At 48.8% G+C, this 42,875-nt stretch carries 41 protein-coding genes and 2 pseudogenes; 21 read left to right on the top strand and 22 right to left on the bottom strand.

What is annotated here, in order from left to right:
- Positions 1-266 precede the first annotated feature (266 nt).
- A complete protein-coding gene (locus LTAR_RS17455) occupies positions 267-527 on the top strand; it encodes a hypothetical protein (RefSeq protein WP_062423163.1) in 261 nt (86 codons plus the stop codon).
- Between the two features lie 32 nt (positions 528-559).
- Here the strand turns inward: LTAR_RS17455 and LTAR_RS17675 are convergent.
- Positions 560-997: pseudogene (locus LTAR_RS17675) on the bottom strand (NBR1-Ig-like domain-containing protein); the annotation flags it as partial.
- Between LTAR_RS17675 and LTAR_RS17450 the strand changes: the two are divergent.
- Complete coding sequence (locus LTAR_RS17450) at positions 888-1,295, top strand: hypothetical protein (RefSeq protein ID WP_062423161.1); 408 nt, start codon at positions 888-890, stop codon at positions 1,293-1,295. The pseudogene LTAR_RS17675 and the gene LTAR_RS17450 overlap by 110 nt on opposite strands.
- A gap of 133 nt (positions 1,296-1,428) precedes the next feature.
- On the opposite strand, the gene LTAR_RS15355 is transcribed toward LTAR_RS17450, so the two are convergent.
- On the bottom strand, positions 1,429-2,187 hold the full coding sequence (locus LTAR_RS15355; protein WP_158423459.1) for an MBL fold metallo-hydrolase: 759 nt from the start codon (positions 2,185-2,187) through the stop codon (positions 1,429-1,431).
- Positions 2,188-2,249: 62 nt separating this feature from the next.
- The gene (locus LTAR_RS15350) at positions 2,250-3,281 is read right to left on the bottom strand and encodes a hypothetical protein (protein WP_062423157.1); all 1,032 of its coding nucleotides are present in this window, start codon (positions 3,279-3,281) and stop codon (positions 2,250-2,252) included.
- A gap of 215 nt (positions 3,282-3,496) precedes the next feature.
- Here LTAR_RS15350 and LTAR_RS15345 point away from each other — a divergent pair, with 215 nt between their 5' ends.
- Positions 3,497-4,513, top strand: a complete 1,017-nt coding sequence (locus tag LTAR_RS15345) for a class I fructose-bisphosphate aldolase (protein ID WP_062423155.1) — start codon at positions 3,497-3,499, stop codon at positions 4,511-4,513.
- Positions 4,514-4,678: 165 nt separating this feature from the next.
- Here LTAR_RS15345 and LTAR_RS15340 read toward each other — a convergent pair whose 3' ends face one another.
- Together LTAR_RS15340 and LTAR_RS15335 are read right to left on the bottom strand one after the other, a co-directional pair.
- Positions 4,679-8,308 carry a right-handed parallel beta-helix repeat-containing protein gene (locus LTAR_RS15340; protein WP_062423154.1) on the bottom strand — a complete coding sequence of 1,210 codons (3,630 nt, stop codon included), beginning with the start codon at positions 8,306-8,308 and terminating at the stop codon, positions 4,679-4,681.
- Positions 8,309-8,416: 108 nt separating this feature from the next.
- Positions 8,417-9,256, bottom strand: coding sequence for a response regulator transcription factor (locus tag LTAR_RS15335; RefSeq protein ID WP_062423153.1), 840 nt, complete (start codon positions 9,254-9,256; stop codon positions 8,417-8,419).
- 675 nt (positions 9,257-9,931) lie between these two features.
- Here LTAR_RS15335 and LTAR_RS15330 point away from each other — a divergent pair.
- Entirely contained in the window at positions 9,932-13,156 is a 3,225-nt protein-coding gene (locus LTAR_RS15330; protein WP_062423152.1) for a histidine kinase N-terminal 7TM domain-containing protein, read from the top strand.
- Between the two features lie 106 nt (positions 13,157-13,262).
- Here the strand turns inward: LTAR_RS15330 and LTAR_RS15325 are convergent, their stop codons facing one another.
- Positions 13,263-13,478: a hypothetical protein gene (locus LTAR_RS15325; protein WP_062423151.1), complete on the bottom strand. Its 216-nt coding sequence runs from the start codon at positions 13,476-13,478 to the stop codon at positions 13,263-13,265.
- 465 nt (positions 13,479-13,943) lie between these two features.
- On the opposite strand from LTAR_RS15325, the gene LTAR_RS15320 reads away from it, so the two are divergent.
- Positions 13,944-14,900 (top strand): sugar-binding transcriptional regulator, encoded by a 957-nt coding sequence (locus tag LTAR_RS15320; protein WP_158423458.1) that lies wholly within the window; start codon positions 13,944-13,946, stop codon positions 14,898-14,900.
- A 191-nt stretch (positions 14,901-15,091) separates the two neighbouring features.
- Here LTAR_RS15320 and LTAR_RS15315 read toward each other — a convergent pair whose 3' ends face one another.
- Entirely contained in the window at positions 15,092-16,390 is a 1,299-nt protein-coding gene (locus LTAR_RS15315) for a hypothetical protein (RefSeq protein WP_139044597.1), read from the bottom strand.
- A gap of 494 nt (positions 16,391-16,884) precedes the next feature.
- Between LTAR_RS15315 and LTAR_RS15310 the strand changes: the two genes are divergently transcribed.
- On the top strand, positions 16,885-17,100 hold the full coding sequence (locus LTAR_RS15310) for a helix-turn-helix transcriptional regulator (RefSeq protein WP_062423148.1): 216 nt from the start codon (positions 16,885-16,887) through the stop codon (positions 17,098-17,100).
- Positions 17,087-17,326, top strand: a complete 240-nt coding sequence (locus LTAR_RS15305) for a hypothetical protein (protein WP_062423147.1) — start codon at positions 17,087-17,089, stop codon at positions 17,324-17,326. The genes LTAR_RS15310 and LTAR_RS15305 overlap by 14 nt, the downstream gene beginning before the upstream one ends.
- A 2-nt stretch (positions 17,327-17,328) precedes the next feature.
- Here the strand turns inward: LTAR_RS15305 and LTAR_RS15300 are convergent, their stop codons facing one another.
- From LTAR_RS15300 to LTAR_RS15270, 7 genes and pseudogenes are all read right to left on the bottom strand, one after another.
- On the bottom strand, positions 17,329-18,369 hold the full coding sequence (locus tag LTAR_RS15300) for a hypothetical protein (protein ID WP_062423146.1): 1,041 nt from the start codon (positions 18,367-18,369) through the stop codon (positions 17,329-17,331).
- Between the two features lie 174 nt (positions 18,370-18,543).
- Entirely contained in the window at positions 18,544-19,725 is a 1,182-nt protein-coding gene (locus LTAR_RS15295) for a sugar ABC transporter permease (RefSeq protein ID WP_062423145.1), read from the bottom strand.
- Positions 19,726-19,736: 11 nt separating this feature from the next.
- Positions 19,737-21,257: an ATP-binding cassette domain-containing protein gene (locus LTAR_RS15290; protein WP_062423144.1), complete on the bottom strand. Its 1,521-nt coding sequence runs from the start codon at positions 21,255-21,257 to the stop codon at positions 19,737-19,739.
- Positions 21,258-21,344: 87 nt separating this feature from the next.
- Positions 21,345-22,463: a sugar ABC transporter substrate-binding protein gene (locus LTAR_RS17670; RefSeq protein WP_413784835.1), complete on the bottom strand. Its 1,119-nt coding sequence runs from the start codon at positions 22,461-22,463 to the stop codon at positions 21,345-21,347.
- Between the two features lie 111 nt (positions 22,464-22,574).
- Positions 22,575-23,564 (bottom strand): annotated as a pseudogene (locus LTAR_RS17665) (substrate-binding domain-containing protein); the annotation flags it as partial.
- 154 nt (positions 23,565-23,718) lie between these two features.
- Positions 23,719-24,990, bottom strand: a complete 1,272-nt coding sequence (locus LTAR_RS15275; protein WP_062423143.1) for an ROK family transcriptional regulator — start codon at positions 24,988-24,990, stop codon at positions 23,719-23,721.
- Positions 24,991-25,239: 249 nt separating this feature from the next.
- On the bottom strand, positions 25,240-25,632 hold the full coding sequence (locus LTAR_RS15270) for a phosphomannose isomerase type II C-terminal cupin domain (protein WP_062423142.1): 393 nt from the start codon (positions 25,630-25,632) through the stop codon (positions 25,240-25,242).
- A 135-nt stretch (positions 25,633-25,767) separates the two neighbouring features.
- On the opposite strand from LTAR_RS15270, the gene LTAR_RS15265 reads away from it, so the two are divergent.
- The 9 genes from LTAR_RS15265 (at position 25,768) to LTAR_RS15235 (ending at position 34,074) form a co-directional block, all read left to right on the top strand.
- Positions 25,768-26,247 (top strand): YbaK/EbsC family protein, encoded by a 480-nt coding sequence (locus tag LTAR_RS15265; protein WP_062423141.1) that lies wholly within the window; start codon positions 25,768-25,770, stop codon positions 26,245-26,247.
- Positions 26,248-26,329: 82 nt separating this feature from the next.
- Positions 26,330-26,731 carry a hypothetical protein gene (locus LTAR_RS15260; RefSeq protein ID WP_062423140.1) on the top strand — a complete coding sequence of 134 codons (402 nt, stop codon included), beginning with the start codon at positions 26,330-26,332 and terminating at the stop codon, positions 26,729-26,731.
- On the top strand, positions 26,704-26,847 hold the full coding sequence (locus tag LTAR_RS17175; RefSeq protein WP_158423457.1) for a hypothetical protein: 144 nt from the start codon (positions 26,704-26,706) through the stop codon (positions 26,845-26,847). Before LTAR_RS15260 ends, LTAR_RS17175 begins: the two co-directional genes overlap by 28 nt.
- A 4-nt stretch (positions 26,848-26,851) precedes the next feature.
- Entirely contained in the window at positions 26,852-28,303 is a 1,452-nt protein-coding gene (locus tag LTAR_RS15255) for an MBOAT family O-acyltransferase (protein WP_062423139.1), read from the top strand.
- A gap of 133 nt (positions 28,304-28,436) precedes the next feature.
- Positions 28,437-29,291, top strand: coding sequence for a DNA damage-inducible protein D (dinD, locus tag LTAR_RS15250; RefSeq protein WP_062423138.1), 855 nt, complete (start codon positions 28,437-28,439; stop codon positions 29,289-29,291).
- A 65-nt stretch (positions 29,292-29,356) separates the two neighbouring features.
- On the top strand, positions 29,357-32,473 hold the full coding sequence (locus LTAR_RS15245) for a type ISP restriction/modification enzyme (protein ID WP_062423137.1): 3,117 nt from the start codon (positions 29,357-29,359) through the stop codon (positions 32,471-32,473).
- A 47-nt stretch (positions 32,474-32,520) separates the two neighbouring features.
- On the top strand, positions 32,521-32,769 hold the full coding sequence (locus tag LTAR_RS17070; RefSeq protein ID WP_139044596.1) for a hypothetical protein: 249 nt from the start codon (positions 32,521-32,523) through the stop codon (positions 32,767-32,769).
- A gap of 116 nt (positions 32,770-32,885) precedes the next feature.
- Complete coding sequence (locus tag LTAR_RS15240; RefSeq protein ID WP_062423136.1) at positions 32,886-33,659, top strand: ParA family protein; 774 nt, start codon at positions 32,886-32,888, stop codon at positions 33,657-33,659.
- The gene (locus LTAR_RS15235; protein WP_062423135.1) at positions 33,652-34,074 is read left to right on the top strand and encodes a hypothetical protein; all 423 of its coding nucleotides are present in this window, start codon (positions 33,652-33,654) and stop codon (positions 34,072-34,074) included. The genes LTAR_RS15240 and LTAR_RS15235 overlap by 8 nt, the downstream gene beginning before the upstream one ends.
- A gap of 341 nt (positions 34,075-34,415) precedes the next feature.
- Here the strand turns inward: LTAR_RS15235 and LTAR_RS15230 are convergent, their stop codons facing one another.
- The 4 genes from LTAR_RS15230 to LTAR_RS15215 all read right to left on the bottom strand — a co-directional run bounded on the left by LTAR_RS15230 (position 34,416) and on the right by LTAR_RS15215 (position 35,762).
- The gene (locus LTAR_RS15230; protein WP_062423134.1) at positions 34,416-34,637 is read right to left on the bottom strand and encodes a hypothetical protein; all 222 of its coding nucleotides are present in this window, start codon (positions 34,635-34,637) and stop codon (positions 34,416-34,418) included.
- A gap of 215 nt (positions 34,638-34,852) precedes the next feature.
- Positions 34,853-35,227: a type II toxin-antitoxin system VapC family toxin gene (locus tag LTAR_RS15225; protein ID WP_062423133.1), complete on the bottom strand. Its 375-nt coding sequence runs from the start codon at positions 35,225-35,227 to the stop codon at positions 34,853-34,855.
- The gene (locus LTAR_RS15220; protein WP_062423132.1) at positions 35,224-35,436 is read right to left on the bottom strand and encodes an AbrB/MazE/SpoVT family DNA-binding domain-containing protein; all 213 of its coding nucleotides are present in this window, start codon (positions 35,434-35,436) and stop codon (positions 35,224-35,226) included. Before LTAR_RS15220 ends, LTAR_RS15225 begins: the two co-directional genes overlap by 4 nt.
- A 122-nt stretch (positions 35,437-35,558) precedes the next feature.
- Positions 35,559-35,762 (bottom strand): putative motility protein, encoded by a 204-nt coding sequence (locus LTAR_RS15215; RefSeq protein WP_158423456.1) that lies wholly within the window; start codon positions 35,760-35,762, stop codon positions 35,559-35,561.
- 396 nt (positions 35,763-36,158) lie between these two features.
- Between LTAR_RS15215 and LTAR_RS15210 the strand changes: the two genes are divergently transcribed.
- From LTAR_RS15210 to LTAR_RS15195, 5 genes are all read left to right on the top strand, one after another.
- Positions 36,159-36,983, top strand: a complete 825-nt coding sequence (locus LTAR_RS15210; protein WP_062423130.1) for an ExeA family protein — start codon at positions 36,159-36,161, stop codon at positions 36,981-36,983.
- Positions 36,980-37,315: a hypothetical protein gene (locus LTAR_RS15205; RefSeq protein ID WP_062423129.1), complete on the top strand. Its 336-nt coding sequence runs from the start codon at positions 36,980-36,982 to the stop codon at positions 37,313-37,315. Before LTAR_RS15210 ends, LTAR_RS15205 begins: the two co-directional genes overlap by 4 nt.
- 76 nt (positions 37,316-37,391) lie before the next feature.
- Positions 37,392-38,270 carry a DnaA N-terminal domain-containing protein gene (locus LTAR_RS15200; RefSeq protein ID WP_158423455.1) on the top strand — a complete coding sequence of 293 codons (879 nt, stop codon included), beginning with the start codon at positions 37,392-37,394 and terminating at the stop codon, positions 38,268-38,270.
- A 403-nt stretch (positions 38,271-38,673) separates the two neighbouring features.
- Positions 38,674-38,838, top strand: coding sequence for a DUF5679 domain-containing protein (locus LTAR_RS17200; protein ID WP_162837306.1), 165 nt, complete (start codon positions 38,674-38,676; stop codon positions 38,836-38,838).
- Between the two features lie 25 nt (positions 38,839-38,863).
- Positions 38,864-39,895, top strand: coding sequence for a DMT family transporter (locus LTAR_RS15195; protein WP_062423127.1), 1,032 nt, complete (start codon positions 38,864-38,866; stop codon positions 39,893-39,895).
- 321 nt (positions 39,896-40,216) lie between these two features.
- Here LTAR_RS15195 and LTAR_RS15190 read toward each other — a convergent pair whose 3' ends face one another.
- The 4 genes from LTAR_RS15190 to LTAR_RS15175 all read right to left on the bottom strand — a co-directional run bounded on the left by LTAR_RS15190 (position 40,217) and on the right by LTAR_RS15175 (position 42,274).
- Positions 40,217-40,456: a hypothetical protein gene (locus tag LTAR_RS15190; protein WP_062423126.1), complete on the bottom strand. Its 240-nt coding sequence runs from the start codon at positions 40,454-40,456 to the stop codon at positions 40,217-40,219.
- Positions 40,457-40,722: 266 nt separating this feature from the next.
- Positions 40,723-41,583, bottom strand: a complete 861-nt coding sequence (locus LTAR_RS15185) for an IS3 family transposase (protein ID WP_236686617.1) — start codon at positions 41,581-41,583, stop codon at positions 40,723-40,725.
- Positions 41,580-41,888: a transposase gene (locus tag LTAR_RS15180; protein ID WP_062422960.1), complete on the bottom strand. Its 309-nt coding sequence runs from the start codon at positions 41,886-41,888 to the stop codon at positions 41,580-41,582. Before LTAR_RS15180 ends, LTAR_RS15185 begins: the two co-directional genes overlap by 4 nt.
- Before the next feature lie 50 nt (positions 41,889-41,938).
- A complete protein-coding gene (locus LTAR_RS15175) occupies positions 41,939-42,274 on the bottom strand; it encodes a hypothetical protein (protein ID WP_062423125.1) in 336 nt (111 codons plus the stop codon).
- Positions 42,275-42,875: the final 601 nt, after the last annotated feature.

Below are 42,875 nucleotides of genomic sequence, written 5' to 3'. Positions count from 1 at the left end.
TGATCTGATCCCCTTCCAGATCAAAGCCAACCTCACCAATTTGTATGTTCAGCTAAATCCAGTTACTCTTCGTAAGTCCATAGATCAGAAGGTTCACCAATTATGTACTTTATCTCGGTAACATCAATTATGAGGCAACGATTACCCTTTGGTTACATTTTCCCGTGAGGCATTACGCAACCGGTTCATAACCTGTACGGAATAGAAACAATTCCCCGGAAATGGGGAATTGTTTCGGATTTCTAAAATCCTTGAGGGAGAAGTAGATGATGAGGGCAAATTATGTGGGTATCGGGCTGGGAGCTATTGTTGGCGCCGTAGTAGGTGCAACTGTTGGCGCCGTAGTGGGCACGGCCGTTGGCGCCGCGGTAGGCACGGCCGTTGGTGCCGTAGTAGGTGCCAGAGTAGGCACGGCTGTAGGTGCCGCAGTGGGTGAGGATGTCGGGCTCGGCGGTGGCGGGAAAGGCGGCTTTGGGGGCTTCGGTTTGCGCGTCGGTACTTCAGTAGGTGTGGGGGTGGATGTGTAGTAATAATAAGAAGAATAGGTGTTTATTTTCACCCAGAACGGGGTGGCCCCCTGGCTGCCTACGCCAAAAATTTCTCCGTCACTCGAACGCAGCATGAATGAGCCGGTATAATATCCAGCATACTCCGGTGACGTGAAGGAAAGGGTAATATCTACCGTTTCACCGGGTTTAATATCTACTTTAGTAAAATGCCTGGAATACGGTGCGCCCATGCGGTAACCGGAAGAAAACACAACCGAATAACCCGATGTCCATGTACATGTTCCCACATTTTTAAGTCGCCAGGTTTTATCAAACGTTGTTCCGATATAGAGGTTGGCTCCATCGGGGTAATTTACATCTCGGACAAATTCCGCCCGGTTGCAATCTGAATCATCTGTGGTAGTAGATTCGGTTTCTTCCGGTGTTGGTGTGACCGTTTGTGTGAGAGTCTGCGTAGGTGTAGCTGTCAGCGTAGGTGTCAGCGTCATCGTGGAAGATGGAGCCAAAGTCGCCGTCAATTCAGATCTTTCCTTATTCGAAGAGGCAGAGATGGTTGCCACAGAAATGACCAGGTTGACGTTTTTAAAAAGTGGCAGTGTACAGGCAGATGATACAACCACTCCGATTGATAGAAGAATAAATGCCTTTTTACTTCTGTTGAACATGATTGCCTCGCGAAATCCTCTTGTTGTGATGCCAACGGGGTCAAGAATTTCGGCTGTTGATTGGATGTTTTTTCCAGAATTCCTGCCAAGTTTATCGCCCGCTTATTTAGAACCTGTTTAGCTGTTGTTAAATCTCTCTGAATCTTTGTTGATAGATTTAATCCCTTGAATGAACCTGATTGGAATGAAAACACAACTTTTTATTTTTTTTACCTGGGTTATGTGTACGTTAAAATTGTTTTTCTCATTTATTGTTAAAAATCGTTTGCCGATAACATGATGCCTTCTCCCTGCGTCATCCAGCGGATATTTGATTCTGGCGCAATTGTTTGACATTTTTTTTGAAATTCCCAGGGGTTTCCCAGGTGCTCTACAAACGTCCAGAAATGGGTGGGAATTACCAGTTTTGACCCGGTCAGCTTCACAAGCTCTGCGGCACTTTCAGAGTCCAGGTTGCCGAATGCGCCGTTGATACATGGCAATATGACCTGTGGCTGCATGGCAATGACGGATTTCATCTTGTCAGGGCGCAGGGCGGTATCGCCGGTATGATAAATGTGCAGGCCATCCAGCTCAAAGACCAGGCCAACGGCATCCGGCGCCTGATCGCCGTGGTCGGCAAAAACCACCGAGCAGGTGAAATCGCCCATGCGTATCTGCTGTCCTTCTGTTAGTTCCAGGCAACGGTCACCGGCAATTCCAGCCGTACGGTAGAAAGTTGTACATTCGCGGGGTCCGGCAAAATGCACCCGGCTGTTCCGGCTGATTTCCGGAATACTGTCCACATCGAGATGGTCATCATGTTCATGCGTGCTGACAAACCAGTCACAATCCACCTCACCGGCTTCCATAGGCGGCGGCATGATGCGTTTCCACTGCGGTCCAAATTTGCGTTCTACAGAATGGCTCAGATACGCATCGATGAAAATGACCGTTCCGCCGGGCGATTTCAACACAAACCCGGCCTGTCCGAGCCAATATAAAGCCAACTGGCCTTTTTTGAGCTTTGTCATGTTGATGTGTTCTGCCAGTGAGATCATGGTTTATTACCCTCTATGGATATTTTACGACTGGTTTATCTGACTCCGCGCCAGACGGCATCCAATGCCCGCAGGCCGCTTAGTTCGCGCACATACTGGGCATCTGTGGAAAAGTAAATATCCCCGCGGTCACTATCCAATCCGTGGTGCGGCAGACTGTCGGCAGCCAGCCAGGTATTCCAGTATGGCAGGTCGTAATCGTGTGCTACAGAAGCGGTCACCTTATTAATGGAATGGTCGCCTTCGATGTTATCAATTTTAGAGGAAAGGATAGGTAAAACGCCGTGTTCCAGGCAGATGTCCACCACCTGACGGAGGTATTTTTCATACCCTTCGGCATTGCCGTTCTTCCAATTCGTTCCCATATTAATAAAGAGAATTGAAGGTTTGTTAACCCGGAATTCACAATCCAATGGAGTCTCGCTGGCATCGCAAATCCCGGTTTCAGACCAGGTTGGGTCAAGGATAGAAGTGATCCCGAAACCCTGGCGGACGGCTACTCCATCTCGGCTAAACTGTCCTTTGAAATTATCAATCGTCTCCTGTAGTGCTTTGTCAGCATCTGAAAGGCGGTAACGGTCTCCATCAAAAATGCCCATAAAAACCTGCGGCACTGACTGGCAATCACCGGCTACCGAAAAATGTCGGGGATCATTACCCATCAGCAAACCGCGTTGATAAATTTCCTTTGCCCGGGTTCCCACTGTGGGAATGATGGGCGCCTGTCCCCAACCCTGGGAGGTTAGACTGTTCTCAGGTGTAGGACTTGGGCCTGGAGTGAGCGTGGGAACGACCGGTCGGGTGGGTGATTGTGACGGCTGATTGGCCGGTTGGGTGGGCGGATTCTGTGTAGGTTGAACAGAGGCCGTCTGGGTAGGCAAAGCAGCCGACATTGTCTGCACCTGACGGGCAACATCTGTCTGTTGAACACTCAGGGTTTGCACCTGCAAAGCAACAGACGTCTGCATGGCGGCTGTAGGATCAACCGATAAACTGGCAGCCTGACCGATGGTGGAACACCCGGTCAGGAAAATACAAAGGGATATATATTGGATAAATCGTTTCATAACGCGCCCATTTTAATCGAAAATCGAATGCAATTGTCTTTGCATCTTTAATTGAGGTGTTTTTTCATTACTTCACACATTCAGAGGAAAGTTTGTTCAAATGATCAGCACAATTATCAGACAAGCGATTGACTTTCAGTTTTGCAAGTGGTACATTATGTGTACCTTTGTGTACAACTTGTTCTCTGATTGAGTTTTCCTGAAAGGAGCTTTGAATGGATAAAGCACTCCTTAATACAACCGCTCGTGCGCTGGTTGCCCGAAAAAAAGGAATTCTCGCCGCTGATGAAAGCCTGAGAAGCACCTCGCAGCGTTTTGCTCCCATTAATCTCCCCCACACAGAAGAAAATCGGCGCGCTTACCGCGATATGATGTTCACCGCTCCCGGATTGGAAGAATTTATTTCGGGAGTTATCATGTTCGATGAATCCATTCGTCAAAAAGCACACGACGGCCGCCCATTCCCTGACTTTTTCCGGTCGAAAGGCATCCTTTCAGGCATCAAGGTGGATACCGGTTTTATTGATATGGCTGGTTTTCCCGGCGACAAGATTTCAGAAGGGCTGGATGGTTTGAGAGTCCGGTTGGAAGAGTATAAAAAATTGGGTGCGGTATTTGCCAAATGGCGGGCTGTCATACTGATTGATAAAAATAATCCATCAAGAGCCTGCATTGAAGCCAATGCCTGGCAGCTTGCCCGGTATGCCGCCATCTGTCAGGAAATGGACGTGGTGCCGGTAGTCGAACCGGATGTCAACATGACGGGCAGCCATACCCTGGAACGTGACGAAGAGGTGACCACCTGGATTCTCAACGAAATGGTAAACCAGTTCTTTAAACAAAATGTGTTTCTCGAAGGACTGCTGGTGAAAACCAATATGATTTTGCCTGGCCGTGATTGCCCTGTTCAGGCTGATATTCCTGCGGTGGCAGAAGCCTCCTTGCGGGTATTGAAGCGCACCATTCCTTCTGCCATTCCAGGCGTGGTGTTCCTCTCTGGCGGTCAGGGCACACAAATCTCAACTGCCCGGCTCGATGCTATGAACAAAATCGGCGGTTTCCCGTGGGAATTGAGCTATTCTTACCTGCGCAGTATGGCCGACCCGGCTTTTGCGATATGGAAAGGTAAACCGCAGAATGTTGATGCCGCCCAGAAAGAACTTTACCGGCGCGGCAAATTGTTATCCGCCGCGCGTGAAGGCCAATATTCACCAGAAATGGAAAACTCTTAACCCGTCCATACCCCGCCGGGATATTTCTCCCTCCGGCGTCGGTTCCTGGTACCCTTACTGGTACGTTGAGGTGTAAATCCCTGTACGAAAGCTGCAGGGATTTACCCTATTAAAAAAGTCCCCCCCTTTTTCAGGGGGGGACAGGGGCAGACAGGCGTCTACCGGTTATTCAACCAGTATGAAGGTACCCGTCTGATCATGGGTCTTGGTCCACTTCAGGGCTTCTTTCACGCCGCCCAGATCGATCCAATCACCCAATCCGCCATTAGCTGTCACATCCCAGAACAGAATGTGGAATGAACCCGAAGCCTGCTCCTTTGAAAGCGGGAAAACCAGGGTATCCGTCGCACCGACCGGCAGATTATTTACCACTTCGTTGCCGAACATCAGTGTGACGGTGAATCCATCGACAAACTTCCATTCTGCCGGAATCTGACCGGGAAGATCTTCCGGTGTTACCAGTTCCATGGTGGCCATGTAACCGCACATGGGTTGATTGAAGATTGTTTCTTCACCATCGGGCAGCTGCAAGACGCTGATTCCTGTGCAGGAGAGCGCCATAAATTCACCACCGGTGACCGGGATAACCCCAACGAGTGGGTTGAGACCGAAGGCAGGGCCACCGCCGCCACCAGCTGTACCACCACCACCGCCGCCATTACTACCGCATGGGTAATTCAGGTTCTCGGTTAGTTCACCAGCCCAGATGTCATAGTCGCCATCCCCGTTACCGCTGAATGTATTGCTATTCAGGGTAACCGCGGAATTCAGACCTGTGGCTCCAGCTTTGAGTCCGTAATCCCCATTGTCAATGAATTTACTGCAGCTTACGGTGATATTACCGTGGGCCCTGAGTTTGGCACCGTCATCGCCATTTCCGATCACCTCAACCTTATCAAGGGTAATGTCCTTCCAGGCTTCCACGCTCAGTCCGTGTTCTTCATTTCCATTGAACTGGCTGTTATTGATGGTGACCGATCCAAATTCTGAATGGATGAAGGCGCCGTCACCGTTGTAATCCGAAAGATCATACGGAGGCCCAAATACCGGCCCGCTTCCCAGCATGACGACCTCGGCATATACCGGTCCATCCCAGAACCAACCGTAGTCATTATTATTGACTTCTGTCTTTTTCACAGTCACATCATCATTCGACCAGACAAACAGGCCAAATCCTTCATTGTCATTGAAGAAGCTGTTGGCAATGGTTACGCCGCCAAACTTCGTATCTAAGACAGCGCCATAACCCGGATAGTAGCCTTCCCAGGACATATTGTCGCTGGCACTTACACCATCCACATTGATGGCTCCCAAGACGTACACCTGCAATCCCGGACCCCAGTTCATGTCAAAGGTCGAGTTCAAGAGATCAATACTCGATTTGCCATGGAATATGGCACCAAAATCGCCCTTTTCCCATCCTTCATTCTTATTGACTTGAGAGCTTTCCACCCTGATCTTACCGGCGGCATCTGCATACAGACCCGAGTTATAGTTGCCATTGAACTCGCTGCCCGTAATGGTCAGATTGCCGTTGGTTTTCAGGTTAGCTCCATTGGCATCCTCTTTGGTTTCCTTAGAGCTTTCAAACTTGTATCCGTTATTATTGGCTGTCACATTTTCTAATGTGATATTGCCGATAATCGGATGCGGATAGGGGAATGGTAACCCAAAGGAATCCAGTGTCGGATAAACCTGGCCAATACCAGATCCAGCTTCGGCAATCAAACCATCGTTAAAGTTGTTGTCAAAACTGCTATCCACAATGGTCAGATCAGACTTGCTGAACAGGTCGGCACCGTATCCATCTCCGCAATACGGATGGAAGTATTTACCCCAGCCATTGTTATCAAAATGAGACTTGGTAATATTCATCGTCTCATCCGATTCTGCCTTCAACCCTTCGTTGAAGTTTCCGACAACTGTCAGGGCATCCAGATTCATGGCACCATCACTCATCAAGTGCATGCCATAACCATGCTTGTCGCCCCAGCCATTTCCAGAAGCCGAGACAATGCTCAACAACATCTCGCCATCGGCTGTTGTTGCAGTCAGGCCTTCCTGGTCATTTCTGTCAAAGAAACCATTCTTCAGGGTGAGGTCAGATTTGGCTTCAAGCAGAGCACCGTATGTGCCATTTTCATTGGCTTCGATTCCATCAATGAAAATGTACTTGTGTTCTGCGGTCGCATGGAGTCCATAACCATGGTGGTTGCCATTGAAGGAAGCCGTCTCGAGGTCAATCCATTGATGTGCCCAGAGGCTGGCACCATTCTTTTTGTTGGAATTTACCTGGAGGCCTTTACCCAATTCAATGGTTTCAGACTTCACTGACAGACCATACTCACCATCATTATGGCTGATCGAACCACCCTTGATGGTAACGCCGCTGTCATGGTTCAGCTTTGTCTCAATCTTGACTCCGCCATCATCATTGAAATTGGCTTCGACATTATCGAGAGAAACCCAACCATTCATGTCGGATACCAGAATTCCATATCCATCATTGTAGTTGAAGAAGCTATCGATGATGCTTAAGTAATCTTTGCCAAATTCAGAGAACAGGCCGTTGGAATCATCAGACTTGGCTGTAACCTCTTTCAGTTCTACAGCTTTATCATTATAGAGATAGATGGCACTGTCGTGATCGTAATCATGAGCCTTGGTGTTCATGATCATGATATCCGCCGAATCCGTAATCTTAATGGCATTTCCTGATTTGAAGTCTTTAACCGCAGAATCTTCGATCTTTACATCTTTGCTGTTGGCAACTCGGATGCCGCTGCCATCCCCGGCATTGGTGATGGATAGATTCTTCAAGGTTACATTTTTCGAATCGGAAATGTAGACACTTGATTCATTGGATGTGTTCTTTTTGAATTCGTTTATGATGAAATTGGCCAGGGTGAACGAACCGGTAATATCATCAATCAAGAAATACTGATTGAGTGATGTCTGCCCGATCACCTGTCCGTATGTGGCACTGGATGTACTTGAGAGATCGACACCGCCTACCAGAAACATATTGAAACCGCTCATATTGAAATCATCTTCATCAATCACGATGGTGGTCTTGCTGGTGGTGTGGTAATCTTCCGCCACATAGATGGTGCATTCACCGTGACCATCCTGTTTGGCATAGGCAATGGCTTTTTCAATAGTTGAGAATTTCTTACAACTCGCATCGCCCGCGGCTGTTGTTCCCGGGCACCACATCGGGTCGCCGGAAACAATGGCATCTGCTGCTTCAACCGTCACCAACGGAACGGGTTCGCCATTGCCATCAAGCACCACGAGGTCTGCCTGTTCTGGCAGCGCCTCAATCACTTCCGCCGGTGTATCGATTGCTGCGGTTGGTTCTTCCACTACAGGAGCCGGAAGTACCGGAACCAGCAAAGGATCTTCCGTCGGAACAATCGCCGGGTCGACTACCGGAAGGGCTTCAACAGCCGGGGCTTCAGTTGCCGCCGGTAAGACAACATCTGCCGGGGCAGCTTCAACCGGTGCTTCGGTAGCCGCCGGGTCGACTGCCGGAACCTCAACAACCGGAGCCGGTTCGACTGGCGCAGCCGGGGCAGGATCCGCCGGCGCAGCCGGGGCAGGATCCGCCGGCGCAGCCGGGGCTGATGTGTCACCTGAACCACTGTCAGGTACTGATTCGTCTGTAGTTGTTTCCGCTGGAGGAACGACATCTTGAGCTCGAACTACCATCCCTGCCGGGAACAGAAGTCCAAACGTGAAGATGACAACAAACACAGCTTGAAATACGATCACAAACCTATTTTTTGTGACCATAGCAATCCTCCTGAATTAAAACACATAGACTTCTTGAAAGACTGGAACCAGGTTAGCTGTTTTCCCCATTGGCGGGCGGATTCATTCCAGCATTGCCGCGCCGTTGCATTATGCCTGGCTGCCGGCAGGCTGACCGGTGTTTATCATGCCTGGTATCACCCCCTTTCCTTTCATTGGTTCTGTGCCTGTGGATACCGCCAATTTATATCCCAGGCCCTCACGGCTAACGATCAACCGTGGATTACCGGGGTCTCTCTCCAGTTTGGAACGGAGCAGAAACACCAGGTATTTAATCCGGCTTTGAATGCGGATGTTGGAATCATTCCACACCTCATAGGCGATCGTAGCCAGGTCTACCCACTGACCTGGACGCCGCGCAAGGGCTACCAGTACGCCAAATTCGCGCATCGGTAGAACAGCCATCTTCTCGTTGTAAAGTACTTCACGGTTATTGCTGTCGATTTCCAATCCGGCGGCCGGAAATTTGAAAATTTGGGAAAAATGAAGTGATGTGCGCTGATATGTCACCCGGTTGATACGGGCAACCAGTTCAGACGGATGGAAGGGTTTGGCAATGTAATCATCGGCTCCAATATTCAACCCCCGCACAACATCTTCTTTATCCGACAGGGCTGAAATGATCATCACCGGCACATTCGTTACGTGCCGCAATTTTTCATACACCTGCCAACCGTCCATGCCTGGCATGAGAAGGTCAAGCAAAATGACATCCGGTCCGATCTGGTTGATCCGTTTCAGGGCTTCCGCCCCGCTGCAGGCTGAAACCACATCAATTCCGGCGTTGATCAAAATATGCTTTACCAATCCGATCGTTTCGACTTCATCATCAATGATTAAAACCCGCTTGTGAGGTTTCTCGGGTTCAATAATATCGAGATCGACACCTTTCCTAACCGCTACACCCGAATCAAAGGTAGAGGTGAACATAGTCCCTCCAATTATTGCCTTGCAGAAAAAAACAACCGGCCATCATGAGTGACCGGTTTCGCTAGTAGCTCCCTGACACCATATCCTACTATTCACATAGTAGAAAAGCGACCACATATTGGTGGCAGATCATAACTTTCAACATAAAACAAATGTTGAAGGCTGGATAGGTATTTTCTTAATGAAACAATAAAAATATCTGGTAACGATAAAACAATGAATTATCCCTCAGTGACATATTTCATTATAGAAGGACTCTTGCGGTTGTCAATCATATTGACGGACAGTTATGAACATGTATCTTTTTATCACCTTACTTCAATGAGACTGTTGGTAGACGTCTATGTACCATAAAAACACCTCGCCTTATATCATTTTCAGGTGAACATGCCGCCTTGCACCGAATAAAAGCACAAGAGGCTCTTCAGTTGATTTTTTGCCACACAACATTTATTCTTGTTTTATGTCAATTCAGATCATACTATGATAGTAATATATGGCACGGTGAATTTCTACATTCAATGACACAGGGCAGATACATAGAAGAAACCATCTTTTGACCCATCGCCGTTGCGTCCGCCTGATAATAATCAACCCGGAATAAGGATTTGAGTCAAATATGGATAAAAAACAGAGGGGTTTTGCCATTTCTGCATGTCAATATGGAGCATTGGAATGAATCATCTGTTTGCCAATGCCTTGATGGTTTCTGCTCTAATTTCTTTTTCTCTTGCTGTTTTGGCTTTTAATCGAAGACCCAAACTTGGTGCGACTTCCTTATCTATTATCATGACCGCCCTCGGCCTGTGGGCTGTCTTTTATGCCTGCCGCTGGTTGACGAATGATACAGCCTGGCAGTATTTCTGGTTGCAAATGACGTACTTTGGAGTGGTACTGGCTCCTCCAGCCATGCTGGTGTTTTCTTTTCAATTTGCACAGAGGGATGAATACTTCACATCAAAAAAAATCTCTTTGCTGGCCATAGAACCGATCATAACTTTATTGCTTCTCTGGACAGATGCATATCACGGGTGGTTTTTTGGAGGGCATCGGAATCCGAATGCCATTATCTCCGGGGGAATTTGGTTTTGGTTTAATGCCATCTATACGTTCGCATTAATTATTCTGGCCATTTTTATTCTTTTCAATTTTATGAAAAACGCTCCAGAAATTGCACGACGGCAGGCGTTAATTATTAACCTGGGTTTTATCTTTCCACTGGTTGGTTGTTTGATCGGCGTATTTGGCCTCAGTCCTTTTAAAGATCTGGACCTTACTCCGTTTATCTTTATCATCAGCGGTGTATTTGTGGTTTACGGATTCCGCTTTTATGGCCTGTTGGATATCGCTCCGATTGCTTATTCCAGGTTGGTGGAAACCACGTCAAATGGCATTATTATTTTGGATAGTCAGAAACATATCGTCTATATCAATCCGGCAGCGCAGTCCATCTTTCCAGAGATCAATAATTCAATCGGTCAGGATGCCCGCACCATTTTTAGCCCGTATCCAGAAATCTTGAAAATTCTGGATTGCAAATTTGCAGAAACAACCACAGTACATTTACAACAAAACGGTGTGGTGCACTATTACAGTATTGATTTTTACCCCATTCAGAATCCGCCAAAACCATCGATTGGTTGGTTTGCCATATTTCATGATATCAGCACGTATAAAAAGACAGAAGAAGCGTTTCTCGCATCTGAAAACAAGATACGATCTCTGTTTCATTCCATTACCGATGTGGTTTTAATTCTGGATAAAGATGGCCGTTATCTGGAAATCGCACCGACAAATCCGGAAAACCTGGCCAGAGATCCACTGCAATTGATGGGAAAAACCGTTTACGATATTTTCCCCCAACCAGATGCGGATTTGATCATCAACACCATTCACCAGGCGCTGACCGCCGGACGGATGGTTCAGGTTGACTATGCTATGACCATCAATGGTAAGGAAATCTGGTTTTCAGGGAATGTGTCGCCTTTATCCGAAGACGCCGTCATCTGGATTGCTCGTGATATTACCAACCGAAAACAGATGGAAAAGAGTCTTCTCGAAAGTGAAACCCGCCTGCGGATGGCTCAGAAGATTGCCCATGTGGGCAATTGGGAATTCACACCCTCTACCGGAGAATTCTGGGCATCAGATGAATATCTCAGGATCATGGGGGTCAACCCATCTGAAGAGATCAAATCACTCGACCAACTGGAACGATACATCACCACAAACCGGAAGATGGAATGGTCAGATAAACTCAAGGACAGCCTGAGCAACCTGCAGGAATTCGACGGTGATATTGAAATTTTGTACGATGGAGAAATAGAACCGCATATCATGCATGTGGTCACTACCATTCTTCCAGATGTGGAAGGAAAACCCAACAAGGTAAGCGGAGTGATCCAGGATATTACAGCACAAAAGCAGATAGAACATGCGCTGGAAAAAAGGATGATGGCGCTGACACAACCCCTCGAAGCCACCGACAATATCGAACTCGACGATCTGTTTAATATCGATGATCTACAATCCATGCAAGATGCTTTTGCCCGTGCTATGGAGGTGGCTTCCATAATTACACGCATTGATGGAACACCCATAACAAAACCCAGTAATTTTTGCCGCTTCTGCAACGACATCATCCGTAAGAATCCGGTGGGGGAAAAAGATTGTATAAAGAATGATTCTGACTTATGCCAGAGCTCTTCGCTGCATACACAGATCCTGCCCTGCCCCAGTGTCGGTTTGCTGCACGCCGGAGCACCCATTCGTATCGGGGGGAAACATATTGCCAACTGGCTCATTGGTCAATTGCGCAGTGAAGATATAGATGAAGAAATGATGTTAAATTACGTACACTCACTGGGTATTGATGAAACTGAAGCTCTAAACGCCTTTCGGGAGATCCCGACTCTCTCAAAGGATCGGTTTATGGATATCTCACAGGCACTTTATACCTTCTCTACGTACCTTTCCAATTCTGCCTATCAGAATATTCAGCAGGCCCGTTTCATCAGTGAACGCCGGCGGGCGGAAGAAGCTCTGCAGATTTCTGAAAACAAGCTGCGTTCCCTTTTCCGGGCCATGACAGATGTGATCATCATTTATGATTCCGAAGGCCGGTATCAGGAGATTGCCCCCACCAGTTCACAGCGGTATTTTCGTTCACCAGACGAATTGAAAAACCGGTCTATTTCCGAGATATTCCCCCCGGATATTGCCTCCTTATTTATGAATACGATTTATCAAACACTGGCGACGAAAGAAATGACTCGCCGTGATTACAGCCTGCCAATCGGCGGCCGTGAGTACTGGTTCTCTGCCAATGTCTCTCCCCTGACGGAAGACAGTGTTATCTGGGTAGCACGTGATATTACAGACCGGAAAAAAGTGGAAGATACCCTGCATTACCAAAGCATGCACGATATATTAACAGGACTGTACAACCGTCAATATTATGAGGCAGAAATCGAACGGCTGCAACGCTCCCGCCTTTTCCCCATCAGCATTCTGGTGATGGATGTAGACGGATTGAAATGGGTGAATGATCACCGGGGGCACAGTGCCGGAGATGAATTGCTTCAACGGGTGGCCGGATTACTAAAAAGTTCTTTCCGGCCTGAAGATATGGTCGCCCGCATGGGCGGCGATGAATTTGTAGTAGTACTTCCACTGACAGCCGAACCCGCGGCCCGCCAGGCGGTTGAGCGTCTGGAATTGATTCTAGCCAAACATAATGAGTTGTTTCCATCTGATCAGAGTTTGAGTCTATCGATCGGCTTCGCAACGGGAGGAAATAACGTTTTATTAACCGAGGTCTTTAAACAGGCTGACCAGGCTATGTATTTGAAAAAGAAAAAAAAGAAAGAACAGTCTTCCCGGGAATCGGCATCAGGCTAGCCTTCGCCCACTTCCCAGTTATTACCACCCAGGTTGAGCGGTTTGCCTTTTCTATTGGCAGATTCTGTGACGAAGAACGTGGCTGGCTGTCCAACGGATTTCGTTGTCACCTCACCGTGCGTGATATACGCATTCTTGGTGAAAAAGCTGACCCTGGAACGATAAATTTCATCCGCATAGCAACCAGGTCATCAGGTGTCTGCTGCCCGCTGATAGCCCTCGCCTTAAATTCCACTTTCTTACATCGTGAGATGATCAAATAAGCCGGTTTGGATTCTGGATCTCCGATCAATAAGAATCCTTCGCGATTGGGATGATACACAAAGTTCTTGACTTCCTCGGTGGTATTCAGATTGCATGCAATCAGTTGATGCGGTCCGAACTCAGGGGAAGACCGCTAAACCTCGTTGGGATGCGGTTCATCGTCATGCACGGTGGGGCAAATCAACCGGGAGCCAGGCACAGAATGAGATTTTGATCTTCAAGATTCTGCATACATTCAGGGGTCATTTCGATAGCCCTTAATTTGAGGTGCACCTTTTCACATCTCACTTTTATTTATACGTTACGAACTACCTTTGTTATCTGTACATAGAATCCAGAAATACCGCATTCAAAAAAACATAGAATCGGCATAATAAACTGGGATGAAACCCCATTTTTATATCTGAAAACTAACAAAAATGCCAGTTTGTGTCAATTTATTATCGAGCCGAACATCAACCGCTTCAAGGCGGGTACAATGGTTTTAAGTAACCATAGATCACCCGGAATGATGACGCAAATTATGATGGAAACTTCAAATCAAAATTTGACAGCTACTCTGGTTCAAGTGGCGCATATGTATTATGAACGAAACCTTTCTCAGCAGGAAATTGCTGAGACTATGGGAGTATCCCGCTCACTGATCGCCCTGTATTTAAAGAAAGCCCGTGAATTAGGCATCGTCCGAATTGAGGTGTTCAATCCGCAGAATTCCTGCGATGAACTGGCTGATCAAATCAAGAAAAAGGCCGGATTGAAACAGGTTGTCGTAGTGCCCGGATCACATAATTCCGCCGCCCTCACCCGCCGGGCCATTGCTGCCGCGCTGGCTCGTCACCTTGAGGCGACATTGAAGGATGGTGACTGCCTGGGTGTTGGATACGGACGCACCATGGCTGAATTGGCCGATCAACTGGTTCCCGGCCGCAGCCGTTCGGTCGACGTAGTGGCACTGGTTGGGGAAACAGCCGATACCCTGGCCGGAACCTATTCACAGGTGAACCAGCAGGTACAGAAAATCGCCGGTGTGTTCAATGGTAAACCGCATTATTTGCTGGCTCCCATGATCACTGGATCGGCGCAAACCTGTCAGTTGCTGATGAATGACCCAACCATCCTCCCTGTCGTCACCCTGTGGAACAGACTGACTCATATAGTCACCAGTATCGGCACCCTGCCGCCCATCACCGGTGAGAATATTTATATCGACGAAGAAACCATGCAGCAGTTTATAAAGGTCGGCGGCGCAGGTGATGTATATGCGCATTACTTTGATCAGAACGGCCAGTTTTTGGATCACCCGATCTATCAGCGGATGATGGCCGTTTCGGCCAATCAGATCAAGAAGGCAGAGCATGTTCTACTGGCCGCCGGAGGCTCTCAGAAAGCGACTGCCACAGCAAGTCTGCTGCGCGGCGGAGTTATCACAGATTTATTCGTTGATGAAGACCTTGCCCGGGCTATCCTGGATGAAAAATAAGGTTAAGTCACTCCTGCCGGTTAAAGAATGGGGCAGATTATTTTTAAATTATTCGTAATAGATTCAAATGAAGCAAGTCTGTTCGGGATAGCGGTATATCTACCAGTGGAAATTTCTTTTTTTTTAGGGACTGATAGGATTCTTTCAGATAGTGTATCAATTTCACATAGACTTTATTAAAAACCGCGGTTTTATTGATAGAGTTCAAAATAAGATGTCTCTCTAATTTTTGAAAAATTGTCGCGGACGTAGTTTACAACCGCGTTTCCTGTTCCCATTGGATAAAATTCATCCGCCAGATAATCAGCTTTCACTTTTTGGACAATAAAAATATCCTTATTCCTTAACATTTCAATCTCATTATTGACTCTATTAATTAATTCTGGCGAACTCAATTCATTACTAAGTGCCCAATCTATAGATAATGGATTACTTTCTGGCGATTTTACCCAATAACCAGCGCAATCAGGAAGAATAACATAGCCTTTACCCATTTCCCTGGATATACGAATTGCCCTGTTCATATCATACAAGAATGAGTATGTATTTCCATTTGTTCGTATTCCTTTTCCTCCAGGCAAAACCGAGTCTACGCTATACGTAAGTTTTGAACTGTCTTGTTCTCGATAGATAATGTGAAATCGAGCCGATGTAAATGAAAGAAATATGGTGACTGTCAGGCACGCTAATGAAGCAGCATAAATTGGTTTATCAGAGAGTTCCCTGAGCTGTCTTTTAAAATACGGATATGTAAAGGCAAAAAGCGACACCAACATTTGTCCTAAAACCAGAATGGGATTGTTGACCCCTAGTGAAATAGATGAACACCATGCCATCAGTAAAACAATAAGAAAGATTTGAATTTCGTTTTTAAAATTATCATATTGTTTTATGATGAAATATAAAACAACACCAAGAACCATTCCAAAAATGCCAAACGAAACAGCAACCATAAGAATTGGATAGAAAAAGGACATGGAAGTAATCATCATTGGAATAAAAGAAAGCAACAACAGACCAACGAATTTTTTGGTATCGGTTTTTATTAAAGACTTTTGATTTTCCTTGCCTGCTATCAAATGAGCAGAAAAGGCGCTGATAATCGCACCTGAAAAAGTTACCCAGTTTAAATAACATGCTATGACACTAAAAAAGGAATTCTTATGAGACAACAATTGCACAAATGCATCAGGCAGTGCCTGGGTCAGTGACAGGAATAACACATAAAGTAATCCGGGCATCAGGATGGCCAGCCAATACTTAATTTTCTTCCAATCTCCCAGTATGAATATCGTGCCGGGTGCCAGAAAAATGAAACTCTGTTTGCATAAATAGGCGAGGCCAATAATAAAATAACCAAGGGTTTTTTTAGAGGGACTCTCGGCCATACAAAAGACCAGTCCAATGGCCATTAAGAACAGTCCATCAATCGTATGCCAGGCCATAATCGGAAACGTATGTGCCGAGGCAGCGAATGAAATCAATGCCATGGATATTTTTTCTACGGGCAGAAAAGGTTGTTTAACAACCCATTTTTCCAGCAGTGAAACCCACGTCCAGGAAATGAAGGCAAATTGAAACCAGACAAAAAACCGGGATAACAGGTAGGTATAGTCACCGCCAAACAAAACAATGGGGGTGTGGATCAACGGCGAGAGGAAGGGGCGGATAATTATGAAGTCTCGATGGGGTATCTGCCCTTCGAGTATTCGGCGGCTATAGGCAAGAGTAAATCCGTCATCTGTTGGGTTGAAACCCAGGGGAGAAAATAAAACATGGGCTATCAAGGGCACAAGTATCAAAAAACCAATGGATGCGATAGTCTCTTTTTTCTTCAATTCCATATCCCTCTGTCTGCTTGACTACCGGTTCTTTTTGCCAGTGCCCTCATTCTAATATAGAAAAGTGGACAGATTGTAAAGTTAGCTTGACATTTTTCTGTTTATCGGTATACTAATGTAAAGCGCGCTTTACAAAGGAGAATATGAAAAACATTCTGGAACAACTGCGGAACCAGGCTGGACTTACCCAGCAAGAGCTGGCAGACCGGGTGGACGTAAGCAGACAGACGATCATTTCGCTGGAAAACGGCCGATACAATCCGTCCATCATATTGGCCTTCCGCCTTGCGAGGTTGTTTGATCAGCCAATCGAATCAATTTTTATCTATGAAGAGGAACAAGAAAATGACATCTCATGAAAAAAAGAACTCTGCGGGCAACCGATTTGGGTTGATTCTGGTAATTTGCGGCGTGGCGTTGTTTGCTGCTGGTGTACTTTTACGCAACCTGGTGCTGCTGCTCTATTCCGCTTTTACCCGCGGACAGGCCGGTTTTGATCCCATCTGGATGGGTCTGGCTTTTCTGGTTATTGCTCCCGCTCTGGTATTCATGGGTGTATTGGGCTGGCTGAACAACCGGCAATAGAGTCAACTCCCTGCCAGCCAGTTCCACAACAAGGAACGCCGCTGCATTATCACGGGCAGCCGGTCATTATGCGGAGGTGTGTTAAGTACATGTCGACACACCTCCGCAATGTGTTGTGCTGACGTACCGCCATTTTGTATTGGCATCAGCCGCTTGATCTTTTTTGACGATATATACGAATATGTTTTCTTTCTCAAAGCCGCCGCCGTATACACAGCCGAGGTGTTCTGCGCCACAAAAATTTCGCAATTGGCGATCATTTCGTGCAAATTTCCCTCATGGAAAATGAGACTGCCTGGAAAAACCTGACGAATTTCCCTTTCGGCTCTTGCCTGGTCTTCATTTGGGTGGAGCTTGAAAATGACCGGAAGGTTTCCAACAATTTGTCGGGTTTGTTGTAGAAATGACATGCGATCATCCTGACCAAACGTCTCCCGGATGCTCGATGTGGCCACCAGCACATACTGCCGGTAAGGAAAGTTGTTTTTCCGATACGCATCGGCATGATCAAAATTGGGAATTCCGGTAACCACAATTTTTTCGGGTTTCACGCCTTTACGGATAAACAGTGACCGGTATCCTGGTGAAGCTACACAAAATTTTTCATACACATCTGATAATCCTGTGGCGGCCGTGTTGGCAAATACCCGTGGCAGGATCTTTTTCTGCACCAGTGGGTATATCAGACCTTCTTCTTCTGTGATTCCTTCCTGTACAAGAACAATACGAGAGTGTCGGAGAGACGGCTGTACAATCAAATCAGTACAGGTGATCACCAGATCATAGAAACCATTCTGGCCGCCTTCATCCACAGGAAGATGATGGTCAGTCAGGTATTCCATTGTGGCCCTGCGATGCGCTCCTCCCATAATTGTATGGTCGAGTAAACCGAATTTTTGCAGATACCATTCCAACCCTTCTGCAAAGAAAGGGGTGAACCAGCATTCGGCTTCAGGCATGCAGGCGGCAATTTTGTGCACAATCATCGTCTGGTTAAGAGAACCGCCAATGCAAAGTATTCTGGATTTTTTACCGGTAGTCATGCGATCTCCCATACTTGATATCAATCAATGTTTTTAGCATATCAAAACCGGTTTAACCATCGATCAACAAAGGATTAATGAATCAAAATGCCATGACGAACAAACGATTAACCAAACGAAAAACTCCCCTATCCGAATGGAAAGGGGAGTCTGGTGAAACGGGTTAAGAAAGTATCATTTGGCGCGGTTGCGGGTGGCTACATCAAAGATCACAGCTGCCGTCAACACAAGACCTCTGATCACATACTGCAGCGAGATGCCGGTACCCATTAGCTGCATACCGTTCTGAAGTGACATCATCACCAGGGCGCCAATGATGGCACCCATGATCTTGCCGACACCGCCAGCCGCCGATACACCGCCGATATAACAGGCGGCGATGGCATCCATTTCGAACAGGTTGCCGGCTGTGGTGGTGGCAGATTTCAGGCGTGAGGCAAACAGAATACCGGAGAGTGCCGCCAGCATACCCATGGAACCAAATACCAGGTAGAGGATCTTACTGACGGAGATTCCGCTCAATTCAGCGGCTTCAGGATTGCCGCCAACGGCATAGATATGGCGGCCGATAATGGTTTTATTGGCCACAAAATCATATACTCCCGCCACAATGAGCACGATCACCAGTGTCCAGGAAAAGCCCTGGTAGGAGGCCAGAATCCAGGAGATGGTTCCCACCAACAGCGAAATGATCACCAGTTTCATGATGAACATTTCGGTGGGCAGTACCTCAAACCCGTAGGCCTGTTTCTTATTGCGGCTGCGGATTTCGTTGTAGATGAATGCCACGATGGCAATGATTCCGATGAGCAGGGAAACCTTGTGAATTCCCGGCAGGAAGGAACCGCCGAAATCTGGGATAAATCCGTTCCCGATGGCATTGAAGGTTTCATCGGGAATGATGATGGTACCGGTGGCTTCGGTAACCAGAAGGATCAATCCGCGGTAAGCCAGCCATCCAGCCATGGAAGCCACAAAAGCGGGAATCTTCAACTGGGCAACCATGAAACCGGTCAACAACCCGGCCAGAATACCGAAGACAAGAATCATCGGAATGACAATAAAGACGGGTAAATTCCACTGGGTCATGGCGATGGCCGCCACAGCCCCCAGGAAACCAGCCAGAAAACCGACGGAAAGGTCAATCTGCCGGGCTACAATGACCAGCATCATACCCACAGCCAGAACGGCAATGTATCCCATCTGGTTGACCAGGTTGCTGATATTGCGGGCGGAAATGAACGTGCCTTTGGTCGTGACGGCAAAGATCGCCATGATCACGAACAGGGCGATATACATTCCATATTCGCGGATGTTCTGCGAAAATACTTTCTTAAGATTTGCTCCAAAAGACATGGCGGTCCTCCTTAATCCGTTGCCAATTTCATAATTTTTTCCTGGGTCGCTTCCTCAATCGGCAACTCACCCGTGATTCTTCCGGAGGAAAGGACATAGATGCGGTCGCTCATTCCCAGTACTTCCAGCAATTCTGATGAAATCATGATGATGCTCATGCCCTGCTTCACCAACCGGGTCATGATGGTGTAGATTTCATATTTTGCGCCTACATCAATACCGCGGGTGGGTTCATCCAGTATGAGCACATTCGGTTTGACGAACAGCCATTTCCCCAGTGAAACCTTCTGCTGATTACCGCCGCTCAGGTTGCCAACTTTCTGCTCGATGGTAGGCGTTTTAATGTTCAGCTCACCCCGGTAACCGGTGGCTACCTTGACTTCGGCGTTGTTGTCTACCACTCCGTTGTTGGCAATTTCGTGCAAATTTGCCAGGGTGATGTTTTGTTTTACATCCTGTATGAGTATCAGACCGTCAGTCTTGCGGTCTTCCGTCACATAAGCGATCTTGGCGTCAATTGCTTCCTGCGGGTTATGGAAGGTCCGTTTTTTTCCGTTGAGAAACAATTCACCGCTAATCCGATAATGATCTGGATTGCCAAATATGCTCAGTGCCAGTTCTGTCCGACCCGAACCCATCAGACCGGCGAAACCGACAACTTCACCTTTTTTCACATAGAAATTGACATCTTTCAGGATGGTCCGTCCGAGGACGGTGTTATAGGCAGACCAGTTCTTTACTTCAAGCACAACCTCATTCGATGGTTTATGGTCTTTCGGCGGGTAGACGTTATTGATTTCACGGCCTACCATGTGTTTGATCAATATACTTTCACTGACTTCCCCGGCTTTTGCATCGAGGGTGCAGATCGTTTTTCCGTCACGTAACACGGTGACCGTATCTGCAATGCCAATCACTTCTTTTAATTTATGAGATATAAGAACGCAGGTTACCCCATGTTGTTTTAATTCACGGAGAAGCTTAAAGAGGTTCTCACAATCATCTTCATTCAAGGCAGAGGTTGGTTCATCCAGGATCAGTAATTTGACATTTTTGCTTAAGGCTTTGGCAATCTCAACGAGTTGCTGCTTCCCCACTCCCAGGTCTTTCACCTTGGTTGCCGGATTTACATCGAGGCGAACGCGTTTGAGCATATCGCCAGCCTGTTTAATGGTTTCATCCCAGTCAATTACAGTCCCATTGCCGATCTCGTGACCAAGGAAGATGTTTTCATAAACGGTCATTTCCGGAACAAGTGCCATTTCCTGATAGATAATGGCAATTCCGGCCTTTTCACTATCGGCAATACCACCGAATTTCTGTTCTTTTCCATTGAAGAGGATCTCGCCGGTATAAGTACCATGCGGATAAACTCCACTTAAAACTTTCATCAGGGTAGATTTCCCGGCTCCATTTTCACCGACAAGGCAGTGAATCTCGTTTTCAGCTACCTGAAAACTAACGTTGCTTAACGCTTTAACGCCCGGAAACTCCTTGGTAATGCCTTTCATTTCCAGAATTGGAGTGGCCATATATGCTCCAGCTTTATTGCTATAAAAAGTGCAAAACTGGTGATGGCGGTCTAACGCCATCACCAGTCCATTAATTCAGAAAAACTTTTACTCTAGACCCTTGAAGTCAGAGGCTTTGTAATAACCGGAGTCGATCAAAGCAGCTTTGACGTTTTCTTTGGTCACGGTCACAACTTCGGATTCGGTGGCGGGAACGTCAATCTTGCCGTTGTTCTCTTTACCGGGAGCCTGGGGCGTTTCACCCTTCAGGAAGGCCACTGCGGTGGTAATGGCGTCATTGACCAGGGTGCGGACATCTTTGAACACGGTCATGGACTGTTTGCCATCGATGACATACTGAACAGAGGCTTTTTCAGCATCCTGCCCGGTAACAACGTAGGATTTCACATCCTTGTCAGCTGCAAACGTGTCAGCAATAGAGCGGGCGGTGCCATCGTTCGGAGCCAGGATGAAGACATTGCCCTTATCCTCGGCTTTGGCAGCCGTCAGGTTCTGTTCCGCCAGCGTCTTGGCTACAGCAAAGTCCCAGTTCGTCGTGATCTGACCAATGATCTTGGCCTGTTCATCTCGGGTCAGTTCGGCTTTGCCCTGCAGGGCTACAGCTTCGCTGGAGTTCTTGATGACAAAGGTGCCATCTGCCACTTTCGGCTGCAATACTGACCAGGCGCCAGCAAAGAACACGAAGGCGTTGTTGTCTGAAGCAGCACCGGCATACAGATACAGGGGCAGTCCCTTGCCATCACCGGCTTTGTCTACCAGGAATTGACCCTGGGCTTTACCAACATTGAAGCTGTTGAAGGTCGCAAAGAAGTCAACGGCATCGGTGTTGGTGATCAGACGGTCGTAGGCGATCACTTTCACGCCGGCGGCTTTCGCTTTTTCTACGGCTGCGGCAGCTGCTTTTCCGTCCTGCGGGCAGATAATCAAAACTTTGATACCTTTGGCAATTAATGCCTCAACGTTTGAGGCTTCCTTGGCGGAATCACCCTGGCTGAACAGAATTTCAACATCGTATCCGGCAGCTTTCAGGGCATCTTTGAAACGGGTCTCGTCCTGTACCCAGCGCGGTTCATCTTTGGTGGGCAGTACGATACCAACGGCTAATTTCCCCGCTTCAGCCGCAGGGGCGGTAGGTGCTGCTGGTGCGGCGGCCGCCGCATCGAGACCGGTAAATTCAGAGGCAGGATAGTAACCGGAGTCGATCAAAACAGCTTTGACGTTTTCTTTGGTCACGGTCACAACTTCGGATTCGGTGGCGGGAACGTCAATCTTGCCGTTGTTCTCTTTACCGGGAGCCTGGGGTGTTTCACCCTTCAGGAAGGCCACTGCGGTGGTAATGGCATCTTTGACCAGGGTGCGGACATCTTTGAACACGGTCATGGACTGTTTGCCATCGATGACGTACTGAACAGAGGCTTTTTCAGCATCCTGCCCGGTAACAACGTAGGATTTCACATCCTTGTCAGCTGCAAACGTATCAGCAATAGAGCGGGCGGTGCCATCGTTCGGAGCCAGGATGAAGACATTGCCCTTATCCTCGGCTTTGGCAGCCGTCAGGTTCTGTTCCGCCAGCGTCTTGGCGACAGCAAAGTCCCAGTTCGTCGTGATCTGACCAATGATCTTGGCCTGTTCATCTCGGGTCAGTTCGGCTTTGCCCTGCAGGGCTACAGCTTCGCTGGAGTTCTTGATGACAAAGGTGCCATCTGCCACTTTCGGCTGCAATACTGACCAGGCGCCAGCAAAGAACACGAAGGCGTTGTTGTCTGAAGCAGCACCGGCATACAGATACAGGGGCAGTCCCTTGCCATCACCGGCTTTGTCTACCAGGAATTGACCCTGGGCTTTACCAACATTGAAACTGTTGAAGGTCGCAAAGAAGTCAACGGCATCGGTGTTGGTGATCAGACGGTCGTAGGCGATCACTTTCACGCCGGCGGCTTTCGCCTTTTCTACGGCTGCGGCAGCTGCTTTTCCGTCCTGCGGGCAGATAATCAAAACTTTGATACCTTTGGCAATTAATGCCTCAACATTTGAGGCTTCCTTGGCGGAATCACCCTGGCTGAACAGAATTTCAACATCGTATCCGGCAGCTTTCAGGGCATCTTTGAAACGGGTTTCGTCCTGTACCCAGCGCGGTTCATCTTTGGTGGGCAGTACGATACCAACGGCTAATTTTCCCGCTTCAGCCGCAGGGGCGGCTGCTTCTGCTTTGGTTGGTTCAACGGCGGCGGGAGCTGCGGTGGCAGCAGCCGGAGCGCAAGCAGCAAGAACAAAGGTCAGCGCTAATACAACGCTGACGAAAGGCATCAACTTCTTAAACATGCTCTTCCTCCAGATAAATTTGAACAATTTGGTGATCCGACACAACACAACAAACAACACAAAACTACAACTCTTGCTTACCTTACGATCGAATTAACCACCTCCTTCTTTCGTGAAGCATTGAATTGCTTAATACGGACTAATCTTTGTTTCTTAACGCGGAGTAGATATTTGTTTCTTGAAACGCATTGGCGATAACCAATGTTGCCGCGCCAACAGCCACGGCATTACTGCCCAACTCCCCGATGACCAGATTGTCAGTACGGGTGTTAAAACCTACAGTACGTTCCACCAGCGATTGTCTGGCGGGATCCAGCAGCATTTGACCGGCATCGGCCAGGTCGCCTCCCAGAATTAAAAGACCGGGGTTGACCAGATTGATGATGTTGGCCAGCCCAATGCCCAGATACCAGCCGGCGGTTGTGATGATTTTTTCGCATTCACGGTTACCTTCACGGGCTGCCTTGACAACGCCTTTCACATCCAGCTCGTCTAACTTACCGGCCCAACGGGCATCATTTGCCAGAGCCCGCCGACCATCTGAGAGGATGCCCTGCATTCCAATATAACTTTCGAGGCAGCCCCGGTTTCCGCAGCGGCAGCTTCGACCGTCGGCCTCAATAGTGGTGTGACCGATTTCACCGGCGGTGCCGCTGAAACCTTTGTAGACCTGGCCATTAATAATCAATCCGCTGCCAACACCAGTGCCGAGTTTGATATACACCAGGTTGTCGTAACCCAATCCACTGCCCCAGCATTTTTCTGCAATGGCAGCGGCATTGGCGTCATTTTCAAAATAGATCGGAACATCCTTGATGATGTCTCGCACCGCCTGGATGCAACTGATATTTTTCCATGCGGGCATGTAGTGGGTGACAAATTCCCCGGTTTTCTCATTTTCGAGGGGAGCTGGTACGGTGTACCCGATACCCAGAAGGTCGCTTTCCGTTAGACCGGTTTCCTTGAGAAGGTTTTCAATGGCATCATGAATGACTTGAAGAGATTCAGCCGGCTTCAAAAGGACATCCATATGGCAGGAGAAGCGATTGCTCACTTCCCCTTTCAGGTTCATGATGATGATGGTGATGTGCGCCGCCCCCATATCAATACCGATGACCTTGCGGGCTTCATAGTTGAACTCCAGCACCACCGGTTTACGGCCGCCGGAAGAGAGCCCGATGCCGCCTTCACGCACAAAATCGCTGGCAATGAGGATATTAACCAGAGAAGACACAGTCGGGGCACTCAACCGGGTCAGGTGAATGATATCAGCGCGGGTAATGGTTCCCCGATCTCGAATCAGGTTCAACACAAGGCTCAGGTTGTGCGCGCGCACAGCCGCCGTAGATGAAATCTCGGATTTCGGCGTTATTAAGTGCGGGTAATCAGGTACCTGGTCGGGATCAAACATTGGTTTTTCGTGAGAACGGGGTTTGTTTTCTGGTTTAATAAAGTGGTTTATAAAGTAGATTTTTCAAGTCCTTTATTAAGGACATTAAAAAATAGTTTACGCATTTGACAGGTCTTTGTCAATACAGAAATAATAAAACGAATTACATCAATAACAGGTGACATATGTCACTTTTATCCCCCTGCCCGTTCCTACAAAAAAAACGTCCCCGCCTGTTTGGAGTGGGGACGTTTCTGACATTCAATTTTTCTATTCGCCTTCCGCCGGGCGGGCATAATCATCTTCGTACCGGATGATATCTTCTTGCTTCCAGTTTCCAAAGCCGACTTCCAGAACACGGATGCGGCTGCCGGTGCTGCTCAGGCGGTGTTTGGTGTTGGGTGGAATCCAGAATTCCTCTCCGGCTTTGGCGAGGGTGACTGTATCTCCCACCTGGATGAGGGCGCCGTCATCCAGCGCAATCCACAGTTCAGCACGGCCCGAATGGCTTTGCAGACTCAGCCGGTGATCTGGTTCAACAACGATATACGTAACGGTACATTCCTCATTGTAAGCATATTGTTTCTGTTGTCCCCACGGGCGGTGAGTCCACGGAACATCCGGTTTTTCAGCTGGAATGGGCTTTGTGGCGAAATTCGTCATAATAAATTCTCCTTTCCTTAACACTATAACGTCAAAAACCATACCGATAATTCTTGTCTATTAATTGTAATCCACCACTCAATGGAAGCAACTCGCCGTGGATTACAATTATCCCATCAACGAGGAGAAGACAATATGACTCTTTCATCATCCGCCCAGAGATTTCAGGATTTCATTACTTCCACCGGTCATTCCTACCAGGTGGTGGAACATAACCAGTCCACCCGCACCTCCGCAGAAGCCGCCGAGGCCATCGGCTGCACAGTGGCGCAAATCGCCAAATCACTGGTATTCACCGCCCGCCGGTCAAAAAAACCGGTTCTGGTGATTGCCTCCGGGATAAACCGGGTGAATACCAAACGCATCGGTGAAGCCCTGGGTGAACCCATTGACCGCGCTGACCCCGATTTTGTCCATACCGTGAGCGGCTATGCCATTGGCGGAGTGCCTCCAGCCGGCCATACTCAGCCGATGACAACCTATATTGATGAAGACCTTCTGCAATATAAAACCATCTGGGCGGCTGCCGGCGCCCCCACCGCCGTGTTTGAACTGACCCCCGCTGAACTGGTCACATTGACCGGCGGAACGGTGATGAAAACAAAGGAAGATTAGCATTCCTTCTATTTAATTAATCGCCGTAATGCTTTGCGGTAAAATTGGGCCATCTTTGGCAATTTTTCATGCGGAGGGTTGCATGTCGTTTCGTACCGTTTCCCTGGTTGTGATTCTTTCCCTTGGTGCGGCAGTTTTATCTGCCTGCGGTGGCACATCAGCGGCGGCAGGACCAGAAAAAGCCGTTGAAACTTACCTGAACGCCCTGGTCAGCCAGGATGTCAACCGCCTGACCACTGTATCATGCAAGGCCTGGGAAGAGAAAGCCCGTCTTGAAGCAGATTCCTTTCAGGCGGTGAAAGCCCGCCTTGATGGTGTGACCTGCACCAAAGCCGGCGACGAAGGCACTTCAGCCAAAGTCACCTGCACCGGCAAAATTGTGGCTACCTACGGGAATGAAGATCAGGAAATTCCGCTGGACCGCCGCCCCTACCTGGTAAGTCAGGAAGGCGGGGAATGGCGAATGTGCGGCTACACGAAGTAATGAACCGCCTCTTTACGAAAGAAAATGCCTGGGCTGTGCTGCTGGCTCTGATGCTGCTGGCGCTGCTCATTTTTACTGCCGATTCCACTCCCCTGTGGATCTATCAGGGATTTTAATCCGGTGTCACTCCCCCAGATTCTTGCCGCTTTCTGTGCCGCCCTGCTTTACCGTCTGCTGGCGCGGTTCATAACACCCCATTCACCTGACCCGTCAAAAGAGTGGGGACGAACGGCTTTCCTTTTTGGCGCCTCTGTTCTGGCGGTTTACTGGCTGCAACCATCTCTGCCCATCCGCGGTCTGGATTTCTGGCTGCCCACCCTCACCCTGGTTCTGACGGTTCTCTGCTGGGCGGCCGTCACTCCGGCGGAAGAACGTTCCTTCAAAGTTAACGCCCCTGCCCTGCTGGGTCTGGTGGCTGCCGCCCTGTTGACGGCGTTCACCTCGCTGATTCGCCTGCCGGCGGGCTGGCTGACTCTGGCCCCCCCTCCCCTGCTGCAATCACTGATCGGCCTGGCTGTGCTGGGCGGAATACTATTTTTATCTATACGCAACAATAAACGACTCCTGGGGATCATGCTCGCCGTCCTGATCGGCCTGTTCTTGCTGCTCAAATCCCCGTTCCTGGCTCAATTCGTCTCTATCACCCTGCGCACAGCCGCCGGGCAGAACACCGCCGGAGCATCCGCGATAGATTTCCGCTGGCTGGGGTACTCATACCTGGCTTTTCGCCTGATCCATACGTTGCGCGACCGGCAATCTGGCCGCCTGCCTACGGCCACCCTGGCAGAATACCTGATCTATGCCGTCTTCTTTCCAGCCTTCAGCTCCGGCCCAATTGATCGGCTGGAACGATTCCTGAAAGATTTGCGCTCTCCTGCCCCGCTCGACCGCAACGAGACCGCCGAAGCCCTGCGCCGGTTGATTATCGGCCTGTTCAAAAAATTCGCCGTGGCCGATACGCTGGCCATTGTGGCGTTGAATCCCCGCACGGCCGGTCAGGTGATTCACCCGGCCTGGTACTGGGTGCTGCTTTACGGGTATGCCCTGCAAATTTACTTTGACTTTAGCGGCTACACCGATATCGCCCTCGGTATGTCGCGCATACTGGGCATCCGCCTGCCCGAGAACTTCAACAATCCCTACGGCCGCACCAACCTGACGCAGTTCTGGAACAACTGGCACATGACACTCACCAACTGGGTGCGCGCTTATTTCTTCAACCCGGTCACCCGCTGGCTGCGGGTGAACAAATCCAGCCTTTCACCGCTTCTGGTTATGCTGATCGGCCAGCTGGGCACCATGCTGCTCATCGGCCTGTGGCACGGTATCACCGTGAATTTCATCATCTGGGGATTGTGGCACGGGCTGGGACTTTTCGTCCAGAATCGTTATTCAGACTGGGCCAAACGCACCATCACGCCGCGGGTCACCTCGGACTGGGGCAGGAAAGCCCTCGGGTTTGGCGGCTGGTTTTTGACCTTTCATTATGTGGCCTTCGGGTGGGTTTGGTTCTGTTTGCCGGATGTCGTCTCTGCCCTGCGGGTGTTCGGCGGTCTGTTGGGGTGGGGATAGGGTAGTTGGGTGACCTTGGTGGGGGAGTACGTTAAGTTGAGATGTAGTAGCATTTTGTTGACGTCTACAAAATGATCGTGGTTTAGTAAAAAGGGCAATTTCTTTCCATATATTCATATTAAGGAGGGTGCAAATGAAACCGGAAATGATCAATGAGTTGTTTCATAAATTTGAAGCTGCCTGTTACCTGTATAACGACATTGAATGTTGGAGCGCCCGCGACTTGCAGGAAATCCTGGGGTATTCCAAATGGGATAATTTCAAAAATAGTATTCTTAAAGCGAAAAACGCCTGCAAGAACGCCGGTATATCCGTTTCAGACCATTTTGCCGATGTCGGGAAAATGGTCGAACTTGGCAGTGGGGCGACCCGCGAGGTGGAAGACCTGGCCTTAACCCGCTATGCCTGCTACCTGATCGCCCAGAATGGCGACCCGGCTAAAAACGAGATCGCCTTTGCCCAAACCTATTTTGCCGTTCAAACCCGCCGACAGGAGGTCATTGCCCAGCGACTCCTGGATGTTGCCCGCGTGACCGCTCGCGAAAAATTGACCCAGTCTGAAAAGAAACTCTCTGGGATTATTTATGAACGGGGGGTGGATGACCGTGGTTTCGGTATCATCCGATCGAAAGGGGATCAGGCGCTGTTTGGCGGTTATTCAACCGGCGAGATGAAGAAGAAACTGGCTGTGCCCGACGGTCGCCCTCTGGCAGATTTTCTGCCCACCCTCACCATCAAGGCAAAAGATTTCGCCAACGAACTGACCAGCCACAATGTGATTGAAAAGGACCTTAACGGTGAAAATGACATCACCCATGAACATGTGGATAACAACAAAGCTGTGCGGAAAATGTTAATCGAACGCGGAGTCAGACCTGAAGCATTGCCAGCGGCGGATGATATCAAAAAAACACAGCGCAAATTGGTTAGCGACGAGAAAAAGTTATTAAAGGATGTACAGAAAAAGGATGGGGATGAAGACCAGTAAAGAATTTTTCGTCTGGTTGAAAGGCTATAATACCTTTTATACATAACCAATGATGGTGGGAACTCATGACACAAACATTGCAGAATTACCTGGCGTCTATTTCCGAAATCACTCAACGGGACGATTCCCGTGAGGAATCGTATTACAGTACCCTTGAAACCTTGCTGCTTACACTCGCTACCAAAACAGTAAAGGTCACAACCCTGCCCAAAAAGACGGAAGCCGGTAATCCCGATTTTCGTGTTTGGGATGGCCGTCAACATATCACCGGCTATATTGAAGCCAAGAAACCGGGCACCAACCTGGACCAGGTGGAAACTACTGACCAACTTAAGCGGTACTTGAAAACCTTTCCCAACCTGATTTTGACAGATTTTTATGAATTTCGGTTGTACCGGGAAGGAAACCTGATTAAACAGGTACAAATCGGGCGTCAATTTATTGCGAAAAAGTTGAGAACACTCCCACCGTTGGAAAATGAGGAACAGTTTGCTGAACTGATCGAGTATTTCTTTAATTTTTCACTTCCCCGAACGTTCACCGCCAACACTCTGGCGCGTGAATTGGCAAAACGTACCCGATTTCTACGTGATGAGATCGTATCGCAGGAAATTCAGGAACAACAGGAACAACCAAACCAATTACACGGCTTTTTTGAGGCGTTCAAGAAATATTTGATTCCCGCATTGGACGAGAAGACGTTTGCAGATCTTTATGCACAGACCGTTGCGTACGGCCTGTTTGCCGCTCGCTCCCGCAGTGGAGAATCCTTCTCCCGCCAGACAGCCGTCAATTTCATTCCCCGGTCCATTGGTATTTTACACGATGTCTTCCAGTATATTTCCCTGGGCAATCCGTCACCCCAAATGGAAGTGATCATTGATGATATTGCTGATGTACTCAGCGTGGCGGATATTGATGCCATTCTGCACCAGTATGCACGCCAGGGGAAGGGCTCAGACCCGATCATGCATTTTTATGAAACCTTCCTGAGTGTGTATGATCCGGCTCTGCGGGAAGCTCGCGGGGTGTACTACACCCCGGAACCGGTGGTTGGGTTCATCGTACGTTCGATTCACGATCTTTTAAAAACCCGCTTTGGATTAAGTGATGGACTTGCCAGCCCCGAAGTTACCATGCTCGACCCGGCCGCCGGCACGTTGACTTTTCCGGCGGAAGCCATCCGGCTGGCTGTGGATGAATTCACCCGGAAATACGGGGAAGGCGGCAAGGCGCGTTTTATTCAGGAACACATCCTGAAGAACTTTTATGCCTTTGAGTTGATGATGGCACCCTACGCCATGGGGCACATGAAGATCAACCTGCTGCTCGAAGAACTGGGCTACACTCTGCAGAACGGCGAACGCTTTAATCTCTATCTGACAAACACTCTGGATATGAAGGAGATTGAAGCCACTGCTCTGCCCGGACTGAGCGCCCTGAGTCATGAAAGCAAACTGGCGGCAAAGGTGAAGAAACAGGATCCCATTCTGGTGATCATGGGGAATCCGCCGTATTCGGGTATGTCTGCCAACAGGTCTGAGTGGACGGAAAAACTGTTAAAAACCGATCTGGATGGTGCTCAAAGTTATTATTCCGTGGATGGCAAACCATTGGGTGAGAAGAATCCGAAATGGCTGCAGGATGATTATGTAAAATTTCTGCGATTCGCCCAGTGGAAAATCGAGAAAGCCGGGCGCGGCATCGTGGGGATGATTACCAACCACAGCTACCTGGATAATCCCACCTTTCGCGGCATGCGCCAGAGCCTGATGAAGACATTCGATGAAATCTACATCGTGAATCTGCACGGCAACAGCCTGAAAAAGGAAATTGCACCGGATGGCTCAAAAGATGAGAATGTGTTTGATATTCAACAGGGGGTGGCAATAGTTTTATTGATAAAAGGATTGGAAACCAGCAATTGTGTTATTAAGCAAATAGATTTATTTGGATTGAGAGAAAATAAATATCGATGGCTTGAAAACCTTGATATTGGAGAAGTTCAATTTTCATTTTTATCACCCGAAAGCCCTCACTATTTTTTAATTCCACGGAAGACAAAAGACATTAAGCAATATGAAAATTGGTTTCCGATTGACAAGGCTTTTCTTGTCAATCGTATGGGGATTGTTACATCGAGGGACGATTTTATTATCGATTTTTCTAAAGACCAATTAAAAAGAAGAATTTTTCAATTACAGGATACACAAATATCCAATGAACTTTTGGCTAATGCCTATAAATTAATCGATAAGCCAAATTGGTCACTCCAAAACACTCGTTCAATAATTCAAAGTGAGAGTGATTTAGAGAATTATTTCAGGACTATTCTTTATAGACCATTTGATAATAGAACGATTTTTTATCATGATGCCTTATTGGAGCGTTCGAGACTTGAAATCATGCGTCACATGATTCAAGGCGAAAATATTGGTTTGTGTTTAAGTAAGAGGGTTGAAGGAAATAAAACTTGGGATCATATTTTTATTTCTAAAACGATAATAACCCACCATACAGTATCTTTGAAAGAGGGAAATTTCCTTTTTCCTCTTTATCAATACCCTGATCCAAACCAACGTGATCTCTTTTCATCATCTACCGTAGAACGCCAACCTAACATTTCATCCGAATTAATCAATATCCTAAGTTCTGCTTACGAACGCCAACCCATTCCTGAAGAAATACTATATTACATTTATGGCATTTTTTATTGTCCATCATATAGATCCACTTATGCGGAATATTTGCGGACTGATTTTCCTCGCGTTCCCTTTGCCGGTGACTATGCTGTTTTTCGTCAGATGGCGGATTACGGCAAACGCCTGGCAGACCTGCACCTTCTTGAAAGCCCAGAACTCGATCCGCCGGTCTGCCGCTACCAGGGCAGTGGCGGCAACGATCGGGTGGAAAAAGTCGTATATGACCCGGCTGACGGCCGGGTTCATATCAACGCAGGCAAGTATTTTGAAGGTATCAGCCCTGAAATGTGGACCTACCAGATCGGCGGCTACCAGGTGTTGAACAAATACCTGAAAGACCGCAAAGGTCGTCTGATGGATGATCCACGTCGGTATGCCCGCATCGCCACGGCCATTCAGAAAACCATTGAAATACAGTCCGAATTGGACCCCGTCTTTCACCAGATCGAAAACAATTATTTGCCTATTAATCTACCCTAACACCAATACGTCCTTCTTATGCAAGGTAGAAGCAGGCGACGCGAACCGTGTCTGCAATCACCCAAACCTATGTCCGCCTGCTTCTACCGCAGGCCTGCCTTCCCGACATCACCATCCGGTGGAAGCAGATAGAGACGGGATTCATTCGCGTCCACCTTGCACAGGGACCTTCCTTCCCAATGGATTATTACCCGTTCTGGCACGCCTTTTGCCTGGGGATGAATTATGACTACCCCCCTGCCCTGCCCCGCCCATTTTCGGGCAAATTATTGCCATTAGGGGCGACCCTATGTTGATTTCAGGGTCGCCGTTTTGGGTCGCCTCTTGACAAAATCCATCGGCGACCCTTATAATATCCGAAGGGCGACCCTTAGACGGGAAATCTGCTCATTTCAAGGAACCCATTTTACCCATGATGAAAACCATCGCCTTTGCCAATCAAAAAGGCGGCGTCGGCAAGACCACCACCGCCGTCACCCTGGCTCATGGACTGGCCCGTCTCGGCCGCCGTACTCTGCTTGTAGACCTCGATCCACAGGGACATGTCGCTTTTTCGCTGGGCAGCGAAAAAGAGCCGGGCCTGTTCAACCTGATCGTTAATGAAATGCCGCTGCGCAAGGTGGTGGTGCATGCCCGCGAAAACCTGGACATCCTCCCCGGCGACAAAATGACAGAGAAGGTCAAACGGCAGATCACTGTTTCCGATTTCCGCGAATCCATTCTGGCCAACTCGCTGGCCGATCTGGATTACGATGCCGTTCTCCTCGACATGGCACCTTCGCTGGATGTGCTGCATGTTAACGGTTTGGTGGCTTCAGACTATGTGGTTATTCCCACCCGTCTGGATGCCCTGGCAGTGGATGGTGTGCGTGAAATCCTGATGACAATGGGCGAGGTGAGTCAACGCGGTCACAGCTTTGAAGGGTACGCCATTTTGCCCACGTTCTTTGACCGCACCACCCGCGAGACACTGGCGCAATTGCAGGAAATTGTTAAAACCTTTGGCAAGCGGGTCTGGCCGCCTATTCCGCAGGATACCCGCGCCCGTGAAGCGGCCGCGTTCGGAAAGAGTCTGTGGGAATACTCCCCTGAATCAACCGTATTGAACGGCTATACGGAGAATAACAAACATGTAGGCGGCTATACGCAGTGTTTGGAGCGGTTATTGGAGGTGCTGGATGCCTGAGCCCAAGTTTGAACGCCGTGCCGTACTCGACCCGGCTGTGGCTGATTTGCTTTCGGGGATGGAGCGGCGCAAAGCCGAAACCCAGCTGCCCCGGCAGCAGCGTGAAAAGAAAGCCAAGGAACGGGCAAAGATCACCTCACGGCGTGAACAGCGCGCCACATACGATCTTCCACCCCAGCTGCGCCAGCGCATCAAAGACCTGGCAGACCGGGAACGCCTGCCGGCCAGTCAACTGGTGAGCCTGGCGTTGATCCGCTTCTTGAACGACCTGGAAAGTGGCGTGGTGGATGTGGATGCCATGAAGCAGCCATCGCGCAGTCCGCGGTATGATTGGAATCTGAACTTTCCAGAAAACCTCATGCCCGGTCTGGTTATTCCGCGAATGATCACAAAAAATGGAAAAAAACATCCATAAAGTAATAAAGAGTCATTAATTAAAGTCATCATAAGAATCACGTGCGAAATTTGCACTCTTTAGACGTGCAAAAACTGCCTGCTTAAGACAGGCAAAAGATTCCCTCCGGCCTCCCGGAGGTATTTTTTGCTTTCTGGCATGAATGCAACCGCTGCCCGTTGGCCTGAAGGATATTATTGCATGCAGGCCTGTATGAAATTATTGCCTGCTGGCCAGATAGAAAAATATGCCTTCCGGCCAGATAGAAAGAATTGCACACTGGCCTTAAGGCAAAGAATGCCTGAAGGAATGTAAAAGAAGAGGCGACCCTTAGGGTCGCCTCTGGTTCGTTTTGGTTTTACTTACACACCTTTGTTAATAATACGACCGGTGCCATCGGGCAGGGGAGGATATTTTAGAATGTCTCCTGAATAACCACCGGTTGACAGATTGGGCTCACAGGTCTGTGCGAGAAGAGTTGAAAAGCTCTGGCTGACCAGAGCCGGCCTTTTTTTGACGGTAGCCGCAAGGGCGGGTGAAAACTCCATCGGAAGGATGTTGAAGGGATTCGATTTTTCTGGCATGCTATGTTTTCCCGGAATGGACTATCCGATTTGGTGTAATGTCAAATCTGCCGGAAAGAAGGTGCAAATAGCACGCCAGATTTTACCTGCGGCGTAAAAACCCCGTTTATTTTTTGAGAAGTGGGGCGTGCAAGCATTTTTGGAAAGGTAAAGTGTTGTACCTGAATAATCAAGCGGCGACCCTCAGGGTCGCCGCTTAGGAATAAATCGGAATATTATTTCTTTTCAAAATACCTGACAGATGGGACGTCTTTGAAATGTGAATCCATGGTCCAAAAATCCGCATTTTGGGAAAATGCGGTGGCCAGAAGCAAACTGTCTGCCATGGGCAATTGATATTTCACTGAAAGTTCAGCGGCTTCCAATGAAATCGGAATAGACAGGTCAACCACTCGCGCATGATTAAGAAAACCGATAGCACGATTGGCTTCATCATGACCGAATTCACGCAGAACCCGTTTGTAAATCTCATAGTAATTCAATGGGGAAACAATCAATGACTCTGTGTTTTCGATGGCTTCGGAAAAGAAAAGGGCATAAGGAGAATCAGTAAAATATTCAAACCATCCCGATGTATCCACAAGGTTCATATTTCTCTGTCATCCTGTTCGCGGTAGTCTGTTACATTCAGATGGGGAAATATTCCTCGTGCCGCTTCAATCGGTTCAAGGAGAATAATTTCAATCCGGCGGCCAATCTGGATCATCTGCAGTTTCTGGCCGGGTTTGATCTTCAGGTTTTCACGAATTTCCCTTGGGATCACAATTTGATATTTGGATGATACCGTTGTTAACGTCATACGAACCTCTGAACGATAAACGAATCGTAATACGAGTATAGCACAGACAATACACTCCTGTATCACACAGGAATCAAAACGGCGACCCTCAGGGTCGCCGCTGGTTTTACGCTGAAATCTGGTCAGGCTGCTTTGTTGAGGAGCTGCCCGGTCCCATCGGGCATGGGGGATTGTTTGATCATTTCGATAAGAGCCTGACCGGCCGCCTTTTGCTGGTCCATGGTCTGCTTCATGATGGCCATGCTAATCTCATTCATCACGGCCCGGTTTTTGCTGCCGGTGGCATACGATGCGAGGGACGATTCGCTGGAAATGGAATTTATCATATTCTTTTTATCGGTTGTGTGCATCGTACCTTTAGTCCTTTTTTGGAAGAAGATTTTTTGAACAGGGCCGGTGGAGTTGAATACTGACATCCCGTGGGAATATCACCGCATGGCAGGATTTAACGGACAAAAAATTGCCACTTGAATAATAGAATATATGTGCTATTATGGAATAATCCGGAGGAAATCAAACAACCGGATTGGATGTGGTTCGGTGCGGCTGAATGAGACAGCCAATTTTGACGTGAAAAAAGGATTTGTGATAAAAAATACGGTAAACCGGGGGTTGTTCTAAAAAAGTTAGCGTAATTATTTGCCAAATTTCAAAAAATACGATAACCTATTGAAATCGGTACTGATTTGATCTATAATACTCACCAGGAGGAGGAAATTACCATGACCTTTGCCTTCAACGATGCAGAATGGCGTATGACCCGCCTGGAACGCCTGGGATTGAAAGAAGATCCCTTCAAACTTTCTGCAGATCCGCGATATTTATACCTCGGTTCCGAACATCTATCGGTTTACAAACAACTTCTGAATATTATCTCGCGCCGGCGCGGCCTTGGACTGGTGATCGGCGACATGGGCATGGGGAAAAGTTCTCTTGCCCGCCGCCTGTATGATGTCCATTCCGCTGAACCCAACATGGATGTGTGCTACATCCACACCGCGGCCTTTAAATCGGGCATGGATGCCGCCCGGCAAATTTCTACATCGCTGGGGGTTGACCCGCAGCGTTCCTTCCAGCGTCAGATGGAAAGCATCGAACGCAAAATGGCCGATGCCTATATTGCCAAACGTAATGTGGTCATTTTGTTGGATGATGCCCAGTTGATGGACCCATCGGCTCTGGAAGTGATCCACCGCCTGTACAACTTTGACTATGATGCCAAAGTGGCGCAGGTTTTGGCCTTTGGTCAAAATGAAATGCTCGGTCTTTTTGAGCAGAACAAGGCTGTGAATGCGCGCGTGTTTGCCCGGCTCATCCTCTCACCGCTGGCTCTGGGTAGTGCCCTTCAGATGGTGCTCTTCCGGCTGAACGTGGCCGGCCGCAATGCACCGCTCATCCATGACAATGCATTTGAATTGCTGTATGAAAGCTCACAAGGCGTGCCGCGGGAGATCATCCGCCTGTGCAACATCGCCATTGACCTGCTCCTGCAGAGCAATGAAAGCATGATCACCCTGGCTATCGCAGAAGAGGCGGTGAAACTTTGAAAAAAAAGACTGCACCTACACCGCCTGCCGGCCGCCCGGCCTGGCTGCAACTCTATGACGCCCGCTCCAACCAAACCCAGGAAAGCCGCCCGGTGGGACGTCCGCCGGCGCCAGTACCCCGGTATAAAGTCGGGATGACCCTTTCACAGGGCGAATCGGCCGATTTAAAGGTCTGGCAAGACCGCTTCAGTGAAATGCTGGGACGCAAAATCTCCAGCGGTGAAACCGTGGGTATTCTGGCGCGCATTTGTTCCACCCGGTATTCCCGGCTGGCTGAACAGAATTTTGACAACATGATGGATTTGATCGAACATCTTGTCGAGGGAGGGTAATAATTTCTTCCAATAACCCCCGGTATTAATGGAAGAAAAAATCGCCCCATTATTTCAGGAGAAAAATCCTACCCCCATGGATCAACTGGTACAAACCCGAGCGTATACATTGCCGTCATCAACCATGGATGACGCCTGGGAGATGATTCTCGGTCAGCTCCAGTCTGAGATGGACAAAACCAGCTTCGAAACCTGGGTGAAGCCGCTGAAACCGGTCAGCTACCGTGACGGCGTGTTCACTGTAGGGGCGCGTAACACCTACGGACGTGACTGGGTGGAGGCCCGCCTGCGCAGCCGGGTGACTCACATGCTTGAAGGCATGCTGACAGCACCGGTACGATTGAAGTTCACCGTTGTTAATGAATTTTTCCACGAAGAAGATGGCGAACCGGCCCCGCGTAAAGAAAAACCTTCTGTACAGCCTTCCGACGATGAGCCGTCAAAACCGGTTGACCGGGAACCCAGGCGGGAACGGACTCAGGGAGAACCCTCTGAACGCAAGATCCTTCTGGCCAGGGCGTATGGCAGCGAGCGCGCCCGGGTTATCCAACCCGAACGCGGCCTGTTTCTGACACTGTATTTCTTTGAACACTGGCTGCCCCTTGTCGGGCATTCTGCCCTGGCCGTTATTTTAGCTGCCCGCAGCATGTGTTTCTGGAATCCAAAAACCGGTGAGCTGCGCAATCGGGTGGAAACTGACATGGCGGAGATCGCCGCCAAAGCCAATGTTTCTGTACGCACTGTCAAGGATGTACTGGCAGGAGAACTGGTGCGAAAATACTTTTTGCGGTACACTGTCCGACGCATGATGACGCCCAACGGTGTGCGGACGGCCGGCATCACCCTGATGGTCCGCATGGATGATCCGTTGACGCCCGAAGATCAGGATGTATTGAACCTGCCGGAAGCCGAGCGCTGGTACCCGGCGGAATTTGAAGACGAAACCGAGGAGTAGGGGGATTGACTATGTTCAACCGCCTTATTTTTCAGTATAATATGTCTAACAGTACCCACTACGCCTCTGCTGTTTTCAGCAAGCGGACCATGGTGGGTCATTTTTGTTAAAATGCCCAGCTATTCAAAACCCCCGCTTTCTTTGGATCAACAGGTCGAACTTCTTATTACTCGAGGTTTAATAATTCAAAATTCTGAGAAAGCAAACAGGCGAGCGAATAGATTTGGATATGAAAGATGTTTTTCATGCGTATTCTGTTGAACCAGGATTTTTCACCTTGATGGATTATGGTTTTCCTGATCAATAGGAAAGAATGTAAAGTGTGGAAACAGGGCATTACCACTGGTTTTGAGGTAAAATCCGGTGCTTGCAATTCAAAAACTCTTTAGAAAGGAGATACCCCATGGCTGACGAGAAATATGAGTCGTATTGCTTGAAATGCAAAAGCAAACAGCTCATCAAAGACGCTGAGAAGACTGTGTTGAAAAATGGCGCCAATGCTGTTAAAGGCAAATGCTCCGTTTGCGGCACCACCGTGATGAAGATCCTCCCGAAGGAAAAGAAATAGAACGTAGCAAGGAAGAGGCTGCCCGATGATATCAAAATCGGGCAGCTTTTTTTATACGAATAAGTCTTTGTTACAATTCATCCCCATGACAACCAACCCATTAACACAAAACCATACCTCGCGCGGCTACCTGATCGCCTTCATCAGCGCCATTATTTTATCCACCACCGCCATCCTCATTCGGCACCTGTCGGTTAATTACCATCTGCCGGCACTGATCCTGGCGTTCTGGCGTGACAGTTTTGTGGCACTCACCCTGCTGACGGTGCTCGGACTCTCCCGGCCGTCGAGCTTACACGTGGAGAAACGCGACCTGTTGTACTTCCTTTTATATGGACTTGTGCTGGCCATCTTCAATTCCCTGTGGACCAATTCGGTGGTGCTCAACGGTGCCGCCGTTTCGACTGTGCTGGTGTACTCATCGGCGGCTTTCACGGCGCTGCTGGGCTGGTGGTTGTTAAAGGAGACTCTGGGCTGGATCAAAGTGCTGGCCGTGTGTTTAAGCCTGGGCGGTTGCGTGCTTGTGGCGGGCGCATATGACCCCTCGGTGTGGCAGAGCAACCTGCTGGCCATCTTCACGGGTATCATTTCCGGGCTGGCCTACGCTGCGTATAGCCTTATGGGACGTAAAGCCGCCAACCGCGGCCTGAACGCCTGGACGACCATCCTTTACATTTTTGCCTTTGCTGCCAGCTTCCTGATGGTTTTCAACCTGTTATTGGGAAAATCTCTGCCCGGGGCCGCCAGTCAACCGGCTGACATGTTCTGGCTGGGTCATGCCTGGGCGGGGTGGGGGGTGCTGCTCCTGCTGGCCGCCGGGCCGACGGTGGCGGGTTTCGGCCTCTACAATGTGAGCCTGGGGTATCTGCCCTCCAGTGTGGCCAACCTGATCCTTTCGACGGAGCCGGTATTCACTGCCATTATTGCCTTCCTTCTTCTGGGTGAGCGGATGACCGGCATCCAGGTCGTAGGCAGTCTGCTGGTGCTGGGCGGGGTGGCCATCATGCGGTTATTTGAGCGTGAACCGGCGACAGAGGCGGAGCCGGCGGGGGTGTAAACGCCCCCACCAACCTCCCCCAGAGGGGGAGGCATAATGTGAATAAATCGCTGCACTGTGAATCTGATAAATAACGGATCTTTTATATCCCTACATCAATTTGTAATGGGCAGATCAATATGGTGAACATGATTCGAGCTATTCCATAACAGTGATCTCAACTGATGTGTACCGCTCATCAAAACCAGCCTGTTAAAACCCCCCTCATAGATAGGCAGTCAGCCAAAAAACCTCCTCCACCTGTAGGAATAAAAAAAACCTCCTCCACCTGTAGGAATAAAAAAAAACCTCCCCCATCGGGGGAGGCAGGTGGGGGTGTAATCAATCAATCGCCGTCTCAGGAAATTTCTCTCGAATGGCATAAATCATTTCTTCCAATCCTTGGCCGATCTCTGAAGCATCCACCTCAAATCCATGATGCGTAGCCCCCAGAACAAACTTGACCCGGCTGCCTTCCTGTTTCACCTCCACAAAATAATGCGGACCAAAAACGATGCCAACCGACGTGATATTCCCCGCCTCATCTTTCTTGACATCCAATTCTCTAATGGATTCTCTCATATTCGCTCCTGTGTTTTCATGATGTACCAGTATTATAGAACATTTAACACACCTCTCCCTTCGAGCGAACCCGTGGACTAAATCCCTTTTCCGTTGAGCGAACCTAGAGACTTCACCCCACTCCCTTTGGGGCAGGTTGAGCGCTTAGCTCCTCTCCATTTGGGGCAGGTTGGGCGCTTACCGCCTCTCCCTTTGGGGCAGATTGAGCGCTTAACTCCTCTCCCTTTGGGGCAGGTTGTGGAATAGGTCAAAAAAAGTGGACACATTTAATGTCCTGAAATTTGCTCGAAATCCGCTGGGCTACGATAACCCAGGGAAGAGTGCAATCTTTGGCGATTGTACCAAACCTCAATATACTCGAAGATAGTAGATTTAGCTTCGGCTCTGGATGAGAATTGCCGGTAAGCACATTCGCTTTTCAATGTGGCATGAAAGCTCTCCATAGCCGCATTGTCATAACAATTCCCGGTTCTGCTCATACTGATCTGGCATTTCGCAGCTTCCAACAACTTCAAATAGGCTTCGCTCGTGTACTGGCATCCGCGGTCGGAATGATGCAGTAAATCAACCTGCGGATGCCGGTTGACCACGGCCATTTTCCAGGCTTTCTCAACCAGTTGTGTGTTCATCCGGTCTGCCATAGCCCACCCCACGATCTTGCGAGAGTACAGGTCCATGATGGATGCCAGATAAAGCCAACCTTCGGCCGTGTCGATATAGGTGATGTCACCCACCCATTTCTCATTAGGTTTGGTTGCCTGGAATTTCTGGTTCAATATGTTAGGGGCTATCCTGTCGCCATAGTGCTGTTTGGTGGTCTGTGGATGCCACCTGCGGGCTTTCAATGGGATCAGATGGGCCTTTCTCATCAACCGTGCCACCCGAAAACGGGAATAGTTGTACCCTTTTTGAAGCCAATACTTGTGTATCCGCTGACTGCCATAGGTGTACCGGCTGAATAGAAAAGCTTCTCTGACCTTTTCCAGTAATTCGGCATTGGCCCGCGATCTGGCACTTTCGGGCCTCTGTTTCCAGGCGTAGTACCCGCTGCGATGTACTTCCAGTACTTTACACATTCGTTTGACGGAGAATATCTTCTCATGGGCCGCTATGAAGGCGTACTTCAATGGCTTTTTCGTGAGAAGATGTTGATCGCTTTTTTTAGGATATCTCTTTCCTCCTCTGCGTTGGATAGTTCTTTCTGTAACCGGCGAATTTCTGCTTTCGCGGCTTCCAGATCACTGGGTACAATTTGGGCAGGTTCTCCTGCTCTCTCCATGATCTGATATCGGTCACGCCACTTTACCAGCATCCCAGGTGTTATTCCCAATTCCCGCTCGATCTGCATGGCGCTTTTATCTCCCCGTTTCAGCAATTCAAGCGCCTGGATCTTGAAATCCTCTGAATACTCCCTGTACTTCTTGTCTCTCATCTCGTCTCTCCTGATCTTGTTAGTCTACTTGATCAGGACATTTTTCGTGTCTACTTTTTCGCTCGTTTCCAGTCAATGTAGATCAGGTCAATTTTGCCTTTATAATCCCGCAGCAGCGAGGCCATCACCAGTTTGTTGTCACCCCAGATGAGCATGTTGCGGAAGTCATCGCGGTGGGCTTTTTGCTCGTCAAACAGGGTGCCCTGCACGAGGGCGCGCTGTTTGGGTTCGTCCACGGTCTCAATTTTCTGCAAGGGCATGGCAGAGCCGGCCAGGTCTACCTCGCGGCGGTTGCCGTATTCGTCGTATTTGCCTTCCCACACCAGTTCGGTTTTTCGGGTTGAAAGCGGGTGAGGGTTATGCGGGCCATAAATGGTCTCAGGCATGGTGTTTTCCTCCCTGGGTTTGGTTATGGTTGGGGGCTATTGAAATAATTATACGCCCTCTCCCAACCTCTCCCAAAGGGAGAGGAGTTAAACACCCAAGCTGCCCCAAAGGGAGAGGTGGTAAGCGCACGACCTGCCCCAAAGGGAGAGGAGCTAAGCGCACGACCTGCCTTAAAGGGAGAGGAGCTAAGCGCACGACCTGCCCCAAAGGGAGAGGAGTTAAGCGCTCAACCTGCCCCAAAAGGAGAGGGGTGAAGCGCACGACCTGCCCCAAAGGGAGAGGAGTTAAACGCTCAACCTGCCCCAAAGGGAGAGGCGGTAAGCGCACAACCTGCCCCAAAGGAAGAGGAGCTAAGCGCACAACCTGCCCCAAAGGGAGAGGAGCTAAGCGTACAACCTGCCCCAAAGGGAGAGGAGCTAAGCGCCCAACTGGAAACGAGCGAAAAAGTAGACACGAAAAATGTCCTGATCAAGTAGACTAACAAGATCAGGAGAGACGAGATGAGAGACAAGAAGTACAGGGAGTATTCAGAGGATTTCAAGATCCAGGCGCTTGAATTGCTGAAACGGGGAGATAAAAGCGCCATGCAGATCGAGCGGG

The sequence above is a fragment of the Leptolinea tardivitalis genome, from assembly GCF_001050275.1.
In the GTDB taxonomy this organism is placed as follows: domain Bacteria; phylum Chloroflexota; class Anaerolineae; order Anaerolineales; family Anaerolineaceae; genus Leptolinea; species Leptolinea tardivitalis.
Note: the sequence above shows the minus strand (reverse complement) of the source record. Positions and strands in the feature narration are given on the sequence as shown.

Excerpts from the sequence above, each read along its gene's own strand:
- LTAR_RS17455 (WP_062423163.1), top strand. The coding sequence starts at position 267 with ATGATGAGGGCAAATTATGTGGGTATCGGGCTGGGAGCTATTGTTGGC.
- LTAR_RS15355 (WP_158423459.1), bottom strand. The coding sequence starts at position 2,187 with ATGACAAAGCTCAAAAAAGGCCAGTTGGCTTTATATTGGCTCGGACAG.
- LTAR_RS15350 (WP_062423157.1), bottom strand. The coding sequence starts at position 3,281 with ATGAAACGATTTATCCAATATATATCCCTTTGTATTTTCCTGACCGGG.
- LTAR_RS15345 (WP_062423155.1), top strand. The coding sequence starts at position 3,497 with ATGGATAAAGCACTCCTTAATACAACCGCTCGTGCGCTGGTTGCCCGA.
- LTAR_RS15340 (WP_062423154.1), bottom strand. The coding sequence starts at position 8,308 with ATGGTCACAAAAAATAGGTTTGTGATCGTATTTCAAGCTGTGTTTGTT.
- LTAR_RS15335 (WP_062423153.1), bottom strand. The coding sequence starts at position 9,256 with ATGTTCACCTCTACCTTTGATTCGGGTGTAGCGGTTAGGAAAGGTGTC.
- LTAR_RS15330 (WP_062423152.1), top strand. The coding sequence starts at position 9,932 with ATGAATCATCTGTTTGCCAATGCCTTGATGGTTTCTGCTCTAATTTCT.
- LTAR_RS15320 (WP_158423458.1), top strand. The coding sequence starts at position 13,944 with ATGATGGAAACTTCAAATCAAAATTTGACAGCTACTCTGGTTCAAGTG.
- LTAR_RS15315 (WP_139044597.1), bottom strand. The coding sequence starts at position 16,390 with ATGGCATTGATTTCATTCGCTGCCTCGGCACATACGTTTCCGATTATG.
- LTAR_RS15310 (WP_062423148.1), top strand. The coding sequence starts at position 16,885 with ATGAAAAACATTCTGGAACAACTGCGGAACCAGGCTGGACTTACCCAG.
- LTAR_RS15305 (WP_062423147.1), top strand. The coding sequence starts at position 17,087 with ATGACATCTCATGAAAAAAAGAACTCTGCGGGCAACCGATTTGGGTTG.
- LTAR_RS15300 (WP_062423146.1), bottom strand. The coding sequence starts at position 18,369 with ATGACTACCGGTAAAAAATCCAGAATACTTTGCATTGGCGGTTCTCTT.
- LTAR_RS15295 (WP_062423145.1), bottom strand. The coding sequence starts at position 19,725 with ATGTCTTTTGGAGCAAATCTTAAGAAAGTATTTTCGCAGAACATCCGC.
- LTAR_RS15290 (WP_062423144.1), bottom strand. The coding sequence starts at position 21,257 with ATGGCCACTCCAATTCTGGAAATGAAAGGCATTACCAAGGAGTTTCCG.
- LTAR_RS15275 (WP_062423143.1), bottom strand. The coding sequence starts at position 24,990 with ATGTTTGATCCCGACCAGGTACCTGATTACCCGCACTTAATAACGCCG.
- LTAR_RS15270 (WP_062423142.1), bottom strand. The coding sequence starts at position 25,632 with ATGACGAATTTCGCCACAAAGCCCATTCCAGCTGAAAAACCGGATGTT.
- LTAR_RS15265 (WP_062423141.1), top strand. The coding sequence starts at position 25,768 with ATGACTCTTTCATCATCCGCCCAGAGATTTCAGGATTTCATTACTTCC.
- LTAR_RS15260 (WP_062423140.1), top strand. The coding sequence starts at position 26,330 with ATGTCGTTTCGTACCGTTTCCCTGGTTGTGATTCTTTCCCTTGGTGCG.
- LTAR_RS17175 (WP_158423457.1), top strand. The coding sequence starts at position 26,704 with ATGGCGAATGTGCGGCTACACGAAGTAATGAACCGCCTCTTTACGAAA.
- dinD (WP_062423138.1), top strand. The coding sequence starts at position 28,437 with ATGAAACCGGAAATGATCAATGAGTTGTTTCATAAATTTGAAGCTGCC.
- LTAR_RS15245 (WP_062423137.1), top strand. The coding sequence starts at position 29,357 with ATGACACAAACATTGCAGAATTACCTGGCGTCTATTTCCGAAATCACT.
- LTAR_RS15240 (WP_062423136.1), top strand. The coding sequence starts at position 32,886 with ATGATGAAAACCATCGCCTTTGCCAATCAAAAAGGCGGCGTCGGCAAG.
- LTAR_RS15235 (WP_062423135.1), top strand. The coding sequence starts at position 33,652 with ATGCCTGAGCCCAAGTTTGAACGCCGTGCCGTACTCGACCCGGCTGTG.
- LTAR_RS15230 (WP_062423134.1), bottom strand. The coding sequence starts at position 34,637 with ATGCCAGAAAAATCGAATCCCTTCAACATCCTTCCGATGGAGTTTTCA.
- LTAR_RS15225 (WP_062423133.1), bottom strand. The coding sequence starts at position 35,227 with ATGAACCTTGTGGATACATCGGGATGGTTTGAATATTTTACTGATTCT.
- LTAR_RS15220 (WP_062423132.1), bottom strand. The coding sequence starts at position 35,436 with ATGACGTTAACAACGGTATCATCCAAATATCAAATTGTGATCCCAAGG.
- LTAR_RS15215 (WP_158423456.1), bottom strand. The coding sequence starts at position 35,762 with ATGATAAATTCCATTTCCAGCGAATCGTCCCTCGCATCGTATGCCACC.
- LTAR_RS15210 (WP_062423130.1), top strand. The coding sequence starts at position 36,159 with ATGACCTTTGCCTTCAACGATGCAGAATGGCGTATGACCCGCCTGGAA.
- LTAR_RS15200 (WP_158423455.1), top strand. The coding sequence starts at position 37,392 with ATGGATCAACTGGTACAAACCCGAGCGTATACATTGCCGTCATCAACC.
- LTAR_RS17200 (WP_162837306.1), top strand. The coding sequence starts at position 38,674 with ATGGCTGACGAGAAATATGAGTCGTATTGCTTGAAATGCAAAAGCAAA.
- LTAR_RS15195 (WP_062423127.1), top strand. The coding sequence starts at position 38,864 with ATGATATCAAAATCGGGCAGCTTTTTTTATACGAATAAGTCTTTGTTA.
- LTAR_RS15190 (WP_062423126.1), bottom strand. The coding sequence starts at position 40,456 with ATGAGAGAATCCATTAGAGAATTGGATGTCAAGAAAGATGAGGCGGGG.
- LTAR_RS15180 (WP_062422960.1), bottom strand. The coding sequence starts at position 41,888 with ATGAGAGACAAGAAGTACAGGGAGTATTCAGAGGATTTCAAGATCCAG.
- LTAR_RS15175 (WP_062423125.1), bottom strand. The coding sequence starts at position 42,274 with ATGCCTGAGACCATTTATGGCCCGCATAACCCTCACCCGCTTTCAACC.